Origin of the sequence: Streptomyces wuyuanensis (assembly GCF_900103455.1) — a bacterium.
GTDB classification, from domain to species: domain Bacteria; phylum Actinomycetota; class Actinomycetes; order Streptomycetales; family Streptomycetaceae; genus Streptomyces; species Streptomyces wuyuanensis.
In genome coordinates this window covers 56,445-114,115 of the sequence record NZ_FNHI01000026.1, presented here as the reverse complement: position 1 = coordinate 114,115, position 57,671 = coordinate 56,445, and the positions used below count along the sequence as shown (strand labels likewise).

Genomic DNA, 57,671 nt, shown 5'->3' with positions numbered 1-57,671 from the left:
GCGTCGTCATGCTCACGGGCGACAACAAGGCCACGGCCGAGCGGATCGCCCGTCAGCTGGGCATCGACACGGTCATCGCTGAGGTCCTTCCCGGCGACAAGGCGGCCAAGATCGCCGAACTGCAGCAGGAGGGCCGGAAGGTGGCCATGGTGGGGGACGGTGTCAACGACGCGCCCGCCCTCGCCCAGGCCGACCTAGGCATCGCCATCGGGGCGGGGACGGACGTCGCCATCGAGACGGCCGACGTCGTACTCATGCGCTCCGACCCCCTCGACGTGCCGACCGCCCTCCGCATCGGCCGGGGCACCCTGCGCAAGATGCGGCAGAACCTCGGCTGGGCCATCGGCTACAACGCCATCGCCCTGCCCATCGCCGCCGGAGTCTTCGAGCCCGCGACAGGGCTCGTGCTGCGCCCGGAGATCGCGGCCCTGACCATGTCAGGATCCAGCATCATCGTGGCCGTCAACGCACTCGCCCTCAAACGCCTCCGGCTTCCGCAGGAACCGCACAACCGCACACCAAGTGGGGGCTGACCCGACCACCAACCGGGAAGCGTCCGCGCGCCGCCCCCGGATGGCGTACCACGAAGGGATTGAGCTGATCGTGGCCGGGCAGTGCGCCGCTTCCATGCCCCCGCGTGCATCGACTGTCGGTGAGTGCCCCTGAGCACGGGGCAGCCACCCGTCGTCGTCCGCCGTCTGGCGGGGGCTTGCGCGCTGCTCGCCGACGGCCTCACAGCTCTTGCCCGCGGTGTACTTGCGGAGGCCGAACGGGTTTCCCATCCGACGACATCCACGAAGCGCTCCAGCAGCCCGCGGCCGTTCGTCTTCGCCTCCGGCCAGGTCGCCCCAGGCTGGGCCGGCTGCATCGACGGGGCCGTCGAGTCAGTGGATGCACAGTCCGGCGCTGTGGGGTGCACCGATTCCAGCGATGGCGGTGGCTCCGTGTGGCTCAGGCAGCCGGGGTTGAAGGGTGAAAAGGCGGACAGCATTCCCATCCGGCCGGCGAGTGCGTGGCCGGGCAGCCGCAACAGGGCTCCGGCCTGTCGGCTCCCGCTCAGGCTGTGCTCGAACTGCTGCCGCCGAGCCTTCTGAGCATGGCAGGGAAAGCCACGATGCCCGGCCACACGTCAGCGCTGCCACCTCCTCGGAGTACGGCGAACTCGGTGATTCAGCGGATCTAGATGCCGGCACGCCCGCGACCGCCGCGGGGAAAGCGGGCATGAGCCACCCCCGGTGCGGTCCGACACAGCGTGACGCTCCTGCCTCTCGGGCCGTCGCGCTGCCGTTTCTCCCCTTTTGCCATGCCGCGGCGCCGTCACGTCCGCCGACCCGCCAAGGAGCTATGCCCTTGTCCTCGTCCCAGCTCATCGACAGCCCAGCCCCGACCACAAGTGCTGTCTCCGTGGGCGGGCGCGCGGCACTGCGCAGAGACCGTACACGCCGGAACCGCCGGATGTCCCTGCCCGCCCGCTACCTCGGCTACGTCGGCTACTTCGTCGGAGCCGGCCTGATCAGCGGCGCGGTAGTGCACCACCCGCTCGACCCCGACCGCTACACGCGGATGGCCGGTTACGGTGCCCTGGTAGTTCGTGGCAGCCACCCGTCCTCAATGACTTCGTCCTCACCCGCGAGCGGCCGGGTCTGCCGCGCATGCTGGTGGTTCGTCGCGGCCTCGCTCATGCTGTCGTTCGGCATCGGCATGCTCAGCGGCGGCCTCCAGCACTTCGCAGACTTCCCCGGGCGCGGTGCCGTCCTGGTCCCGCTGGGCCTGACGGTGTCCTTCGTCGCGTACGTCATCAAAGACGCGGACACACCCTGGCAGCGCATCTTCAGCCTGGTCGGGCTGACCGTGCTCATCGCCTCCGTCGTCGCCTTCGTCGGTCTGCGACACATCGCGTCTTCTGTGGGGGAGCTCGGTGAGGGGGCGGCCATAGCCACGGAACTGCCGAGGAACCGGAGCGCAGGCTGGGGCACGGGGAGGAGGTGCCGCGCAGCGCCCGGGGCGCCGGATGTCCCCACCCCCCGTAGGTCCCCGACGGAGGAGGGTGCCGGAGAATCCACCGCCGGGCACGGCGACGGCCATAGCCACTGACAGATCCGAAAGCCGCAGGGGGCCCACTCCCCTGCCGTTCGGACCCAACGACGGGTACGCTCTCACTCCCCGGCAGGACCAGGAATATGAAGAACACACCGAAGCGGCCTCTCGCCGCCACCGTCATCCTCGCACTGGGGCTCGCTGTGACTGCCTGCTCCGGCGACTCCGACAAGACCTCCGCAGCCGGCGCCGCCTCCCCGGAACCCTCCGCTGTGGTGCACGGCCACGTGCATGGGCTCGGCATCAATCCCGCCGACAGCCGGCTCTACGTCGCTTCCCACGAAGGCGTCTACACCCTGGGAGAGGACGGGACAGCCCAGCGGGTCGGCAACAGCAAGGACGACTTCATGGGCTTCACCGTGGTCAAGGCGAACACCTTCCTGGCCAGCGGACACCCCGCCCACGGCACCAGCGGCCACAGCAGCCACGGGCTGATCCAGAGCACCGATTCCGGCAAGACGTGGAAGACCCGCTCCCTCGCCGGCGAAGCCGACTTCCACTCCCTCGACTACGCCCACGGCACCATCTACGGCTACGACAGCACCAACGCACTGCTACGCGTCAGCAAGGACGGAGCCACCTGGGTGGACCGGGCCGGCCTTCAGGCCCTGGACATCGCCGTCAGTCCCGAGGACTCGGACACCGTGCTCGCCACCACCGCCGATGGCGTCGCCAAGAGCACCGACGGCGGACGTACCTTCGCCGCGGGGAAGCGGCCCATGATGGCTTTCCTGTCGTGGGTGACGCCCGAGGCGCTGTACGGGATGGACGACTCGGGCGGGCTCAGCCGCAGCACGGATGGCGGCTCCACATGGAGCAAGGCGGGCTCGGTGCCGGGCGGTCAGGCTCAGGCACTCACCGCGGTCGACGCCCGGCACATCCTGGCCGCCACGCAGACCGGCGTCTACGAGTCACGGGACGGCGGCAAGACCTTCACCAAGCGGTTCGCGGTCGAGGCAGGAGACGGCCACTGATCATCATGCACTGCTGAACGGCACACGGCGTCAAGCGAAGGTCGTGTCCGTGCCGCCCGCCGCCTTCTCGATGGAAGCCGCGACGCAGCAGGCATGAGGGGCGTCATGAACGAAGAGGCCGACGGCCACAGACAGCGCCCGCAATGGCAGCCCGGCTGCTGGCGGTGTGTGCGCTGCTCGCCGGACTGCCGAACGGCCCAAGGCCGGCGACTGGCGGCTCTTCCTGCAGACCGCCGGCACGCTCCACGTCGCAGCCATCACCATGAATGTCGGCTGATCCACGCCGGGGGCAGGATGCATGCGTGCTCCCGTCCTCGACGTGGCCTTTCAAGGACTACGCAAGGCAAGGAGTCGAGCATCGAGCGCGCGGCTCGACGAGCGGGCGCCGCCATGGCGCTCGCTCGTCGGCCATCCGCCCGCTGCTTACGCGGCCTGACGGTCCCGCAGGCTCCGTGCACGCAGACGACGGCGGGCGTGACGGGTCATCCTGCGGGTCTTGAACACCCCTACAGCCCGGCTGCGGTGAGCAAAGGGACCACAGCCGCGGCGCGTTCGCGATCACCTGGATGCGCCTGCCCACCATCTCGCCGCCGGCCATAGCGGTCCGCCCCGCCCCACCTCTCAGGTTCCAGTTTTGCTGGCTAACTGACGGCCTTCTCGACATCTCCGGCAAGTCCACCATGCCCCCTATCGGCGTATGAGATCAGCGGCGGTAAGGAAGCCGCGCAGCGCGTGATGGACGGGCCATCCCGCCGCGATGGCCACTGGCGACCGAGTACACGGACCGCAGACGGCTCGACGGACGGCCTCGGGCATGTTGTTGCTGGTCATCGATGCATCTTCCATGATCGGGAGTTACACCGAACGATTTACAGTCCCGTCGGGTGCGGCCGAGGTCAGCGGTTGCGGTTGCGGCGGTATCCGTACGCGGCGAGCAGCGCTGTTGCGACAACCGAAACGAGACCGCCGATCGTGAGCGTGGACATCGCGGTGTCTCCGCCCCGCTGGGTGGCCGGCTTCCTGCCGAGGGTGATGCGACGGCTGGTCTCTCGTTCGACGAGTCCACTGGCGAGGGTCAGTCGTGCGGTCCACGCACCGTCCGGCAGCCGCCGGTCGAGTGTGGCCTTCGCCAGCGTCGAGTGGCCCGGGCCGATGGTGCCTGCCCTGACGTTGAACGGACCGGCGGACAGCCCGCCCGGTCCGTTCGACAGGGCGAGCTTGCCTGTGAGGTCGAGGGCCCGCCCGCCGGTGTTCTTCACTCGGGCCGTGACCACGGGGACGCCGTCCGCGGTACGGGCGCCGGTCAGGTCGTCGATGCGGAAGTCTGATCGCGGTTCCCCGTCGGGCCCGATGGACACGTAGAGGCGCACTCCGGCGCGGGCCACGTTGCGGACCTGCTTCGAGGGATCGTGCTCGGGACTGATCTCCGCCCAGAGAACACCGTAGTGTTCGCCGCGGGTCGCATCGTCCGCCACGGTGATCTCGGTCCACACCTTCGCGGTCTCGTCGGGCTCGAGGACGAGTTCGCTGTCCTCGATCGTCACCCACCTGGTGAGCTCGTTGCCGGCACGGCCGGGGGCGAAGGCGAAGCCATGTTTGCCCACGGCGGCGGCCGCGGGGTAGAGCTGTACGCGGTGTCGCTTGCCCGAGAGATTGGTCACGGCGATCCGCCTGCGAATCTTCTCGCCCGGTCCGACGTGATCGATGATGTACCGGTGGGCTCGCTCGTCGTCGCGGCGGCTGACGGGCGCGTCGACGAGGCGGATGCCGATGCTCAGGTCGTCGGAGGCTCGCTGCGGCGCCTGCGCGGCTGCGGGCGCGACCGATGCGAATGCGACGAGTAGGGACACCGACAGGAGCATTCTGCCTACGGGGTCACGCCACAGAATGGGTCACCGTACCGTGGTAGAGCCCGCCGACGGCGTCCTGCGGGATGGTGATTTCCAGGGTGGGGTTCCAGCTCGCGCTGTTGTTCCCGCTGCCTGAGGTCTTGGAGAACGCGGTGCGTGGCTGGTTCAGGCTGACCCGGTCGCCACGCGTGGGTTGGCCGGGCACGAAGGTGCCCGTGCCGGTGGTGGCGGTCGCCTGACCGGACCAGTACGTCACCAGGTTCGGCAGGATCACCTCGGTGGCGTCGTCCGTTCCGGTGTCGAACTGCGTCGAGACCACCGACGCCGTCCACGTGGCGCTGGCCGCGGCCCGCTGGTCCAGTACCGTCACGGTGCCCATCTGACCGCTGATCGTCTGCCCCGGGAACGCGGACCCCAGGTTGTCCGAGGCGGGCACCTCGATCGTGAGGTTCGACGTGGACACGGTGAACGTTACGGTCGTGTCTCCCGACGGCTGGGCGGCCGCGGGCAGCGAGGGCACGCTCGCCAAGGCGAGGGCGACACAAGGAATCAAGAGTCTTCTGCGCACAGAGCCACCATAGGTCGGTACGTGGAGAAGAGTCGGTATTTGCCACTGACTATGCCACCGAGTGGGTGATTGTTCCGGTATAGGCGCCGCCCACGGCGGTCGTCGGCACCGCGACGATCAGCGTCGGCCGCCAGGCGGTGGTGTTGTTCCCATTGCCCGAGGTCTTGGAGAACGCCGTCCGCGGGCCGCCGAGACTCTGCGCCTGAGCGCTGGTGGCCTGGCCCGGCACCCGGGTGCCGGAGCCGGCGGTCGTGGTGGCCTGACCCGACCAGTACGAGAACCGGCTCCTGGGGATCTGCCGGGCGGGGCCGCCGCCCGGCGTGGTGAAGTCGGTCGCCGCCACCGTCGCGGTCCAGACCGTGTTCTGGCCGCCACGCTTGTCCGACACCCGGACTTCACCGAGCTGACGGCTGATCGATGAACCGGGGAAGGTCGAGCCGAGATTCACCGCGGCCGGCACGGTGATCGTCAGCAGGTGGGGCTGTCGCGCGATCCGCGTCACGTCCTGGTTCGTCACCGGCGCCGCTGCCCCGGGCAACACCGCCGCCACGACTCCCACAAGGGTCCACAGCATTTGCACGCCGCGACTATAGGGCCAACTGCGGGAGGTTTTGAGCCGCCATCACCCATTCAGGGGGTTTCTGGCCGCCCGTGACCGGTTAGCGTTCCTCGATCGGTTTCGCCCGTCCGCACCCACGCGGTGGATTTCCGTCCAGGAGCCCCCATGCGTAACCCCGCACGCACAGCGGTTTACACCGTCCTCGCCCTGGCCCTGGCGGCATCCGCCAGCCCCGCCCTGTCCGTCTCGGCGCACCCCGACCGCGCGGAACCCACCCGGCTCGCCGCCGCCCACGACCACCTGGATCGGCAGCCCACGCACGTCCGGCTACGCACCCGCAGCTTCGATCCGATCACGCCGGAGGGGGAGCGGAGCCGGCCACGGGGCAACCTGCGGACGAAGAACGGCCGCACGTACCTGGTCCAGTTCACGACCACGCCGCGCGACAGCCATCGCGCCGAACTGGCCTCCCTCGGTGCCCGGATCGGCGCCTACATTCCCGACGCGACGTACGTGGTGCGCATGGACAAGGGGGCCCGAGGGCGGGTCGCCGCGCTGCCGTACGTGCGATGGGTCGGACCGTACGACGCCGGCGACAAACTCGAAGGCGGGGCCCTGCAGCAGAGCACCCGCCGTTATGTCGTCACTCTCGTGGAGCCGGGCGCCGCCGACCAGCGGGCGGTGGCCGAGCGGATCACCGCGATCGGCGGGAGAGTGCACGTCTCATCGGCGAGCCTGCGACTGATCGAGGCAACCCTGAAGCCGGCGCAGGCGCTTGCCGTGGCGCACCTGGACGCGGTGCTCGCGCTCGACGTCTGGACGCAACCCGAAGTCGACATGGACAACGCCCGCGTCGCGGGCGGCGCCAACGCGGTCGAGACGGCGTTCGGATACGTCGGCCAAGGCGTCCGCGGTGAGGTGATGGACACCGGACTGCGCACCACGCACCAGGAGTTCGCGGCATTCCCGCCGATCCTGCATACCGCCAACACCACCAGCACCAGCCACGGCACCTCGACATACGGGCAGGTCTTCGCCTCGGGAGTGAACGCCACCGCCCGCGGCCTGCTCCCGCAGGCACAGCCGATCTTCGCCGCCCACAGCCTGGTGTCCGACCGGTGGGCGCACACCGCGCAACTCGTCGACCCGGCGGGCCCGTACCGGGCGGTGTTCCAGTCCAACAGCTGGGGCAGCGCGCTGACGTTCGGCTACAACGCAACATCGGCGGCGATGGACGACATCGTCTTCGACCACGACATCGTGATCTGCCAGTCCCAGGGCAACACCGGCAACCGCTCCGCCCGGCCACAGGCGTGGGCGAAGAACGTGGTGTCCGTCGGTGGCACCTACCACTACGACACCGTCTCCCGCACCGATGACGCGTGGAACGGCGGTGCGAGCATCGGCCCGGCCGCGGACGGGCGAATCAAGCCCGACCTGTCGAACTACTACGACGCGGTCCACACCACCGCGAGCGGTGGCGACGCCGCCTACACCGGCACGTTCAGCGGCACCAGCGCCTCCACCCCGATCACCTGCGGCTACGCCGGCCTCATCTTCCAGATGTGGGCGGACGGGGTCTTCGACGGCGGCCCCGGTCTGGACCGCGACATCTTCGCGTCCCGGCCCCACGCCGCCACCGCGAAGGCGCTGCTGATCAACTCGGCCGACCAGTACGCCTTCACGGGCGCGTCCCACGACCTGGCCCGCATGAAGCAGGGCTGGGGAACGGCCGGCGTCGGCAACCTGTACCAGCAGGCACAGGACAACGACTGGCGGCTGCCGATCCTGGTCGACGAGACGGACGTGCTCACGGCGGGCCAGACCGCGACGTACACACTGACCACCGACGGCAGCCGGCCGCTGAAGGCGACTATGGTCTACACGGACCCAATGGGCTCGCCGTCGGCGGCCCAGGCGCGTGTCAACGACCTGACCCTGAAGCTCACCGCCCCGGACGGCACCGTGTACTGGGGGAACAACGGACTCGCGGCAGACAACTGGTCATCGCCCGGTGGCTCGGCGAACACGATCGACACCGTCGAGAACGTGTTCGTCCAAACCCCCGCCGCCGGCACCTGGACGATCGAGGTCGTCGCCAGCGAGGTCAATGCTGACGGACACGTCGAGACCCCGGCGGTCGACGCCGACTTCGCACTGGTCACCACCGGAAAGGTCACCGGCCCGTAGTTCCCCCTTCTCGTACGGCCGTCCCTGAGGCACCTGTGTCGGAGCCCTGTTGACGCGGAGATCCGGGATCTGGTGGGCCGCGCTGAAACATCACACCGTCCGGGAAGGCCGATGGTCGGCGAAAGGTGTGTCCAGCCGTACGGACCCGACGCCGCGTCGAAGCGGTGCCGGGCTCGTGGCGGCATGGCGCCACGAGACGTGCGGGCGGTACGGGAGGGCTCAGCCCCTGAAGTCCCGTTCGGCTGTGGGGGAGAGCGCCGGGTGGGTGGTGAAGTGGTGGAGGGCAGCCTCGCTGACGCGGGAGTCGGAGGCGCCGCGTTCGAACCAGGCCCAGTCGCCGTTGGCGTTGCATTCGAGGAACACCGGGGTGCCGTCGGGTGTGATGAGGAAGTCGAAGCCCGAGAAGGCGTAGCCGGTGCGCCGGAGCAGGGTTTCGATGTGCCGTGCGAGGGGTGCGGGTACGTCGGCTGCGGTCACCGACACGGCTTCCGGATCGGCCCACACGTCCCTGGGGTCGTGCTTGCGGATCTCGTAGGCGAAGAGGCGCGCACCCACGTTGAAGACGCGCAGTTCGTGGGAGTGGGGCAGGTAGCGCTGGAAGAGCAGGGGGACCGGTTCCGGAGCGGTGCCGGGAGCGGTTACCCGTCGGGGGAAGACACCGGTCACCCGTGCCGGTTCGGGCTGGACGAAGTGGTCGCCGATCACCTTGGCGATCAGGTCCGTCGGGGGACAGCCCAGCGCGTCCGCGGCTTCCTCCGCGCTGCTGGCGAGGACCGTCGCGGGCACGGGAATGCCGGCCGTGGCGGCCTGGCGCAGTTGGGCGAGACGGCTCGCGCGCCGGGAGACAGGTGGGTTGACGTGCGTGGTGGGCCATTCCCGCACCACCTCCAGCACGGAGGCCCACTGGTCGCGGACGTAGCGGCCGATCAGGGGTGGGCCGTCGGCCACCACGGCGTTGGGGACGAAGTGCCTGATCCACAGGAGGGCCGGCCGGACGAGCAGGCCGTCGATACGCATGGTGCCCGAGTCGGCGTTGAGGACGAGGCGGCGGTCCGCGCAGTCGTCGGCGTCGAGCCGGTACAACGGGAAGCCCTGAAGGCCGAGTTCGAGGGAGAGTCGGTCGACTTCAGCGTCGTGGGCCGAGGTGAGGACGACGAGGGCCGGCTCGGGAACATGGGCCGGCAAGGTCCGCAGCCGTGCGCGGAAACGACGTTGGTAGTCGACGCTGGACTGCCGGAACGTGTCCTCGAAGCGCTTGCCCTGGAGGAGGAAGGGAGCGGCGGGGGTGCCTGTGTTCCGGGCCGTGGGCATCGATGGCTCTCCGTGGTGCGGCGGGGCGGCGGACGGATGGTGGTGGTGAGCCCGCCGTGGCGGGCTGCGCGGTGACGCAGCCCGCCACGCACGGTCCGGCCGTCGGCCGGACGTACCGGTCCTCGATCAGGCCCGGCGTGGGTCCGTGTTTACTCGGACTCGCTCTTGTTCAGGCGCGTGCGCGACGCCTCGTACTGGCGCATGAAGTCCTCGAACTCCTTCTGCATGGTGTTCACTCCCTTCGGTGTGCGTCGGTATGGTGGTCCGGCCCGCGGGCGGGTTGATCCGCCGACGGGCAGGTCTATGGCGGCGAATCAGGGCCTCGGATCCTGCTTGAGCCGCTCCTTGAGCCGCTCCGCCGCTTCGACGTTCTCCGCGATCAGGCAGTAGGGGACGACGCCGGGGTTGTCTCGCCAGGAGTTCAGCAGTACGACTCCGGTGCGCGTGGCGGGGTCGTACGCGATGCCCTCGCTCTCCAGGTGTCGCAGGGCCTCGGCGAACGAGGGCACGTGCCAGGAGACGTACTCGGCGAGCAAGCGGTCGCGGGCGTAGTCCGCTCCGGCCAGACGCTTGCCGAGATGGTAGACATGGGTCGAGCCGGTCACCAGGCCGTTGTACTCGGTGAAGAAAACCTCAGGGGTGCCAGCGCCTTCGACGATGATGGCGTCGGCGCTCAGGACGCCTCGGTAGCCCATCGCCCGGAGGACCTCGCACAGCTTGCGCCCGCCCACCATCAGGGCCCGTTCCTGTTCGGCCGTCAGGTCCGGGGCGGGAAGGTAGGAATGGTCGGCGACCGGTTCGGCCACCATCTCGCCCTGGCCGCCGAGCTCGATCTCCTCGTCGCCGACCCAGAACTCGGCGAAGACGCCCCGGCTGCCCGGGTGGTATTCCTCGACGATGACCCGGTGACGACGGCCCTCGGTGAGCCAGTCCCAGCGCTCGTTGAGGTAGACGCGGACCGCGTCATGGGCGTCGCCGAGGAGGACCGTGCGGCCCGCGCCGTTGACCCGCAGGTCCTTGGTGAGGGTCAGGACCTCGTTGCCGTTGCCCGCCGCCAGGAACTCCTTCTTCAGGATCACCGGCCGGTTGTCCGCGAGGAGCCGTGTGATCAGGCGGTACGCGCCCTCGGGGTTGGCGCAGACGCCGCCGTCGGGCAGCGGCAGGCCGCTGCCGGCGGCGAGCGAGCGGAAGACGGCCTTGCTGTCGGCGATCAGGGCGCCACCCTGGTCGAGGAAGCCGTGGCCGGGTACCGCGGACTCCGCTCCCAGGGACCTGGCGAGTTCGACCACCGCCTCGTTGGGACAGAGCGCGAAGACCTCGTCCACGGGCCGCCCGGCCAGGGCCTGTCGCGTCAGGTGGGTCAGTTCGGGGTCGAGCAGCCACTGCCCGGGCCGGTTGCCGGCGGCGGGGATGACAACAGTGAGGCTCGCGCGATCTGTGCTGGTCAGCTCGGTGACGTAGGAGAGAAACGACTCGTCCGGGGCCTCGGGGAGCACCAGGACGTCACCGTCGCGGACGAACCAGAGCAGGCGCTGGGCCCACCAGCCCATGGCGGCCTTGCCCCACGTTCCCACCAGGTCGTTACTCGGTCGGTTGCCGATCAGGAGCCGGGGCATGTCTGTTGTCCACCTCGTCGTCCGTGTGAGGGAAGGGGGGAGGGCCTAGCGGAGCCCGGCGGGGCGTGTGCGAACGTACATGTGCACACGGATGACGGCTCCGGTGTGGTGAGGCGCCCCGTCGTGGCCGGCGGCCATGACGGGGCGGCACGCACCGGGCGGGAACGGGCTCGCGGCGCCGGGGTGAAGGGCTTCCGGTGTGGGTGTGTGCCTGCTGCCGGGGGGTGGGGATGGTCGGGTCTGGTCGGTAACTCCGGGGCAAATCAGCGCCTTCGGTTCCCGTGGGAACGGCGCCGGTGTCGTCCTGCGGGTCGGGGCCTCGCCGGATTCGATGAAAGCACGCCGGGCGGAACCACAGCCACGCTTGTGGTCCACGTCACATCCATCTCGATGGCGACTGCACGGATTCAGACACATCCTGCGCGCGCTGTGTTGCCCGAGCGAAGCCTTCCGGCGTATGCGCGCACGGCGTTCGCCCGCCATTTGTGATCAGGCATATTCCTGCGACACACCGGCATCGCGACCCGCTCGCGCCGCACTGCGGACCCCCGCGCGGGACAAGACCGAAAAGCGGTCACCACGGCGAAAGCCCCTTGCCCTTGATCGCACAGGCGCTGAGGCTGGGAAACGCGACGGCCCGTCCGGGTCCGATCGGGGCCGAGTGGAGCGTTGGCATACCCCTGGTGATCGATGGAGCGCGACGATGATGCTGAACAGCTTCGACGAATGGTCCACCCTGAAGGAGGCGGTCGTCGGATCGGCGGCCAACTACGCCTCGCACGAACGCGAGTTGTCCTTCGATCTCTTCTTCCACGACAACATCGCCGGCGACAACGCGAGCCGGTCCGAGTGGTACTACCCCCGGCTCGCAGTGGGCGGCGGACCGGCCGACGGAGGGGAGCGGCGTGGCCGGGTGCCCATCAAGCAGCGGTACGTGGACGAGCTCGTCGAGGATCTCGAAGGCATCGTCGCGGCGCTGACCGAGCTATCGGTCACGGTGCACCGGCCGATGGACCTCGACGCCGGCACCAGCGAGGTGCGCACCCCCGCCTGGTCCGCCTCCGTGGTCCCCCCGTTGAACATCCGCGACAACACGCTGATCCTGGGCGACGAGATCATCGAGACCCCACCCATGATTCGCTCCCGCTACTTCGAGACGCAGCTCTTGACGCGGGTCTTCCAGCGGTACTTCGAAAGGGGCGCCCGCTGGACCGTGATGCCCCGCCCCCTGATGACCGACGCGTCCTTCGACCTCACCTATGCCCGCGAGAGCACGGTCGGCGGCCCCACCGAACCCATCGGGACACCGGTCCCGTCCCCCTACGACGTGGGCATCGAGATGATGTTCGACGGGGCTCAGGTGCTGCGGCTCGGCCGTGACCTGGTGGTCAACATCTCCACCGCCCACCACGCCCTGGCCTGCGACTGGCTGGAGCGACACCTGGGGGACCGGTTCCGCGTCCACCGGGTGCACCGACTCAGCGACAGCCACATCGACAGCATGGTCCTGGCACTGCGACCGGGCACGCTGCTGGTGCGCTCGGAGGCCGTCGCCGGCAAGCTGCCGGAAGTGCTGCGCAGCTGGGACCGGATCGTCGCACCCACCCCCGAGAGCAACAACTTCCCTCACTACGAGGACGAGGACCTGGTCCTGACCAGCCCGTTCATCGACCTCAACGTGCTGTCCGTCAGCCCCGACACCGTCCTGGTCAACGAAGCCTGCCCGGAGCTGATGCGGACCCTGGAGAAGCACGCGTTCACGGTCGTCCCGGTGCGGCACCGGCACCGGCGGCTGTTCGGAGGAGGCTTCCACTGCTTCACCCTCGACACCGTGCGCGAGGGCGGCCCGGAGGACTACCTCGCATGACCCCGCCCAGCGTCGGGTCCCGGCTCGTCGGGATCGGCACCGCCGTCCCCGACACCACCTACACCCAGCGCGAACTGCTCGGCCTGCTGGCCGTCACCGATTCCCGCATCCGCTCGGTCTTCCTGAACAGCGCCATCGAGCAGCGCGGTCTGACGCTGCCCGAACCCGCCGCCGACGGCTTCCCGATCGTGGAGTCCCAGGGCCAACTGCTGCGCAAACACACCGAAAAGGGCCTGGAGCTGGGCCGCGGGGCCATCGAGGGCTGCTTGAAGGACGCAGGCGCCCAGCTGTCCGACGTCCGCTACCTGTGCTGCGTCACGTCCACGGGCTTCCTCACACCCGGTTTCTCGGCCCTGCTCATCAAGTCCCTCGGCATCGACGTGACCTGCTCGCGGCTCGATGTCGTCGGCATGGGCTGCAACGCCGGCCTCAACGCGCTGAACGCGGTCGACGGCTGGGCCCGGGCCCACCCCGGTGAACTGGCCCTGCTGGTATGCGTGGAGGTGTGTTCGGCGGCGTACGTCTTCGACGGCACCATGCGCACCTCGGTCGTGAACAGCCTGTTCGGCGACGGGGCCGCTGCCGTGGCCGTCACCACGGCCGGCGTGGGCGAAGGGGTCCCGTGCGCCCCGACCCTGCTCCGCTTCTCCAGCCGCATCATCCCCGAGGCGTCCGAAGCGATGCGCTACGACTGGGACGACCGGCAGGGCAAGTTCAGCTTCTGGCTGGACCCGCAGATCCCCTATGTCGTCGGCGCGCACGCGGCGGGCGCCCTGGAACGGCTGCTGCACGGCACCGGTCTGCTCCCCTCGGACATCGCCCACTGGATCGTGCACTCCGGGGGCAAAAAGGTGGTGGACTCCGTCCGGGTCAACCTCGGCCTGACCCGGCACGACGTACGGCACACCACGGGCGTGCTGCGCGATCACGGCAACCTGTCGAGCGGCTCCTTCCTCTTCTCCTACCAACGGCTCGCGGCCGAAGGCAGAGTCCGGCGGGGGGACGTGGGGGTCCTGATGACGATGGGCCCGGGCTCAACGATCGAAATGGCGTTGACGCGGTGGTGAACCCCGCCGCAGGTCGACTTGGTGTGACGACGAAGGGAACTGTGGTGCGGACCCACGACGAGCCGTCGACGCCTGCGGAAGGCGGGCCGGCGGAGCACGGCACACCGACGAACGGATCGAGGACGGCGCCGTCCGGCGCGCCGGACGGGCTGGGCATCACGCTCAGCCTCGACGCCGGCCGGCCGCTGCCCGAGCTGACCGCCGCCGTCACCGGAGCCTGCGACCGGGCCGAGGAGCAGGCGGATCGTACGGTGGTGATCGTACGGCTGCCGGACGTGCCGGCCGCGGCCCGGTCCTGGCCGGGGGGGCCGGAACCCGTGGACATCCAACAGATCAACCGCTGGGAACGGGCCGTACGCAGGATGGAGCGCCTGCCCGCGCTGAGCATCGCGGTCGCCATCGGCGCCTGCGGCGGTCCCGCCCTCGACCTGCTGCTGGTCACCGACTACCGCATCGGCGCCCCTGACTTCAGGCTGCTCGTCCCCGTGAACGACGGACACTTCTGGCCGGGTATGGCCGTCCACCGGCTCTCCCAGCAACTCGGGGCGGCCCGCGCCCGGCAGATCGTGCTGTGGGGCGACGACATCGACGCGTCCCGTGCCCACGAACTGGGCCTGATCGACCGGATCGAGACCGAAACCGACGACGCCGTGCACACGGCGTCCGTCCTGATGGGCCGGATCTCCGACCGAGAGCTCGCCATCCGGCGGCAGCTGCTGCTGGAGGCGCAGACCCTGGAGTACGACGACGCGGTCGGCGCCCACCTGGCCGCCTGCGACCGGGAACTACGCCGACTGACCGCACCAGGAGCCGGCCGGGAAGCAGGGGGGACCAGGTGAGCGAGCAGACGAGGGACCGGGCCGGAACCCCGGACGGCCGCACGAAGGACCCGGGCGGCCCGGCCCCGCTGCCCGACGCCCCCGCCCCGCTGCCCGACGCCCCCGCCCCCGTCGGAGACCTGGCCGCCGACACCGAAACCCTCGCCCGCCACACCGCCGAAGGCGAACGGCTCCTCGCACTCCTGCCTCCCCGCCCCGAGCGCACCGACTTCGAGTCCCGCCGCGCGACCGCACTTCATGACGCCTGCCGGGCGGCCCGGCAAGCCTTCCTCGCCCTGCACGCCGACGCGGTCTACGACGCCCTCACCGCCGGCCGCACCCTGCGGCCCCGCTTGGACGAACTGGCCGCGGCGGCCTCCCTGCGCTTTCCCGGACTGGTACCGGACGCGGCCCAACTCGCCGAGGAACGCGACCGCGTCCAGGCCCACAAGGAAGGCCGCGACATCGACCAGGGCCTCTTCTTCGGGGCCCTGCTGCGCTCCCCGGTCGCCGGCACCCACCTCATCGAGACCATGCTGCTCCCCGCCCCCGGCTCGGCCGCGCACCTGACGGAGTTCCGCCGCTCGGACCGGCTGGAACTGCCGTCGGTGCTCGTGGAGCGCCGGGGCGAGGCGGCCCACGTCACCTTCCGCAACGCCCACTGTCTCAACGCCGAGGACAACCGGCTCATCACCGATCTGGAGACTGCGGTCGACGTGGTCCTCCTCGACGACCGGGTACGCGTCGGGGTCCTGCGCGGTGGTCCGGTGACGCATGCCCGGCATGCCGGGAAGCGGGTCTTCAGCGCCGGGATCAACCTCAAGGAACTCCGTTCGGGCGCGATCTCCTTCGTCGGCTTCCTCCTCGGCCGGGAGCTCGGCTACATCAACAAGATGAACCGCGGCCTGCTCCGCGAGAACAGCCCCTTCGGTGCCGTCTCCAAGCCCTGGGTGGGGGTCGTCGACGCGTTCGCCATCGGCGGCGGGATGCAACTGCTCCTCGTCCTCGACCGTGTCATCGCCGAGGAGGGCGCCTTCCTCAGCCTGCCCGCCGCGGACGAGGGCATCGTCCCCGGCCTCGGCAACCTGCGGCTCACCCGGCACACCGGAGCCCGGACGGCTCGGCAGATCATCCTCTCGGGCCGCCGCATCCACACCGCCGACCCCGCGGCGGACCTGCTGATCGACGAGGTCGTGCCGGCCGCCGCACTCGACGAGGCCGCGGAGCAGGCCGTACGTGACCTGGCCGGCCCGGCCGTGGCCGCCAACCGGGCCATGCTGACCCTCGCCGAGGAGCCCCTGGACCTCCTGCGCGCCTACCTGGCGGAGTTCGCCGTCGTCCAGGCCCACCGCATCCACAGCCCCGACGTGCTGGCCAAGGCCGAGCGCCACTGGGCCCGCTCACGGGCCGGCACCGAGGCAGCCACCACCGGACGGGCCGCCACATGACCGCCCTCGCCCACGAAGCCCTGCACGCCTCGCTACAGGACCCGGTGCTGGAGTCCATCGGCTTCCTCAACGAGATCATGAGCCGCCACCGGGACGCCATCTCCTTCGCTCCGGGCGCCCCCCACCCCGACCCCTACACGGAACTGGACCCCGGCCGCTACCTGGACCGCTTCGTCGCGCACGCGGCGGCCGAAGCGGGCTGCACCCCCGCACAGGCGGCCCGGCTGCTCTACGAGTACGGGCCGGCCCGGGGCCTCGTCAACGGCATCGTGGCCGGGGCACTGCGCCGCGACCAGGGCATCGACGCGGACCCGGACAGCCTGGTGATCACCGTCGGTGCCCAGGAGGCGATGCTCCTGACACTGCGGGCCCTCACCGCTTCCCCGGACGACCTACTGGCCGTCGCAGACCCCTGCTTCGTGGGTATCACCAGCGCCGCCAGCCTGCTCGGCACCGAAGTCGTGCCCGTTCCCGAGGACGCTGACGGCCTCGACCTCGACGCGCTGGCCGAGGCGTGCCGAGCGACCCGCGAGGCCGGACGTCACATCCGCGCCTGCTACGTCGCCCCCGACTACGCCAACCCCAGCGGCTCCCGAATGGAGCCCGAACGCCGTCTGTGCCTGCTGGAGCTGGCCGAGGAGGAGGACTTCCTGATCCTGGAGGACAACGCGTACGGGTTCACGGCCGCCCCCGGCTCCGAACTCCCCGCCCTCAAGGCCTTGGACGCCACCGGACGAGTGATCCACATCGGCACCTTCGCCAAGGTGTGCTTCCCCGGAGCCCGCGTCGGCTACGTCATCGCCGACCAGACCGTCGTCACCGCCGCGGGCCCGGTTCCCCTCGCATCCGAACTGGCGCGGCTGAAGACCGCCGTCACGGTCAACACCTCCCCGGTGTGCCAGGCGCTGATCGCCGGCATGCTGCTGGAGCACGGCGGCTCGCTCGCGGAACTCGGCCGGACCCGGTCCGCGCTGTACCGGCGCAACCTCGCCCACCTGCTCCGGGCCCTGGAGCGCGAGCGCGCAGACGGGCTGCCGGACGGGATCGAGTGGAACCGCCCCGTCGGAGGCTTCTTCGTCCGGATGCGACTGCCGGTCCGCGTGGACGCGGCGCTGCTGGAGGTCTCGGCGGCCGAGTACGGGGTGCTGTGGACGCCGATGGCCCCCTTCCACCCGGGCGGCGGGGGCACCCACAGCCTGCGCTTGTCGTGCAGCTACCTGGACCCCGAGCGGATCGACCAAGGGGTGCGGCGGCTCGGCGCCTTCCTGCGGGCGCATCCCGGACCGGGGGCGGCCGGTCCGTCCGCGGAAGGAATCCTGCGGTGAGCGGCGAGAGCGTACACGCGTCCCGCGACATACCGGGAACCTGCGACAGCCCCGTCCCCGCCCTCCCCTCCTCCCACGGGGACGTCCCGGCCCATCCGACCGACCGTGACCGCCGCTGCCCCTTCGACCCGCCGCCCGAACTGACGGCCTTGCGCGAGAAGACACCGCTCAGCCGCCTGCGCTACCCCGACGGGCACATCGGCTGGCTGGTCACGGGCCACGAGCCGGCCCGCAAAGTCCTCGCGGACCCCCGGTTCAGCGCACGCTCGGAGCTGAAACGGGTGCCGGTGCTCCGGCCGGGTACGGACCCCTTCTACGGCAGTCCCGCCCTGCCGGGCTGGCTGGTCGACATGGACGCACCCGACCACACCCGGCTGCGGCGGCGTCTGATGAGCTGGTTCACCGCCCGCCGGACGCGCGCGCTGACACCCCGCATCGGCCGGATCGTCGACGACCGGCTGGACGAGATGGCGGCCCTCGGCGGGCAGGCCGACCTGGTCGAGCATTTCGCGCTGCCCGTTCCCTCGCTGGTGATCTGCGAACTCCTGGGCGTTCCCTACACCGAACGCGCCGACTTCCAACGCAACAGCGCCACCCTGTTCAAACTCGACGTCACCGCGGAACAGGCAGCCACGGCGATGGCCGAGCTGAACGCCTTTCTCACCGAATTGGCCCTGCACCGCGGCCGAAGCCCCGGTGACGACCTGCTGAGCGCGCTGGCCGCTGACGGCGAACTGTCGACGGCGGAGATCGCCGGGGCGGGAGCCCTGCTGCTGTCGGCGGGGCACGAGACGACGGCCGGTTCCCTGGGACTCGGTACGTTCGCGCTGATGTCCCATCCCGACCAGCTCGCCCGCCTGACGGCCGCCCCGTCTCTCGCCGCGAACGCGGTGGAGGAGCTGCTCCGGTACCTGACCATCTTTCACTTCGGGCTCCCGCGCACTCCTCTGGAAGACCTCACGCTCCTCGGTCACACCCTGCGCGCGGGGGAGTCCGTCACCGTTTCGCTGTCCGCCGCGAACCGCGATCCCGCCCACTTCGAGGACCCCGACCGGCTCGACATCACCCGCTCCGCGGCCGGCCACCTGGCCTTCGGCCACGGAGCGCACCAGTGCATCGGCCAGCACCTGGCCCGGACCGAGATGCGGATCGCCTTCCCGGCCCTTTTCGCCCGCTTCCCCGGGCTGAAGCTTGCTGTGCCGTCGTCGGAGGTGCCGCTCGGTGAGGACATGGGCTTCTACGGAGTGCACGCCCTGCCGGTTCGCTGGTGAGCGGCGCCGGTCGACGACCGGCGCCGCTCATCCCACCAGCGGTCATCCGTGCCAGGACTTCCACAGCTCGGCGTACGTGCCGCCCCGCTCCACCAGGTCGTCGTGCGTCCCGCTCTGGACGATCAGGCCGTCCTCCATCACCACGACCCGGTCGGCGTCGTGAGCGGTGTGCAGCCGGTGCGCGATCGAGATGACGGTCCCGTTCAGCAGCCCGGTCAGGGAACGTTCCAACGTGCGGGCGGTATGCGGGTCGAGCAGGGCGGTCGCCTCGTCGAACACCACTACGGGCGGGTCGCGCAGCACCAGCCGCGCCAGCGCCAGCTGCTGGGCCCGGGCAGGGCTCAGTTCGGCCGCGCCGGAACCGACCTCGTGGTCCAGGCCCAGCGCGGAAACCCACTCCCAGGCATCGACGGCCCGCAGGGCCCGCTCCAGGTCAGAGGCACTCGCGTCGGGCCGGGCGATGAGCAGGTTGTCGGCCAGGCTGCCCCGGAAGACGTGGTACTCCTGGGTGACCAGGATGACATCACGGCGCAGCTCCGACGCCGACAGCTCCGTCAGGGGCACCCCGCCCAGGGTGATAGTGCCCCGGCCTGGGTCATCGATCCCGGCGATGAGCCGGCCCAAGGTGGATTTGCCGGCCCCGGAGGGGCCCACTACCGCCAGCCGCTCACCGGGGGGCACGTGCAGATCGATGCCGCGCAGGTTGTCCTTGCCGTCCCGGTAGGAGAAGTGCACCCCCCGCAGCTCGACGCCCTCCTCCGGGGCCGTCCCGGTCGCCGAAGCCGGTCCGGCACCGGGGGATGCCGGACCGGCGGCGTTCCGAACCCCGAGGACCCGGGCCAGGGAGGCGCCGCCGACCTGGAGTTCGTCCATCCAGAAGAGCAGGGTGTCCACGGGCCCGATCACCATCTGGACGTACAGGGTGGCGGCGGTGACGGCGGCCAGGCCGACCATCCCCTCGATGTACATCAGCCCGCCGATGACCAGAGTGGCGGCCACCGGCAGGATGTACCCGGTGTCGGCTATCGGCAGGTAGATGCTGCGCAGGTTCAGGGTGTGGCGCTCGGCCGCGTAGGACGCCGCGATGTCCGTGTCCGTACGCTGCTGCCGGCGCCGCTGGAGCCGGAGCGCTTCCACCGTACGGGCGCCCGCCACGGTCTCGGAGAGGTGGTCGTTGATCTGCGCGTACGAGGCGTTCGCGTGCAGGTAGCCGGCCCGGGCGCGGCGCAGGTACCAGCGGGTCGACAGCCACAGCACCGGTACGGCGACCAGGCAGGGCAGGACCAGGAGCGGATCGGTCAGGCAGACGGCCCCGATGGTCAGGACGACGGTGGTACCCGCCACCAGGGTGTCGGGGACGGCCCGCTGCACGGTGAAGGCCAGTACGTCGACGTCCCGGGTGGTCCGCGTGACCAGCTCCCCGGTCCCGGCCCGCTCCACCGTGTGGGTCGGCAGGGCGAGCACACGCCGGACGAACTCCTCACGCAGGTCCGCGAGTACGGTCTCGCCGAGCCGCAGGGAGGCGCTCCGGGCGAAGCGAGTCAGGACAGCCTGGAGGATCACCGCGGCGCAGATTGCGAAGGCGACCGGGGTGACGGCGACCGCGCCGTGCGCCGCGTTCTCGACGATCCGACCGAGCAGTTGGGGAGTGACGAGCGCGGCGACGCAGGCAAGGGCGTGCAGCAGCAGTGAGAGGGAGAGCGGCCCCCGGTGGTCGAGCATCGTGCGCCGGGCGTAGGAGCGCACCTCCCGCTGGGAGGCGACCGGCAGCCCGTCGGCGGGCGGGGCGGCGGCGGTCATGCCGTGACCTCCCGGGAGACGACGGTTCGGTAGTCGGCGTACGTGAGCAGGTTCCGGTGGTCGCCCTGGGCCACGGCCTTGCCCTCCTGGACGAACACGACGTGATCGCAGTGGGCGAGGAGGATGGGACTGGTGGTGAACACGACGGTGGTCCGGCCCGTCCGGTACGGCCCGAGACGCCGGGCCACCCGTTCCTCGGTGGGGGCGTCGAGGGCGTTCGTCGGATCGATGAGGACGAGGACCTCCGCGTCGGCCAGCAGGGCGCGGGCCAGGCGCAGCCGCTGCTGCTGGCCGCCGGAGAACTCCCGTCCCCCGCTGATCTCCTGCGCCGTCCCGTCGGGCAGAGCCTCGGTGATGTCACGAGCGGAGGCCGCCTCCAGGGCCCGCAGCACGGCGGCCGGGTCGGGTGCGGCGCCGTCCGCCGCGCGACCGGGATCGAGCTGGTCGGCGAGCCGCCCCGAGAACAGGGCGGCGCCGTTGTCGGCGACCAGGACGCGCCGGCGGACGTCATCGGTGCGGTAGGCGGACAGTGGTGTCTCGCCGTGCAGGGCCGCCGGGTCGGCGTATCGGCCGAGGCGGTCCGCGAGCGTCCGTGCGTCCCCGTCGGCGTCGCAGACCACCGCGAGCAACTGCCCTGGCGGCACGGTGAGCCCGGAGTCCGGGTCGTGCAGCCGGAGCGCTTCCTCGTCCGGCAGCGGCCGGGTACCCGACAGCAGCTCCGTCCTCAGACCGAGGAAGTCCAGGATCCGGCGGGCCGCCACCGAGGCCCGGGTCAGCTGGTCGAGCATCGTCGTGATCTGTCCGAGCTGCTGGGTGAGGAAGACGGCGTATCCGTAGAAGGCGACGAGCAGGCCCGGTTCGAGTCGTCCGGTGCTCACCTGGTGGGCGCCCAGCCAGACGATGGCGACCAGTAGCGTTCCCGGCAGCAGGACACGGAGGAAGGCCATGTTGGCCACAGCCCCGGCCACCCGTACGCCCTCGGCCCGGACGGCCTGGGAGTCGTCACGGTAACGACGTCCGTAGACCTCCTCACCGCCGATGCCCCGCAGCACGCGCAGCCCGTCGATGATGTCGACCGACAGGTCGGTGAGCGCGCCCTGCCGTTGGCGCAGTTGTTCCTGGCGGCCGTGCAGGAGCCGTAGCAGCCGGGTCACGGAGAGCGCGATCAGCGGTACGCCGACGAGCACCATCACGCCCAACTGCCACGACGTGACCAGCATGAACACGGACGCGAAGAGGATGGAGGCAACCGCCCCGCTGCCCCGCGCCGTGCCCTCCACGGCGGTGCCGAGATGGCCGACGTCCATGGCGCTGACACTGACCACCGAGCCGGTGGAGGCGTGTCGGGGCAGCTCCGCACCGAGCTCGGTGGCCTGCCTGACGACCAGTTGCGTGGCACGGTAGGCGGCCCCGAACCGGTTCGTGGTCGACGCCCGGTCGCGCAGCATGCCGACGAGGGCCTGGAAGACGCCGAGCACCAGCACCACCGCGCCCCACACCAGCAGGGCGTCGCGGTCACGGGGGAGCAGCCCCCGGTCGATGCCGAGGCCGACGGCCACCGGGACCAGCGCCTGCGCCAAGGTGCACAGCACGCCGAACACCGTGGCGAGGACCAGGCTGCCGCGGTGGCGGGTCGCGAGCCAGACCAGGAAGCGGACGGGCGAGGTGGTGACGGGAACGCCCGGGTCGGGGGCGGGGAAGAGGCCTGGCCCGGCGAGGCTGCCCCTCATGGTTTCGTTCCGATGCTCAGACCGTGCTCGTAGGGGTAGCCGGTGAGGGTCCGCACACCGGTGAAGCCGGCCCGGCGTATCCAATCCTCGTAGTCGCGGGCGGGGTAGGCCATGCCCTTCCCGCTGGCGAGCACGTTCAGGTAGAGGGAGAGCCGGGCCGAGTACCAGCCCCGGGTTTCGTCGTCGGAGACGTTGTAGCCGTAGATGAACACCCGTCCGCCGGAGGGGAGAACGGCGTGCGCCTTCGCCAGCAGCTCTGTGATCTGTTCACCGGAGAAGATTTCAAGGACATGGCTGAAGAGCACCGCGTCCGCGCCGACGGGGAAGGGGTCGGTGAACAGGTCCCCGGTGTGGAGCCGGATGCGCCCGTCCGGCTCCCCGGCGGGGGTGCGGGAGGCGGCCAGCTCCGACACCGACGGTATGTCGAAGACGGTCGAGTGCAGTTGTGGGTGACGGGTGATCAGCCGCTCACTGGTGGTGCCGTCGCCGCCGCCCACGTCGAGCAGGTGCCGCACGGTCGCGAACTCCTCGCACTCCACCAGCGCGTCGAGGCTCTTGAGCGTGAAGGCGCTCATGCTGCGGTGGAAGACCGTCTCCAGCTCCGGGTTGTGCGACAGCCTCCGGTAGAGCGTGGGCTCGTCGCCGGGGTGGGCGGCCAGCGCGGTGTTGGTACCGGCGGCGAGCGCCTCGCTCATCCGCGAGAAGGCCGGGTAGTAGATCTCCTTCCAGCCGGTGAGGATGTGGCGCCAACTGTCGGGACCGTCGGGGGCCAGGAGCTCCTCGGCCGCCGGGGCGTCGTGGTACGTGCCGTCTGCACGTCGCTCGATGAGCCCGGTGGTGCACACGGCGTGCAACAGGACTCGCAACGAGTGGGCGGGGACGCCGGTGAACTCGTTCAGCTCGTCGAAGGAGGCACCGGGATGTTTGGCGAGGAACCCGAAGAGGTCCCATTCCAGCGCCGTGACCACGGCGTTGAAGAGGGCCGGGGCGTTCACCAGGAAGTGGAAGCGCTCGGCAACGGAGTCAGGGGCGGGCTGTTCGATTCGGACGGGCTGGCCGGAGTCGGCAGACGTGTTCACTTCCGTACCTCTCGTCAACAGATCGCCGCGGGCCGGACACCGGCCCCGCGGCGGTTGCAAGATCACGATCGCTCGACCGCATGCTCACACGTCACCTAAGTGCCTGCAAGGACGATCCTCGCGATCCAGCCAGCCTCCGTCCCGCACGCCCGTCCCGCTGTTGGGACGACAGGGGGGTGCCCAATGGCCGGCGATCTGATGATCAAGGAGATGTGTCTGATGGCGGAGACCGCCGTGGAGAACCAGTCGGCTGAGCAGGTGGTTCAGGTACCGTCGAGTGCGGTGTCGGACGAACAGCTCGTCGCGATGCTCGTGGACCGGGCCCAAACGAGGGCCTGCAACTGACGGGCGAGGGCGGGCTGTTCCGCCATCGGCGTCTGCGTGCGAGATCTGGCGGCCGAGCTTCTCGTCACTCTCGCGGATGGTGCCGCCGGTCGGGGAAGTCACCTTTTCGGCCTGTCCGCGGCGTCGTGGTAATGGCCTCGCTGGCGACAGCGGTCGTCGTGGGCGGACCGGACGTGTCGTTGGACCATAGTGGTGCGGGTGCGCAAGCGAGTCCCAGTCGTCGGCCGCTGCAAGGCCGTCGCCGGTGCGGTTGTTGCCGGGCCGACCGGGGTGGCCCGGTCCGCGCGGCCGCACCCTCACCTCGTGGCCGCGCCGCAGTCGAAGGTCCTGATCGCGGACCGGACGGAGGACTCGAAGAACGCGTCCAGCGACGGAGTGCCAGGATGGCGTTGACGCGTCTCCGTGTACTGCAGTCCCGGTTCCAGTGCCAGGTAGGCAGCGCCCTGGGCGCAGGGCAACATGATCCTTTGAGGCTCGACGACATCGGCTTCCTTGCCTCCGGGCCCCGTCCCCTCGTGCGTTCCCGGATCCTTCTCGACGGCGGCCAGGAGTAGTGGGTCCCGGGCGAGCATGTACGTCATGAAGCCATTCGCACTGGCGAGGCGATTCGAGTCACTACCCAGGAACACCGTGCAGGACCACAGGTCAGCAGGCGCCACCTGACCTGCTTCGAGGACCTCGCTGTCCGCCGGCACCTGGCCGTGGACGGAGAAACCGTCAAGGCCGCACAGCCGACCCTCGGAAGCCGGACGGGCCGCTTGCGAGCGGGGCGGCCGGGGGGTTCTGGGCTCCTTGGGGAGGGTGCCGCATGCTCTTTCCGCCGCGATGGCGCCTGCGGCATCGGTAAGCAGGGCGCCAAACGCCGTGGTGTCGGACACCGGTTCACTGGAGTGGGCTTCGACGATCACTGGCTGGTCCGTCCAGCACTTCTCGGGCAGCAGGACCCAGCCGTCGTGCTCATAGACGCCGCCGGTCACCGGTCCGGTGAAGAACGAAGCCCGCGCAGGGTCCGGCCACCTGCCGTCCAGGACGGGGAAGTCACCGCGCTCCTCAGCGACCCGGACGGACAAGGTGCCCTTCCCGCCACCGACGACGACTGACGACTTCTCGACCTCGCACTCCGTGTCCGGAAGGTCGTCGGCGACGCCATCGCCTTCGGCGCTGACCCGCCCTGAGCCGGGCAGGACCGCGTCCGCGTTCGCCGCAGAGACCAGCCCTCCGCAGAGTCGGTCGGCCGTCAGCACATTCGTATTGCGGTAAGCATGCAGCAGCCCCGCAACCAGGAGCACCAGGACCGCCACCACGGCCCGTACCTTCCACGACGAGCGTGCTGTGCCCACTTGCCCACTTCCTTGTTCGCAGGGCCGAATACGCTTCCTCACGGCCGGTGATGTACTTTGCTTCGCCTCGCCCTTGTGGCGTTCTCGACGACGTCGCTCACGTCCTCCCGGTCGACGATCACGGCGCGCGTCGGCACACCGGAGGCCCATCACCGCCGCAACAGTGGCCGCCTCCACCATCGCGAGCTGCTCCAGCGTGAGGCCCTCCAGCCACAACGTCTCGATCTCGCAGCCCCGAGCGGCGGGACGCCTACTGGTCGAACGCGTCGATATGTCTTCTTCGAGGAACGAGGGCCCGACAGCCGACTGTCGGACCCTCAAACGGTAACCGTTGCCAACCAGCGGGGCGGGCTCAGCAGGCCGTGCCTACGGCTCGATCTCCCGGTAGGCGCTGAGGGCACTGCGTTCGACCTTGGCGAGCAGCCCCTGCCGGGTCTGCTCGTCCATTTTCCGCTGCTGCGCCCAAAGGCGGGTCATCTCGATGCCCTGAGCACGCAGGCTCTCGTAGCGTTCCTCCTCCGCGGTGCTCCGAAGGCCCTGAAGCCATGCCGAAGCAAGGCCGCCCGTCGCTGAGGCCCGGTCGTCCGCGAGCGCGTCGAGGACTGCCGCACGCCATGCCCGTGCCTGGCTCGTGTCCAGGCCTCGGGTGACGGAGTCCGCGATACCGTCGAGGGTGCCGAGTGCGCGCGCACTCTCGGTGGGCGGCACGCTGAGGCCGAAGCCTTCGGCGTCGGCGGGGACGGCGGCGAGGCGCTGCCCTGTAATCCGGGTCTCCGTGAGCCGCAGCAGAGCGTAGGAGTGGGGGTCCTGCGCGATCGCATGCAGGACGTCCCTGAGGGTGTCGGTGAGGACCGTCAGATGGTAGCTGCCGTCTTCGGCTTTCCAGGGTGGTGTCGTGGGGGCGGCCTTGGTCACGAAGTCCTGGATGTTGATACCGCCGAGCATCGCGTGCAGATCCTGGGGGTAGTCGGCCAGGGCTGTGGCGAGGGGGCGGCGCAGTGCCGGATCGAGGGTGAGTTCGCCGGGGCCTTGGGATCCGAGGGCCGTCAGGACGTCCTTGAGCGCCTTCGCCTGAGCGAGGCTGTGCCGCCCCTGGGGGTCCCCGGCGGATGCCTTCACGATGGCTTTGCCGAGGGCCTGGCAGCTCATTCCTGGACGGACGTCTCGCCCGACCGAGCTTTGCACTCGGTCGTTCTCGGGCAGGCCGTTGCACGCAGGCGTCGTGTCCCGGCCGAGCAGCAACCATGCTCCGATCCCGCCCAGCAACGCCAGGCATACTCCGAGAACGATCACGGCCGTGGCCTTTCTCCGGCGTGGGGGCGTCTTGTTGGGCATGGGCTTGTTCCCTCCTGGCGTGCCAGTGTCAGTTGGTGGTGTCGGTCAGGTACTTCTGAGTGATGTTGGCCCCTCGGTCGTGGCCGTGGAGGATCTCGCTCTTGAGCCCGGCCCTGGCGTCCGCGTCGATGTCCCGCCGGTCGTCGGCCCATGAGTCGACCATGAGGTTCATCTGGTTGGTGGCGTTCAGGTAGTGGTCGGCGATGCCTGCGTTGGCCGTGGTGTCGGCTTCGGCCTTCAGGTTGTTGCCCATGAACCACGCCCACGTGTCGACGCCGCGTTGAATCGAGTCGCCGAAGGCGATGGATACGCCGCCGGCTGTGGTGAAGTACAGAGGGGTCACGGCGCCGCCGATGACGTGGTAGGCCATCTTCGACTTCCAGTCCGCCGCACTGTAGGCGGTCATGCGCTCGTCGTTGATCACGTCTTCCCTAATGGCGCTGTACGCCCCCAGAGCTGCGCCGGCGTTGCTGAGAGGGTTGCTCTGGGCGAAGCCGGTGGCGTCCTGCGGGATCTTCTCCATTTCCAGACTGATGAAGCGGGACTCCGCCTTGTGCAGCGTCGCGTAGGCTTCTGGATCGTCGGAGAGGCCCCGCATGAACTGCGCCAGATCCTTCTGGGTCACCGCCATGTGGACCTTGTCTCCGTCGCGGAAGTAGCCGTCGTCCGTGGTGGAGTTGACGTACTGGCTGCTTCCCATCCCACCCAGGATCTGGTGCGTGTCCTCCGTGTACGAGGCGGGGGCGCGGGAGAGGGGTTCGCGCATGTTTTCAGGCACGCTCTGATCGGGGCCGAGCCCGCTGACGACGCCGTGCATGATGCGGGCTTGCCCCTCAGTGTGGGGCGTTACGGGCCACGGGTCCTGCCCAGGGCGCAGCGGGGGATGCCCCGTTGCCGCGGCCTCGAGCGCGGCTCCCAGCCCCGTGCGGGCATCGCTGTCCGCGGTGTCGCCGCCGGTGCGTTCGATGTTGCCCGTCCACTGGGTCGTGTCGACGGTGTCCCAGTCGCGTTCCTTGAGCAGGTACTCCAGCCGATCGTTCTTGCCGCCGGCGCCCGGGTCAAGATACGCCGTGGTGCCGTCCGGGTCGCGGCTCATGAGGTTCAGGGCGCCGTCGACAGGGTCGTTGGCGAACCATCCTTCCTTCTTTCCGTCGAACTTGCCGTGCAGGTCCCAGATGTCCGGGTCCTTCTTCTCGGCCGCGATCATGTCGTCCGTGATGTCGGCCATGAACTGCGGCGAGTAGCCGCTGCCCTGCTGCATGAGTGTGACCAGGCTCTGGTAGCCACGGGCTTCCTGCCCATGGCCAGTACCGACGGCTATCTTGTCGCCGACGACGTCCAAGTCGAACTTCTCGACCCCCGCCTTCTTCAGGCCCTCGCGCCATTCGGTGTAGAACTTGCCGTCGTCCTGTTTCAGCCAGTTGTCGAAGGCCTTCTGGTAACCGGCTGTTCCGTACTTGAGCGTCTTGCCTTCGGAGTCCTTGAACGCAGGCGGACGTGTGGCCCCCGCCAGGGTGTCGGCGAGTCCGCTCGTGATGCTGCGGAACAGCTTCTGCTGGTCGCCGTTGCCCGAGTGAGCCTTGTCGTTGAGATTGTTCCCGAGCTGGATGGTGCCGGAAGGGCCCAGCCCGTTGAGGAACGTCTGACTGAACGCCTTGTTGTCGGAGTTGTCCCGGAACGATCGCTGGAGCTCGGCCAAGTCCGCGGCGGATACCTTCTCGCCGCTGTTGATCCGGGTGGCGATGTCCTTCGCGTGCGCCGCCTCGTACTCCTCGACGTCGCTCTTCGCGCCCGAGTTGAAGCCGTTGAACGTGCCGTCCAGCGAGTTGCTGTCCACGACGACCGCTGCCAGGGCGATCCGGACTCCGTCGTCGGCGTCGGCGACCGCCTTGACCGCCGCTGCGATGGCCTGGTTCCACTCGCCGGCCGCCGTGCGGGCCGACTCCTGGTAACTGCGGTCGTGGACATAGGCAGTGCGCTCGCCGTCACTGAGCCGTGAGGTGTCGAACGAGACATAGCCCTGTTCGGAGACTTTCGTCCCGGCCTTGACCGCGTCATCACGGACACTCTTCAGCTTGCTCCGCAGGTCGACGAACTGGGTGTGCGCGTCGCGCAGCAACGCGGCAACGGCCTTCGCTTCCTTCTGCTCGGCCTTGTACTCGTTGAGCGTCACGCCGAACCGGCTGTTCGCGGCGTCCGCGCTCAGGCCCTGCCAGGTCTGCCCCAAAGAGATTCCGTGGACGTCCCGTTCGTATTGCGTCTCGAGCTTTTTGAACTCGCCCGCCATGTCGTCCCACTTGGTGGCGGCAGCGGTGAGCTTGGACAGATCGGTGGTCATGACTTCGTGGTACGTCGGCGCGTTTCCCCCTGGAGCCGGTGCGCGGGCAGTCGGATCTGGTCGAGCTCAGAGCTTGTCGAGCGACGAAGACTGACGAGTCTGAACAGCGATGCCGACGTCGGTGCCCCGGAGTAGGACAGAGGTGTTGCGCAGCGCGCTCTTCTCCGAGCCCAGTCTGCCCATCAGCGCCTTGACCTGCTTCTCCCACGCCTCGTGGGCTCTCTTCAGCGCCGGAGAGGTGTCCCAGCCGTGCCCGTCCTTGCCGCTGAACTCCCTGACCGCGGCGCCCGTGCTCTCCTCGGCCGTGTCACCGGCCTTCTTCGTGTCGGGCTCGAGGTGCTTCTCGATGGCGTTGGCCGCTGCCTTCTTCTGCGCGGGCGTCGACGCCAGGTCGGGGCACCGCCGCCTCCAGTTGCCGGGGCCAGCTGATTCAGCCGCATCTGTGCGCTCGAGTCGGCCTTGATCCTGTCCCATTCGCCCCAGGTCATGCTCTCCGCCCCCGTGAAGCTGTCTGCTCTGGCCAATGATCACTGTAGCCATTCGGGCAAACCATCTGTCATTCAGGCTGCTGGGTCGGTCCCGCAACGGACGATGTCTCGCACAAACCCTGACCTGGGCAGCAGTTGTCGCGGCACGGCACATCCACAGGAGTCCGAACCTTGAGACGGGTCCGGAGGCAGTTACGGTGGCAGCTGAGGGTCCCGGGGCCGGCCATGGGGGACGCACGGGCGGGTCGCTGAAGGCGGTCACGGAACCGGATATTTCCTTCGGGCGGCGGTGTGTTCGCGGTGCCGCGGACGCACAGTGGCAGTCAATCCCCAAGTTCCTGGCCACGAGAGACCTCTGGCCGCGAGAATCACGTCATGACCAACGGCGACGCGGACCGCGTATTCATCCGGAGCAAATGGGGCACGAACCGCTACGTCTAGTACTCCAGCCGTAGATCGTGATCTCGAGGGTGAGGGGCGCCGAGGAGACAGGTGGCCAGCGTCGATCGTCTGGACGAGATCGACGACGCCATCGGGGGCGTTCGTTCCGTCTCGGCCTACGCGAGTCCGCCGAGACGGAGGGCGTCCCTTATCTCGCTGAGCTTCGCGGTCGTCGCCGGGGCCCACTCCTTCTCCTGTTCACCGAGTCGGAGGGCATCCTCGATCTCGCTGAGCTTCGCTGAGGACAGAGCGCCCGCCCGCTCGATCAGGTCGTCTCGGGACACGGTGGTCAGCCACGTGCAAGGGGTAAAGCCTGGACGCGGGAACGCGAACCGCAGCACGCCTTCAAAGGGCAGTCCTTCCATGGCGCCTACTACCACTTCGACGCCCAGACCGCTGATGTCGACGCCCGCCGGAGCGACGACCTGCATCACCCGGATCCCGGACGCGTCGTCTCCCGACAGCAGTACGACCAGCCGCCGCTCGTCGAACTCGACCCACCAGACTTCGCCACGTTGCACATGTACTCCTGACACGGGACGGCAGGCGGACGCTGCGCGACCCTGACGCGCTGTGGAGACGGTGCGGCCACCGTTGATCATCGGTGTGTGAAGACTGAAGATCATGCGGTGGCCGCAGGTCACAGCGTAGACCCTGCCCGTTTACAGTAGGCGTTCGAGGGCCTGATGAGCCGGATAGGGGGCGGTTTGCGCGGGTCGAACCCAGGCGTCGAGCGAGGCAGCTGGTGCTCGGGCTGCTGTCGGACCTGCCGCGCAAGAACTGCTGGACCATCGCCGAGTGGGCGGGGAGGCCACCCCGGACGGCATGCAGCACCTGCTGGGGCGGGCCAAGTGGGAAGCCGACCAGGTACGCGACGACCTGCGCGAGTACGTGGTGGAGCACCTGCACGACGACCAGGCGGTGCTGGTGGTCGACGAGACCGGGGACGTGAAGAAGGGCACCGGCACGGCCGGCGTCCAGCGCCAGTACACCGGTACCGCGGGCAGGATCGAGAACGCCCAGGTCGCCGTCTACCTGGTCTACGCCGGCCGGCGCGGGCACGCGGCAGTGGACCGGGAACTGTACGTCCCGCGCTCCTGGACCTCCGACCCCGACCGCTGCCGCGCCGCCGGGCTCGGCGGGGAGACTCCCTTCGCCACCAAACCGGAGCTGGCCGCCCGCATGGTCGCCCGGTTCCTGGACGCCGGCCATCAGGCCGCATGGGTCGCGGGCGACGAGGTCTACGGCGGCAACCCCAAGCTGCGAGACGCGCTGGAGAAACGCGGCGCCGGCTACATCCTCGCGGTGGCCTGCTCGCACGAAGTCGCCACCGGTGTGGGGAAGTTCCGTGCGGACACGCTGGCCAAGAAAGTGCCCAAACGGGCCTGGCAGAAGATCTTCGCCGGGGCCGGAGCCAAGGGCCACCGCTTCTACGACTGGGCCGTCATCGACCTCGCCGACCCAAGGCCCGGCAGTCGCCAACTGCTGATCCGCCGCAACCGCAGCACCGGCGAACTCGCCTACTACCGCTGCTACTCGCCCACACCGGTGCCGCTGACCACGCTGGTGCGAGTCGCCGGATCAAGATGGCGAGTAGAGGAGTTCTTCCAATCCGGAAAGGGCCTGGCCGCCCTGGACGAGCATCAGGTCCGCCGCTACGCGTCCTGGTCCCGCTGGGTCACCCTGGCCATGCTCGTGCATGCCTTCCTCGCCGTCGTCCGAGCAGACGAGCACGCCCGCCGCCCTGCACGAGACGCCCTCATACCGCTCACCTGCAACGAGATCCAACGCCTCTTCATCGCCCTGGTCATCCAACCCGTCCACGACGTTGCCCACCGGCTGGGCTGGTCCGCCTGGCGACGCCGCCACCAAGCCCGATCCCAGGCCAGCCACTACCAGCGACAAGCCGCCCAGGCATGAAGGTCACGATCTACGGCTGGAGTACTAGAATCCGCACAGTCCCGTCGGCTCCGCCCGCATTGTCGGCTCCGTGTTGTTCGTCGTCGTGGGCATGTACCTGCTCCTCCATCCCGGCCCTCTCAGCAGCATCGACGACTGGGACGGGAGTGAACTGCGGCCGGCCGTGACCGCAGCGACGGCCGAGTGGTCGCGCGAGGCGGAGTTCGGTCCGGGGACCATCACCTTCGAGGACATCCTGCAGGCCGCCATCGCGAGACACGGCGACAGTCCTCAGGCAGCGCTGACCGGCTCGCTCGCATCTGATCCGTCGGAGTCCGCCCTGGTCGACGGCGGCACGGAGCAGGCGACTACACCGTCACCGCCGACGGCACGGACACCCCTTTCTGCCTCTACGTCTACGCCGAGAAGCGCAAGATGGACATGGGCTACGACTCGGTCAGCATCTACGTCGACGACGGCGCATGCGCTGCCTCCTGATACGCGTTCGTCCCCTTTGATGTGCTCGGTGACAACCTGGCATGCTTTGTCCCACGCAGGCGGCTCCTCGACCCCCGGCCCTCGTGGTCCACTCGCGCGGGCGGAAGCCGTTGCGGTGGTCGACGCGCTCTTCGCTGACCGGCCCCGTACTCGGCGCTGCAGAGTCACCGAGTGGCCGCCGATACACCACTCCAGCGGACGTGACCGAGGGGGCTTTACCAGCCGTTTCACAGAGAGGCAGGGAGAGGGACAGGGCTGTCGGCGGAGGTGAGGCGAGCGAGAGCCCGCAGTGGCGAATGGCGGAGATCGAGCGGTTCTGGGGAGCGAGCGTGGTTCGTATGGTTCCGAACTGCCGTGTGTGGACAGCGGCTTCCGTGCCTGGATCACCACCTCTCTTCGGGACTCTTCGTCCCGGTCAACAGCGCCGTCGTCGAAGGCTCCCCGGGATTCCCGATGTCACTGCCGCCAACCTCGCCGCAGACCAATTGCGAGGGGTGAAGAGAGTGCTGCCGCTACGTATCCGGAGCTGGGCGGGTTCGGAGCGGTGACCGAATGCTGCTCTATGTGGCGGTGTGGCCGAATGTGAAGCCACTGTGTTGTCGGGGAGTTGGCACCGGGCCATGATCTGTTCTCGCACAACCTCACCATTCATGTCATGCGGGAGTCGAGATGTGATGAACCAACCCCTCCACAGGATGGAGTGGACAGCCTGCGCGCTGGCTTCCGATGCCTGTGTCCCCCCAGGGGCCGCTGGGCACGGGGCCGGTCCCTGAACCCTTGCACACCTTCGCGCAGAGGAAGGCAAGGACGGTCCTCAGGCTGGGGGCCCCAACGCAGTTTCCTCCGCGCTACGGACACCGTGCACGCGCATGTTCACCCCGGTCGGGTGCGCCTGACGGCGTCAGCCTCATGGGCTCCGCCTCGCGCGCCGGGGTCCGCTACTGCAGCCCGGGCCACGGTCCGGGACGTGTCGCGCATCGGGGCCCAAGGCAGTAGCCGGGCCGGCGGCCCTGCCTGATCGGGCCGGCTGGACCGGGCCCTGATCGTGGTGGCCGCCGGTCGGCTGAGACGACGTGTTCATCTGTCCGGCGACTCATCACCACCGTCTCGCGCACCCTCTACGTCTCCTTCGCCGGTGCCTTACCGCTTCCGGTTCAGCGACGCAGCGGTGCGCTGCCGGGCCCCACACTGCGTTGTCCCTCTCGCACGCCATCGCTTCATGACGTATCACTGCAAAGGAGTTCGTGACCTTTCATGCACACACGCTCGAGATTTCTCGCCTTCACCACTGTGGGCGTAGTGATGTGCACCGCTGGTTTCATACCGTCGGTCAGCCAAGCCGCTCACAGGGTCGAGGGGGAGGAGAGGGAGTCCTTTGCCAAAGAGCACGGCCTGACGGCAGATGATGTCAGGCACATCAACGCACTGAACGAGAAGGCTCTGAGCCTGGGTCTGCCCGGCAAGCCCTCAGGGGCGTCACTACCGAGTGCCATCGAATCCCTCGGGGCCTCCGCGGCGGCAAGCGGCAGGGTGACGCCTCCCGCCGAGCCGCTTGACAGCATGCCTGACGCGTACCGGACGTACGGGGGCAGGGCGACTACGGGCGTCAGCAACTACATACGCAAGTGGCAGCAGGTCTACAGCCACCGCGATGGCCAGGCTCGGCAGATGACCGAAGAGCAGCGAGAACAGCTGTCCTACGGTTGCGTGGGCGTCACCTGGGTCAACTCAGGCCCCTACCCGACGAACAAACTGGCGTTCGCCTCCTTCGATGAGAACAAATACAAGAACGCTCTGGAGCACACCACTCCCCGGCCAGGCGAGACGCGGGCCGAGCTTGAAGGGCGCATCGCCAAGGAGAGCTTCGACGAGGGAAAGGGATTCAAGCGGGCTCGTGATGTGGCATCCATCATGAACAAGGCCCTGGAGAACGCACACGACGAGGGGACCTATCTCAATAATCTCAAGGTGGAACTCACAAGGAGCAACGACGCTCTGCGCAACGAAGACGCCCGCTCGAACTTCTACTCGGCTCTAAGGAATACCCCTTCCTTCAAGAACAAGGATGGGGGCAACCACGACCCGTCCAGGATGAAGGCGGTCATCTACTCCAAGCACTTCTGGAGCGGACAGGACCCGCGGAGCTCCTCCAGCAAGAGGAAGTACGGCGACCCGGAGGCTTTCCGCCCCAACCAGAGCACAGGACTGGTCGACATGTCGAAGGACAGGAACACCTCGCGCAGCCCCGGCAACCCCGGCGAAAGCTATGTCAATTTCGACTATGGATGGTTCGGTGACCAAAAGGAAGCAGATCACAACGAGACTGTGTGGACCCACGCCAACCACTATCACTCGCCCGACGGTGGCATGGGCCCGATGAAGGTCTACGAGAGCAAGTTCCGTAACTGGTCCGCCGGATACGCGGATTTCGACCGCGGGACCTATATGATTACGTTCATACCCAAAAGTTGGAACACGGCCCCCGCCAAGGTGACGCAAGGCTGGCCGTAACGCCTGACCCTCACAGAAACACGGCCCTGGCGCAGTGGCCCTCACGTTGCCCCTGCCTCATGCGACGAACTCCAGGGGTCGTTGCAGTACAAGTCTCGATCCTTCGTGATCGGTCGTCAGCTTCGGCTGGCGGCCGATGTGCGCTTTTCGCAGGTGTGCCAGATCTGGTTCTGGCGCGGTGTCGTGCAGCGGCAGGTTGCGCAGTCCGGTGGCCCGCGCGGCGTGGATGCGTCCTCGGCAGGGGCGCGCAGGCGATGGCGTAGTTCCAGCTCGACGATCGGGGTGGTCGGCGGTATTGGTGGCGAATGCCGAGCCGTAGCTCGTCGGTGTCGGCGAGGCGCAACTGGGCGCCGGGATAGGGGGCGTTTCTTCAGGGGTGCCAAGGACACCGCGAACTGGCTGCCGCCGGCGGAGTTGCCGCACACTGCATGCCGCAGACTGGACGGTCACGAAGCTCCGCTGGAGGCTGACCGCCGACAAGGCCGAGGTGGCGGCCCTGACCGGTGTCGCCCGCCCACTGCCCTGGCACGACCGTGAGCTACAAGCCTGTCGGATGGACGTCAGGCGTCCCGAGGGGCTGGTATGCCGGTGCCGGGCGTGCGGATGCTCAGCCGGCATGCGTCAAGTTGAAGGCATCGAGGCCCTGTGTGGCCTCTCGATCTGATCGGACAGAGCGGAGGGGCTGAAGGCGGATGCCGAACGCCGGCACGGCGGGGTTCCAGCTCCTGCGTCTCGACGGTTTCTCCGACGTTGCCGGCGAACTGTTCAGGGGGGCGATGCCAACCGTGCTGTCGTGCGTGTTCGCGGCCGGCACGGCCTCGGCGATGACGAGGCCGAGCACCTGGACGGCCAGGCCCCGCTTGCGGCCCGGCACCCGTTTCGCCCCGTCCCGGCCGGTCGGGGAGGCGGGGACCCCGGCGGCCACGTGGGCGCTGCTTCGTCCAGGATGAGGGTGGTGATGGCGTTCACGGTGCCCGGGGTGTTCACGGCGTTCGAGGGCACGGTCGCGAGTGGGCTTGGGGTCCATCACACCCGCCATTCCCGCGGAGGCGCAACGGTGCTGATTCATCGGAAAGAGTGATGTTCCGGCATCCGGTTTAAGTATGGTCGCCCCGCTCGATATCAGTCGAGTGAGCCTGCGCGACGGCCGTGGCACTGGGGGTGGGGACGGGATGCGGCAGCTTCCCTTCACGCAGGGCGAACTGACACTCATGCACGAAGCGGGCCGGGAACGCTCCTGGCGTCGGGGTGAGGCATTGCTGACCGAGGGGTCGAGCCCGGACGACGTCATCCTGATCGGCGCCGGGCTGGTAAAGGTGGTGCGGCAGTCGCCGAACGGCTACACCAGCGTGCTGGCTGTCCGGGGGCCCGGTGAGCTGCTCGGCGAGCTGTCCTGTCTCGACGGCAGGCCGCGGTCGGCGAGCGCCGTCGCCATGCAGCCGGTGACCGGGGTGTCCGTGCTCGCCGGCCGGTTCCTGCGGCTGCTGGAGGAGCACGGCGGACTGGCGCTCGCGGTCCTGCGGACCGTGGCCGGGCGGTTGCGCGACGCCGACCGGAGGCGGGCCGACCAGGGAGCCTACGCTGCCGGCGTCCGGGTGGCGCGGGTGCTGGTGGAACTCGCCGTGTCCCACGGGGTCCCCGTGCCTGATCCGGCTGGCGCGCTCGCCGTCGCCGTCACCCAGAAGGATCTTGCCGGGGCAGCCGGCACCTCGCGCGAGTCCGTGGTCCGCATCCTGCGGGACCTGCACGACGAGGGCCTGGTCACCACTGTCCGCGGCCGGCTGCTCGTGACCGATCCCGATGGGCTGGCGCGATGGGGTTCCGACTGACACAGGTCCGGTGACACCCCGGAGTTGCGTCATATGACGCTGCGGACGGCACCGGGCACTCGATATCCAGATCACATCAACGGCGGGCGGCGGGGCCGGGAGGGGCGTGTGTCACGTGCACCGTCACCGCCCCACGGGCGCCGGGTACCGGGAGAAGAGGCTGACGGCACGTGGCAGTTAAACCGCAATACTTCAACATTCTGGTCGTCGACATAGAGAAGTTCGGCGCTCGGCCCAACCCCGTCCAGTCCTTCCTGCGCGACAGCCTGTACGGACTGATGGAGCGGGTGCTGGACGAGGCGGGGATCGACCGCCTCGGAGCCTCGCGGCCGTTCGACCGCGGGGACGGGATGTTCCTCCTGCTGCCGGGGTCGGTGGCCAAGACCGACCTGGTCGGTCCCTTCGTCGCGCGGCTGCGAATCGGTCTGCGGGCCCACGCCCAGACCAGCAACGCCACGGCAGCGCTCCGGCTGCGGGTGGTGCTGCATTCCGGGGAAGTCGGCTGGGACGGCCGGGGCTGGGTCGGCGAGGACCTCAACACGGCCTGCCGCATGGTGGACCACCAGCCGCTGCGGGACGCGCTGTCCGCCGCCGAGGACGCCCACCTGGTGCTGGGGATCTCCGACGCCTGGCATCGCGCCGTCCTGCGGCACGACTACCCGGAGTTGGACACGGACTCCTTCCGGCCGGTCCGGTTCGACACCAAGGAGATCCACGACGAGACGGTCTGGGTCCGGGTGCCCGGATACGCCGTCCCGCCCGGACTCGACGGCGCCCCGCCCGCGGCGGGCCCCCCTCTCATCGCTGTGGGCCGTGCCGAGGAGACCGCCCGTCCCGCCCCGCAGCACTCCTCGTCCACCCCGGCGGCGTGCACGACGCCGGACCGCACCGTTAGGAGCACAAATATGACCGCGGAACGATCCGACGACTACGAGCGCCCCATCGTCTACCAGAGCGGTGGTGTCGCCCAGCAGTACGTCGGCACGAACGACGGTGTCGTCACCCAGAGTGTGAACGGCGGGGACGGCCCGGCCGCCGACCCTGAACTACTCGCGCACGTCAGCGCGCTGCGCCGGGCGCTGCGGGAGGCGCACGAGCGGCACGAGGTCGACGGGGAAACCTTCGAGGGCGCCTCGCACGCGCTCGACGAGGCCACCCGGGAGGCCGCCTCGGGCCCGTCAGGGCGGAACCGCTTCGTGCTCGCCCTGCGCAGTTTCCGGGGCCTGGTGGAGCCGGTGGCCGCTCTCGCGGCGGCCGCGGCCGCCGTCATCACGGCGGTGAAGGGGGCGTGACAATGAACGGCACACCGCACCGACAGGGCTTCTCCCCCTGGCCGGAGGACGGCCCCGTGCACCAGTCGGCGGCGCCAGGCGCGTCCGTGGGCGGACAGCAGGCAGTCGGCGTCAACCACGGCACGGTCACCCAGTACGTTGTCCACCCCGACGCCACTCCTCAGGAACGGTTCGGCAAGGGGCGGCTGCTGCTCGACGCGGGTCTGCGGGCCCGCGCGGAGGAACTCATCGGTGAGGCGGTGGCCCAGCGGCTGAGCGGCACCGAGGTGCTCTATCGCTGGGCGCTGGCCATCGTCAGCCGCCGGGCAGTGGAGGACCTCACCACCGACGACATGGAGAAGCTTCATACCCTGGAGCACCTGCTGGGCGAGCGCCCGGCGGACTCGTACGGGCGGGCCGCACGCGTCGTCCTGCTGCTGCTGAACGAGGCCTTCGGCCAGGCGCCGGCCGATGTCGGCCCGGACGAGCTGGCCGCCCGCAGAGGCGACGCCGCCGCCACCGCGATCGACTCGCTCCCGAAGGCCAGGCGGGTCGAGGTCCTCGACCACCTGCGGCACTTCCTCTCCGAGATCGTGCGCGAGCGGTTGGACGCGGCGGAGGCCGACGACATCCGCGCCCACCGGACGGACACGCGGCGGGCGGAGCGGGTACCGCTGTTCTTCGAGCCCGACCCGCTGCCGCCGCTGCAGGTGCCGGCCGTCGTCATACCGGTCACGTTCCGGTTCAAGGCCATGCTGGGATTCGGCGTCCTGCTGGTGCTGTCGGGCCTCGTCACCGGCGCCCCGACGATGTTCCGCGACTCGGCGGGCTCCGCGCTGGCGGCTCTGCTGCTGCTCGTGGGCGGCGGGGCCGCCGCGACGTGGTTCGGCGTCGACCGGTCGTGGCGGCGCGGCCGGGCCCGGCAGGAGGACGTCTGGCGAGCGAACGGCGGCCCGGCCACCCGCCGGTACGGGCAGGCCTATCCGGGGTCGGGTCCCGGCGGCCCCTCCCCGGCGCAGCTCGCGTTCGCCGGGACCGTCGACCGGATCATCGACGGCCACTTCGCCCGGCAGGTCCGCTCCGGCGAGGACTTCGACGCCTGGTGGGCGGTCACCGCGGTCCCGAGGGCCGACCTGCTGGAGGAACTGAGCGACATGTACGGGCCGGGCAACGACCCGTACGGACTGGATTGGCTGATCCGCAAGCACGCGCAGGACACCGCCGGACGATGGAGGGCCGGGCTGCTCACCGGCGGCCGCTGGCGGCGCGACGTCCCCCTCGTCGTGCACGCCGGGTACTTCGGAGGGCTGCTGGCCCTGGCCGGAGGCGTTCTGACGGGCGGTTCGGCCGCCGCCGATCCCGTTGCGTTCCTGCAGGCCCTCGCGGTGTGGGCGCTGGGCGGTTACCTGGGTGCCAAGGGCGCCGCCGCGTTCCGCGGCGAACAGTTGCGCCGCGCCGTGGACCGTGAGGAGTTCCGGACACGCTGGGAGGGCGAGCAGCAAACGTTCGTCGAGTGGCGCGCGTTCCTGGACGCCCACCAGCCGCACGACTGGGAGATGGGGCGCTGGCTCAACTACGACATGCGTCACCTGCGCCGTGAGGCACTGCACCACTACGAATTGCGGCCGCACCAGATCGTCTACGACTTCTTCGTCCTGGAGGCGGGTGAGGGTGCCCGGCGGGCCAAGGTGAGCAACGGCCCGGTGCGGTACTCGGTCTACCGGATCCGGCTCTACGTGATGACCGAGCGCGGTATCCGGCTCGCCACCTGGACCGTGGACTTCGCCGAGGGGACGCACCACGGCCGCTCGGACACCTCCCAGCGCTACGAGTCGATCTCGTCGGTCAAGGTGGACCGGAAGAGCGTGCAGCTGACCGATCGCCGGTCGGGCTCCCGGCAGGCCGTCACCGTTCTGCCGGACGGGTCGATCCGTGGCAACGCGGAGTCCGGTGAGCTGACGCTGAGCGAGGAGCTGGTCATCGAGCGGGACAGCAGCCACGAGACGCGGTTGCGGGTGGAGAACTTCACCACGACCGAGCAGTCCTCCGCCGAGGACCTGTCGCACCTGCTGAGCCTGTCCCAGGAGGCGTCGGGGATCTCGACCGCCAGCCGCATCCTGGTCGCGGTGGCCGCAGAGGGGAGGGAGTGGTTCGACGAGCAGCGCAGGCGCAACAGCCGGCGCTTCGCGGAGACCAAGGAACGGTCCGCGAGCGCGGCCCGGGTACAGCGCCTGAGTACTCCCATGAGCGGGCCCGCGACCGGAGCGCAGGCCTTGGAGGGCCGCGATCCGGCCGCCGACGCCTGACCGGCGGACCCGGCCGGCGGCGCGAGGGGAGTGCCGGCCCGGGCCCCGGCCGGCGCCGCTGGCCGACAGCTTGTGCCCGGCCGCCGACAGTTCGGCGGCCTTGGCCCGCTCGCGCTGAACCGGCGAGGGCGGTTTCGGATCTATGCACGCGACCGCCTGGCTGCCAGCCTGGCTCGGCCTCGCGGACACCGACGTCCGTCCACGGAGGATCACGGCCAGGACCGGCATGAGTCCACCCGTGGACGGGTCTGTCCGCAAGCCCCCGCAGCACCGCCCGGGAGTGTCCAGCAGCCGCCTTCCGGACGCGGTAGCGCGACGGCGAGACGGGCTGGTGCCCGCGCGGCCCTGGGCCGCCCACTCCGAGAGCACCGGATTACGGCTCCCCATCGTTTGTCGAGAGCATCGATGAACGATGGGTAGTTGTTTGAAGGGGGAGTCGTGGGTATGGGGTCATGGCAGGGCGGTCGCGACGGGCGTGTATTGGAACTCGCTCTCGGGGCGGCGTTGGCCCTGGTGGGGTCTTCGAGGTCCTACTGCCACTCCTGGGAGTGACCGGGCCCATCGATCCCATGACCGTGCGTCAGGTCGAGGTCGCGGGCAGCCTGCTGTTGATCCTGATCCTCGGACTGCTGCTCCGCAGGGCGCGTACGCTGCGGGAGTGGGCGACGTGTTCGTCCCCGCGAACGCCAGGCGGATGCACACCGTCGCGGCGGCGATCGTCGCCATGAGCGTGCTCGGCCCCTTGGCCGACGCGGTCACCACCAGCCTCCTGATCGGCGATGCGGTCGTCGACTCCGTGGTCCCCCTTACCTACACCCTCTCGGCCGAACCCATCCTGCTGGGTCTGCTCGTCGCGGCGCTGGTCGAGGTGTTCCGTTTCGGGGCGTGAGGCTCCGTGAGGACACGGAGGGGCTCGTCCGATGCCACTCGAGGAAGACCACCGCATCAAGGTCCAGCTGGACCGGCTGTTCGCGGAACGCGGTATGACCCGGCCGAACTGGCGGTGCGGGTCGGTATCACGGTGGTCAACCTCTCCGTTCTGAAGAACGGCCGTGCCAAGGCGAACCGCTTCTCCACTCTCGGCGCGATCTGCCGGGAGCTGGGATGCCGGCCCGGCGACCTGTTGAGGTACGACGATCCCTGAGGGTCACCGCGGACTCCCAGGGCCCCGCGCAGGGGAGGAGGGCGAGTGCGATCCGCCGGCTCACCTCGCATTCCCGGTCGAGGCTGCGCGGCGGCGACTGGGGGAGAGACCGCCCTCGGCCGTGTCCATGGCGGGGCACGTCGCGGTGGGGGGCGCTCCGGGTAGGGGTTCGAGGTGTGCGGTTCGGGCGAGGATATAGGCGAGTTGCGCTCTGCTTCGGCTGCCCACCTCTTCCGCTGTCTTCTTGATGTACGTGGCTACGGTGCGTGGGCTCATCCCGAGTCTGGCGGAAATCGCCGCGTCAGTATGGCCGTCAACCATCAGGCGCAGCACGGTGATCCGCTTCTCGTCGGTCAGCGGTGCGGGCCTGGCGTACGGGGCGAAGTCGACCGGATCCGCTGAGTCCCATGCGTGGTCGAAGACGCCGGCGAGGAATCCGGTGATCCCCGGATGCTCGATGAGCAGGGCGTGATCTGTCCGCTCGTCGCGCTGGTCAGCGATCAAGGCCACAGTGCGGTCGTAAATGGTCATTCGGTCGAACAGGGCCTCCGTTGTGCGGAACCGGCCGCCCGCAGTATGCACCTCCCGCATGTAGTCGAGCATGTGGGTGTGCGTGCGCACCGTGTGCTGGTAGATGGTGCGGTGCCGCACCCCGCGCGTGACGATTGCGAGCAACTGTCCGAGCGTTTCCTCAAAGGTGTGAGGCGGTCGAGGTCCGCCGGGCTGGACTGCCTGCACTTCACCACGGCAGGTGACGTCAAGCCTGCGCAGGGTGTCACGGATCACCTCGCTGCCGCGCAGCAGACGCACGGAGGTGTTGTTCCTGCTCTGTTGCTGGTACACGGCCGCTGTCGTGGACAGCGCCTCGCGTACGGCTACGAGTTGCTCCCGGCCTCGCAGGAGTGATTGCTCGATGGGGCGGGAGAGTCTGCCCGCGGCGACGTCCGGAGGAACGGCTACGAATGTGTCCGAGTCGTCGGTGCTGGTGCGGAGCAGACCCAACGCTGTCATGCAGTCGGGTACGGGCCCCGGGACCGTTCCGTGCTGGATTGCCAACCTGTACACCGCGAGGCCTTGTTGACACGGCTCCGCGGGGTTCCTGTGTAGATCTTTGCCAGTCTTCGTGCACATATGCCCCCCTGCTGGTTCCTGCACTGCGTGTTCATGCAGCCCTCCTGCGCTGCTGCGGCAGTCAATTCGGTGGCAGCCTTCTGGGAGTCACCGACGGCCCTTCAACCCTGTAGTCACGCAGGGTGTTGAGGGATGTTCTGGTGCGTTCAAGCAGTCACCGCAACGCCTGATGGAGGAAACACAATTGAGCTCACGAACGAAGCGTCGCAACGGTGCAAGAGTCATGCTGGTGACCGCCGCGGCCCTGGTAATGACGAGCGCGCTGGCCACGGCTCCGGCACAGGCCGGCACGGTTTGCAACAGCGGAAGGCTGTGTCTCATCCGCCCCGGTGGCGAGACCGTCAACGTGGTTGCCGACAGCGTTCCGGGCTGCAGTACCGACGGGGGGCGCGTCTTCTGGGGATACGAGAAGCTGCGGAACCGGTCGAACCGTGCGTTCACGGTGTACCACGCGGGCGCGGAGCTGAGTCGACTCGACCCCGGGGAGACCATTTCCTACAACACGGAAGCCGTCTACACGATGTGCAGGTGGGGGTTCTGACCGCAGAGCGGTGAGCCCGCGCAGGCATCTGCCCGTGGTGCTGCCGCTGCCCCTTGCGGACAGCGGCAGCACCACGAACGGACCTGCCCGCATCGGACCTGCAGCAGCCGGCCAGGCGTGGGAGGCCCACTCGAATCGCCCCCGAAGCACATGCCTATCGTGCTACCTCACGACTCGGGAGCACTGCCACCACCTCGACCTCTACCTGGGCTCCGGGCAGGAACAACTTGGAGACTTCGACGGTCGTGCTGGTCGGCGGGGTTCCGGTGAGGAACTCGCGGCGTACGGCGCCATACTCGTGAAGCCTGCTGATGTCTGTGAGGTACGTACGGATGTTGATGATGTCGGCGAGCGTCGCACCCTGCGCCTTCAGGAGGGTGTCGATCGTCTCGAAGACGCCGCGGCTCTGCTCCGCGAGCGTCGCGCCCTCGGCGACCTGGCCGGAGAGCTGCAACAGAGCCCCGAAGCCGGGGAGTTCAACCCGAGCGACCTGTGAATAGAGAGGGCTGAGAGGCTGTGGGGCATCGGCGGGGTTCTCGATGGTGATCTGCATGTCGGTGCTCCTGGTTGCTGGCATGGGCCGCGTATCTGGCCGGTCAGGGCCCGCGATGTCGTCGCGGGCGATCTTCAGGTTGGCTCTCACCACCCAACACCGTTTCCGTCGCGGAGAGGTGGCGACTGCGAAGGTGAGGGTGACGTCATCGGTGCCGAGTCCCGCTTCCGAGTGCACATCCTTGGCGAACGGCCCGTGGGACAGCGCCACCGGCAGGGTTCTCCCCACCGCCCTCAGGGCCGGGACAGCATCGTGACGTCGGGGTCACGGATCGCATCCGCGGGGGGTGCGGCGAGCGCTGCGCCGCTCCGGTGAGCGGCTCGATCGTGGCTTGCGTACGGTTCTTGACTGCGTGAACCCGGTGCGTCGTGGGGTATCCAGGTGGCCGAGGCCGGGAAGTCGATCTTTTCCATGCCTCTCGACGCTAGGGTTCGCCAGGGAATGCGACAAGCGAATGTCTAGCATGGGTAGCATGCACAACTCGCATACCTGGTCTTCACCTTGGCTCCTTCGGCCCCGGGACACGCGGGCTGAGCTTTCGCTCGGCCGGACGGCAGCCAGGCGGATGTTCCCGAGCGGAGCCATGGTTTCGCGGCGGCCTTCCTTATCGGTGCACCTCGGGTGGCCGCTTCGGTCCGCTGGTGCGGTGAATAATGGGTGACGTTTCCACGGGCTCCCTGGCTGCCTTCCTGGAAGTGGCCCGGCTTGGATCGTTCACCTCGGCGGCCCAGACCCTTGGTTACACCCAGTCCGCCATCTCGCGGCAGATCTCCGCCCTGGAAGGCGCCATGGGTGGGGGGCCGCTGTTCGACCGTCTTCCCCGTGGGGTGCGGCTCACCGAGGCGGGACGGGCGCTGATGCCGTATGCCGAGGCCGCGGTTGAGCGGGTTGACGCGGCCAGGCACGAGTTGAACGCGCTTCGGGAGCTGACGGGCGGACGCTTGCGGGTGGGTGCCTTCCCCACGGCCGGTGCAGAGCTGCTGCCGTGTGCCGTCACGTTGTTCCGGTCGCGGTATCCGGAGGTGAAACTGCGAACGGAAGAGAACCTCACCCGCGTACAGTTGGCCCGGCTCGATACCGATGAGCTGGACCTGGCCGTCGTGTCGGACACCGCGGGCGATCCCCTGGACTCGTACGAACTGCACCATCTTGTCGATGAGTCGATGTATGTCGCTCTCCCCGATGAGCATCCACTCGCCCGGCGGCGGCAGGTGAGGCTTGTCGAGCTTGCCGATGACGACTGGATCTCCGGCAGCCCACAGCCCGAGCGCAGTCTGCTGCACGCGGCGATCGGGGAGACGTTCCGGCCCAGGGTGGTGCACGTTGTGGCGGAATGGATCGCCAAGCAGGGATATGTCGCGGCGGGGCTGGGGGTCGCCCTGATCCCCGCGCTTGCAGCGGATTGCGTGCGTCCTGATGTCCGCCTGGTTGCGGTCCACGAAGACGACGTTCCGGCACGTGCGGTGTACGCCGCCACGCCACAGGGGCGTTCGCCGTCACCCGCGGTCGAAGCCTTTCTTGGGACACTGCGGGCCGCCATCGACGGCATGGCGGCCCAGTCCCGCCTCTCCGGAAAGTCGGCCAAGTGAAGTTGATCCCGGGAGGGGACACCGGGTTTCATGCGACGAGTGACAGCGTACGTGAGGTGATCAGTTGCTGTTCAAACTCGACCGGTGTGCGGTGGCCGAGTGCGGAATGGCGGCGGCGCCGGTTGTAGTACGCCGGCCAGCGGAACGGCTCCAGCCGGGTGTGTGCGTTCGAGGTCCAGCGCCTTCCGTTGAGCAACTGACGCTTGCGGCCCTGGAAGAACGATTCGGCGAGGGCGCTGTCGTAGCTCACCTCGATCTTCGGCGCCACCACCCGGGGCGGCACCATGAAGGCCGACTATCAATGCTTCAACTGCGACACCCATCGCCGACTCAGCCACGTATGGACTCCGAAGACCGCCAGCTATGACACCAGCGGACGCACCGTCGCCACCTCGACGGCGCAGCCCCCTACTGGACCAGCTGCACCGACACAACCGCCGGCCATCCTGCGCCGGGCTGCGGCCTATCTGTCGCAGGCGCAGTGATCTTGTTGTGGCGCCGACCGGTTGTTGGCCATCTCGATCGATAGGTGGCCATCGCCCCGTTTCGGCTGCCCAAGAAGGGCTCAAGTGTGTGTCGGAGACTCATCCGCTCGTCTCGGTTCGGTGACCCTCGTCACATCCGACTCCTGTCAGCAAACGGCGCGCCGTCTCGTTCAAGGGGCACACGAACGAGACAGGAGCAACGCCATGAAGCACCGCATCGTCGTCCTCGGCGCCGGGTACGCCGGGGCCTTCGCCGCCGGAAACCTGGCCCGCCGCCTCTCGCCCGCCGACATCGAGATCACCGTCGTCAATGCCGTGCCCGACTTCGTCGAGCGGATGCGGCTCCACCAACTTGCGATCGGCCAGGACCTGGCGGTCCGCAAGCTCGCGGATGTCTTCGCGGGCACCGGGGTTCGGCTGCGCCTGGCGCGCGTCACCGGCGTCGACCCCGGGCGCAGGACCGTCGCTGTGACCGGCGAGGACGGCGACGGCGAGCTCGCGTACGACACGCTCCTCTACGCGCTCGGCAGCTCCGTCGCGCACCATGGCGTCCCCGGCGTGGCCGAGTACGCCTTCGATGTGACCGGTCGGTCCTCGGCCCTGCGACTGCGCGAGCGCCTGGCCGGCCTGGGCGACGGCGGCACCGTGCTGGTCGTCGGTGAAGGGCTGACCGGCATCGAGACCGCCACAGAGTTCGCCGAGGCGCGGTCCGACCTCTCGGTCGCACTCGTCGCCCGTGGCGAGCTGGGCACATGGCTCTCCTCGAAGGCCCGCCGCCACCTGCGCCAGGCCTTCGACCGGCTCGGCATCACCGTCCACGAGCACACCGCAATCGAAGCCGTCGAGCCCACACGGGCGATCGCCGCCGACGGTACGTCCTTCCCGGCCGACGTGACCGTGTGGTCGGCCGGCTTCGCCGTGCACCCCATAGCGGCCGCCAGCGGCCTGAAGGTCGCCGAGACCGGCCAGATCGTCGTCGACCGCACGATGCGCTCGGTCTCGCACCCGGACGTCTACGCCGCCGGTGACTGCGCCTATGCGATCGGCGATAACGGCCGACCACTGCCGATGTCCTGTGGCACGGCCGGCTACACCAACATGCAGGCGACCGCCGCGATCATCGCGCGCCTCACGGGCAGCGAGGTCCCCACCACCGGGCTGAAGTACTACGGCAACCACATCAGCCTGGGGAAGCGGGATGCGATCTTCCAGATGGTGGACGGGGACGCCCGGTCGAAGTCCTGGTACCTGGGCGGCCGGACCGTCGCGCGGCTCAAGGCGGGCGTGCTCAAAGGAGCAGGGTGGAGCATCTCCCACCCGACCTTCGGCCTGCCGAAGCGCAGGCGCCGCCTGGCCACCGTGCCTGACAGGTCCGGTGTGAAGGTCGCCGCCTAGGCTGTTCCGCATGGACAGCGCAGCCCTCGATCGGTTCGAGGCCAGCCGAGGCCGGCTGGCCTCGCTCGCGTACCGTCTGCTCGGCTCGGCAGCCGACGCCGAGGACGCCGTGCAGGACACGTTCCTGCGCTGGCAGGCCGCGCACCGCGACCGGGTCGAGGTGCCGGAGGCGTGGCTGACCAGGGTCGTCACCAATCTCTGCCTCGACCGGCTTCGCTCGGCGCAGGCGCGCCACGAGCGTACGGCCGGTGTCTGGCTGCCCGAGCCGCTCCTCGAGGGCGACCCGATGCTCGGCCCGGCCGACACCTTCGAGCAGCGCGAATCGGTGTCCTTGGCCGTACTGACCCTGATGGAGCGCCTCTCGCCGGTCGAGCGGGCCGCTTACGTCCTGCGTGAGGCCTTCTCGTACCCCCACGCCGAGATCGCCGTGATCCTCGACATCACCGAGTCCGCGAGCCAGCAGCATGTCCACCGTGCCCGGCGTCGGGTCACCGCCGAGCGCCGCGGCGGCGGCGAAGTGGATCCCGCGTCCGCGCGCCGGGTCGTCGAGGAGTTCCTTGCCGCCGCCACGTCGGGGCGCACCGAACGGCTGGTGGCGCTGCTCACCGACGACGTGACGGCGGTCTCGGACGGCGCCGGACTCGCCAGGCGGCTGCTGCTGTACAAGACGCGCGAGCGCGTCGCCTCCTACGTGCGGGCCGGCTTCAAGCCCACGCCGGCGAAACGGCGGCTGGCCGGCGGCTCGCCCGCGCTCCATATCGCGCTGGTCAACGGCTCCCCGGCCGTCCTCGCCGTGGTCGACGACCGAGTCGTGGGCGCCGTGGCGTTCGAAGTCAGCCGCGGCAAGGTCGCGTCCCTGCGCGGTATCGCCGCAGCGGACCGGCTCGCGCGCCTCAACGCGGCCTGGCGGCAGCACGAACCAGAAGCGCCGGTCATCACAGCATGGTGACCAGAGCCACCGGAATCCAGTGACTTGAGCCGGAGCGAGGACGGTACCCCCTTCGGCCCCCGCGCTGCACAGCAGCACGGGCGAAGCACGTCCGTCTCCCGACTTGGTGCGCGGTTGCCCAGGGGGTGCAGCAGTTCCAGGGTGAGGGACACGGCGAGGCGGTGCTCGGCGCCCGGGTGTCCCCGGAGTGTTTCGGCACGGGCGATCCGTGCAGCACGGTTCTTGCGGTGGGTATGCAGGAGTTCGGCTGTTCGTGGAGCGTTGCCGCCTTCGTCGGGGGAGACGCGCAGGGTGGTGCGGAGGGTCGCTTCCGCCGGGGCGCCGCCGCACCGGGGCCCCAGGGCGGAGATGATGAACTCTCGCTGCCCGGCGGCTCCTTGCCGGCAACCCGGCCGGAGAACAGCTCACCGCCTATCCTCCAGGCAGGCGTCGAATGCGCCTTTCGCCCTGTGCGCTGGTCAACTCCCTCCTGCCGCAACGTAGGTGACAGGCAATCGAGGACGACACGACGACGAGGCCGTCGCCCTTGCCGGCCAGGACGAGCACGCATGGAAGGCCGCGCCGCGCCCGAGCGCGTGACCGGCTGCACCACCGTGACCGACTGCCCGCGATCTTCAACTCCGCGCTCCGCGGCTGGTCAGGAACGAGTGCCCTCATGAACCTCAATGAAGGGCTTCTCCCACTAGATACGTGACTATCAGTTCCGTTATTGTCCCCGTCATGCCGGAGCGGCTCTGAACTCTGAACGGCCGCGCCGCGGAACTGACTTGCCACGCTGCGATCCCCCCACTCCGAGGGAGCCGCCATGCCCATGCTCGACCGCCAGGACAATGTCTTCGTCCTCAATCTCGGAGACGGCGAGAACTGTCTCCACCCCGACTGGATCGCTTCTGCCAACGCCGCGGCGGACGAGGTGGAGAATCCCGACGCACCGCATGCCCTGGTGACCGCCGCCACGGAGTTGACCGTGCGGCCTGGCACCTAGACGGGCTTGTGGCCGCGGGCTGCGAGGAGGGCCAAGAGCACCGCGGAGGCGGTGGTGAAGATGTCGACGGCCCAACGGACAGCATCGGCCAGGTTCAGGATCTCGCCGCGCGCGGTCAGGATCTCTGACTCTTCGATGTGGATCTCACTGGACCACGCGTTCGCGCCGGTTTCGTCGACCACCGCACCGCCCGCTGGTGCCTCTTTCCCCCGCATCGCCACCGGCCCATACCCGGCCCCTCGCTCATTCATCCTCCCCTCCTCGTTCCGAGCAACTTGCCGTCGGCTCGCGGAACACCCCGCCCTCAGCTGCGTCACCAGCGACTTCAGCACACCTCTCAGTCAGCAGTCAGGGAGACCCGAAGAGCCGGGCGGCCACTCCTGCCGAGTCACAGAGGACAAGCCGCCATCAGCCATGCCCGACTTTTCTGGGCCGCCCACCAACATACGGAGACCGCCATGACCCACCCGCACGTCCCCCGTCTTCGTCATCGCCCGCGGCCTCACCGCCCGGGTGTGTCCTTCGCCCTGGTCAACGGATCGGCCTTCGCCGTGCACGTGCTGCTCGCCTGCTCCGCAGCCGAGTTGATGGCCACCCGCGTCTGGGGAGAGACCAGCATCGGCGTCCTGGCCCTGCTCTTCCAGGGCTCCCTCCTGGTGTGGACGGCGACGCGGTACGACCGCCGCGCGGACGGACACCCGACTTCCCAGGGTGAAGGGCAGGAGAGCAGATGAGTCCGCGGATCCTGCTCGCCGCGCCCGGCGCCCTGGACAGCGACACGCAGGCCTTCGTCCTGGTGGGCTTTCTGACGCTCATCGTCCCCATCCTGTTCATCTGCGTCCTCAGCGGCCCCGAGAGGGACCGGATCAACGACTTCTACACAGCGGGCCGCGGGCTGAAGCCCCTGCGCGGGGCCCTCGTCCTGTCCGGCGTCTACCTGCCCGCGGCCGCGGTGCTCGGCACCACGGGAAGTGTCGCGGTCTTCGGCTACGACGGGCTGTTCATCGCCCTGTGCACCGTGCTGTCACTCGGCGTGCTCCTCCTGCTGGCGCGCCCGCTGCGCGAGCGCGGCGGCTACACGCTGGGCGACACGTTCGCCCTGCGGGCTCCGGGGCCCGGGGCGAGGATCGCGACCGCCGTCGTGACCTTGAGCGTGTGCGTTCCCGTTCTGGTCGTGCAGCTCTCCGGCGCGGGCGCGACCACCACGGCGCTGCTGGGAATGACCGGGCCTGGCGCCGAGAAGACAGCCATCGTCATGATCGGCGCACTGGTCGTCTGCGCCACGGTGTTCGGCGGCATGCGCGGCACGATCGTCATTCAGGTGATCAAGACTGTGGTGCTGCTCGGCTCGGCCCTGACGGTGGCGGCGGTGCTGCTCCATCGTTTTCACTGGAGCGCCGATTCCTTGATCGACGCCGCCAGAGAGGGCAGTGGCCGTCCCGCCGGCTATATGCGTCCCGGCCTCCGGTACGCCGCGAGCAACGACCCCGAAGGCACGCTCGACTTCATCGGCCTGATGATCACCGTCGTGCTGGGAGTGTCGTGCCTGCCCCATGTCGCCATGCAGCTCAGCACCGCTCCCGACGGGGCCACCGCGCGCCGTACGGTGCGCCACAGCATCGGCATCGTCGGCACGTTCTGCCTCACTACGGCTCTGATGGGCCTCGCGGGCGCCGCGTTGATCGGCGCGCCGGCGATCGTCGCCGCGGACCCCGGCGGCAACAGCACCCTGCTGCTGCTCACCGGTGAACTGGCGGGCGGCTCGTCGCCCCGGACGAACGGGGCGCTTCTCGTCGTCCTGGTTTCCTGCGCCGTGTTCCTCACCACGCTGGCCGCCGTGGCGAGCATCACCCTGGCGGCCGCGGGGGCGATCGCCCACGACCTGTACACGAAGGCGCTGCGCCGTGGGTGCACGACCGAGGGCCGCGAGGTGGCCGCCGCCCGCCTGGCGTCCACCGGGGTCGGAATCCTGAGCATCGTGCTGGCAGTCTGGGTGCAGGGATGGAACGTCCTGTTCCTGACGACGATGTCCTTGGCGGTGGCGGCCTCCTGCCTGCTTCCGGCGCTGGTGTACTCCCTCTTCTGGAGCGGTTACACCCGAGCCGGGCTGCTCTGCACTCTGTACGGGGGCCTGTTCTGCACCGTCGGACTGCAGATCTCCAGTCCCGTCTTCTCCGGCACCCCCTTGGCGCTCTTCCCGGAGCGGCACATCGACTGGTTCCCGCTGGAGACGGTGGTCCTCGTGTCGATTCCCGCCGGCTTCCTGTTCGGCTGGCTGGGCAGCGGTGCCGGAAGGCGAGGAAGGAAGGGAGGGCAAGGACGTCCGGGACAGCCGAGTGGTCGACGGGAGCCTCAGACCACCGAGGCCGACTGGGCCACGTGACCTCGTGGCGGCCGGAGCCCGCGATCCGGCGGTGTGCCCCCCGGACCCGTATCCCGAGGCCCTGCGCCACGCCTGCGCCTACCGGTCCGAGGACGGCACGAGATCACCGGCTCCACGGCGCACGCCGGCCACCGGGGCCCGCCGACGGACCTGCAGCGACCGGCACCGGGCCGTACGGGCCGGAGAGTCCGGTCGGCGTGACGACACGGGGTCGCTGCGCCGGCCCGGGCCGTCCTCCCGGCGCGCTCCGCTCACTCGCCTGCGTCGAGGGCGTCGGCGAGGTGCGGGTCGATGTGTCTGAGCGCCGCCACGGCGAACTGGGTCGTGAACTCGGCGGCCGATGCCGGATTCAGCGAGTCCGAGACGAGCGTGTACCTCGCACCCTCGACGACCAAGCCGACGACGAAGGAGGCGCAGAGCTCGGCACTCGTCCCCCAGGTGCCACGGCCGTGGCGCTTGGTGAAGTACCGGATCCGGCGCGTGATCTCCCGGGAGGCGGCCGACATCAGCCGTTGCCTGGCCTCGGCCGCCGACCCCGTCGCGTGCGCGCCGAAGAGCAGCCGGAATCTCGCCGGATGAACGTCCGCGTAATCGAAGAACGAGGCCACGCCGGCGCGCACCTGCTGTTCGAGCGGGAGATCGGCCGCGGCCGCGTAGGCCTCGAAGAGCGCACTCGCCAGGGTGTCGGCTGCGAGGTCGGCGCATCTGCCGAACAGGTCCTCCTTGCTGCCGAAGTGTGCGTACAGCGTGGGTTTGGTGGATCTCGCACGTACGGCAACGACGTCCATCGTCGCCGCGTGGAATCCGGCCTCGCTGAAGACCGCGGCGGCCGCGTCCAGCATCTCGTCGTCGGTCGGGCGGGCCGCAGGGGGGCGGCGACGGCCCGTTGGACGCCGTGGCGCGGAGCCGGCCTCGGGCGGGTGGTCAGCCATGACCACCACTTTACTTCCGGGTAAACCGAGATTACGGTTTACTCCGTAGTAAATGCGGATGTGAACGACTCCCTGACTGGAGAAACCGGCCAGGGCCTTGTGGAGGCTTTCATGCACCACACTCACCTCATACGGCCCGCCGCGACCGCCGCAACGCGCCCCGTCCCCGCCGCGTCCATGGGATTCGCCCCCGACCGGGAGCTGACCGTCGCCGGCCCCTGGCGGCTCCCACGGACCCCCGACGCCTGTGGCCAGGCCCGGAGTGCGGTGTGCGGCGTCCTGGCCGACTGGGGCCTGGACCACCTTGCGGACACGGCCGAACTCCTGGTCAGCGAACTGGTCGGCAATGCGCTGCTGCACGCGTACGGTTCCGTCTCCCTCACCGTGGTACGCCGTGAGGTCATTTGTTGCCAGGTCCGCGACGGCAGCCGGAAACTGCCGCAGCTCCGTCCGGCGCAGACCACCGACGAATTCGGCCGCGGCCTGCGTTTGGTTGACCTGATGGCGAGCAAATGGGGAGCCGCCCCCACACCCTGGGGCAAGGAAGTCTGGTTCGAACTTCCGGAAGCGCCGGATCCCCTCGGTGGAGGGTGGGACTGAGCGAGGCGCCCGCGCCTGAGGTGGTGTACGGGTTCGACCTGATCCGGGGTTTGCTCCGGCGTCGGGGTGAGCCCCGCACAGACGAACGGCCACGGGCTGATCTTTCAGGACGACCAGGTGGGGGCTCGGTGCACCGTTGATGCGGGGCCGATGAACGGAGGCCCGGCCCTGGGCCCGGACTGACGGACGTGATCGACAGGTGGGTCTCCCATGTCCGGGAGCCCTGCGTGATCGCGGGCTGTCACGGCGCCGGCAAGGTGGGCAGCAGTGGCATCGCGCGCACCCCCGGTCCGACGTGGTCGGGCGAGATCGTAGGCTCTTGGCATGGCGGGTACACAGTCGCGCGGGGCGGAGCGGGGGCCGGGACGGCCGCGGGAGGAGCGGGTCACCGGGGCGGTCCTGAACGCGGTCGTCGACCTGGTCACCGAACAGGGTATCGGGGCCGTCACGATGGATGCCGTCGCCGCACGCGCCGGCGTGAGCAAACCCGCCATCTACCGGCGATGGCCCACCAAGCAGGACCTGATCATCGCCGCTGCCGAGACCCGAATCGGCGTCCTGTCGGTACCTGATCTGGGCGACTTCCGTGCGGAACTCCGTTTGATACTCACCACTCGTCTGGAGGCGTACCGCCTGCCGGGATCGGACCGGCTGATCGCGGGCCTGATCGGCGCGGCGGCCGAGACGGGCGCGGTGCGGGGCCAGTACGTGGAGTACACCGAGCGGATCACGAGCGAGACCAGGCGCATCCTGGAGCGCGGGATCGCGCGTGGTGAGGTGCGGCCCGACACCGATGTCCGGGCCGCGGCGACCCTGGTGGCCGCACCGCTGCTCTTCCGGCTGATCGTCGAGCAGGAGCTGCCCGACGCGGCGCTGGTGGACACGCTGGTGGACCTCGTCAGCCGCGCGGTCCGCTCGGCCGCCTGAGCGGTCTCCCGCCCCGGATCGCCGGCTCCAATTTCGATGCCTGCGGACCCTTGTCTCCGCGCACCCCAATAACGATACTTCCAGTAACGATTTCCCCCCCGTTACGGAGGACTCATGGACAACGTCGTGACCGCCCCCGCCCCCACGCTCGACAAGCCCCTGATGCACTACGGGAAGCGCACGCTCGAGCGCATCGCGCCCGGCATGCCCCAGCCCGACTACCGGCTCCTGGACGTCTGCCCGCTCACCCCGCACATCGGCGCCGAGATCGAGGGCGTCGACCTCTCGCTCCCGATCGGCGAGGACCTCGCGGAGGAGATCAGGCAGGCCCTGCTGGAGTGGAAGGTGCTGTTCTTCCGCGATCAGCACGCCTTCGACCCGCAGTCCCAGCTCGCTTTCGCCGGCCTCTGGGGCGAGCCGGAGCCCAACCCCTTCTTCCCCAAGGGCGACACCGTCGGCGTCTCCCGTCTGGCCAAGGACGCGATGGCCATCGGCACCGAGAACATCTGGCACAGCGACCACTCGTTCATGGCCGCGCCGGCACTCGGCTCCGTCCTGCGTGCCGTCGAGGTCCCGTCCGCGGGCGGCGACACCATGTGGGCGGACATGTCGGCCGCTTACGACAACCTCTCCGAGGCCATGAAGGCCCGGATCGAGGGCCTCACCGCAGTGCACGACTGGGTGCCGAGCTGGGGCTGCCTCATGACCGAGAGCCAGATCGCCGCGCACCGCGAGAACCTGCCGGCCGTCGAGCACCCAGTGGTCGTCCGCCACCCGCGCACAGGCCGCAAGCTCCTCTACGTCAACGAGCCCTTCACCACGCGGATCGTCGGACTGTCGGACCCCGAGAGCCGCGAACTGCTCGAGGAACTCGTCCTCCAGGCCCGGATCCCCGAGTACCAGGTGCGCTTCCGCTGGCAGCCGGGCTCCGTCGCGATCTGGGACAACATCGCCACCCAGCACTACGCAATCAGCGACTACTTCCCGCAGCGCCGTGTCATGGAGCGCATCGCAATCGCCGGCGTCCCGCTGTCCTGAGCAGGCAGGCACCGGCCCTCCCCTCCCCATCCAGCCTCCGCGGAGCCCTTGTGACCGACACCGAAGTCGCACCCGCTGTGCCCGTCGGCATCCCGAAGCCGACGAACGGATCGAGACGCCGAGCGTGGATCGTCACCGCGCTGCTCGTCGTCTTCATGATGATCAATTTCGCCGACAAGTCCGTGCTCGGTCTGGCCGCAGACCAGATCCGCGAGGACCTCGGCCTGTCCGCAGCGGCGTTCGGACTCGCCAACAGCGCCTTCTTCCTGCTGTTCTCGGTCTGCGGCGCCGCGGTGGGGCTGCTCGCCGACCGCATACGGCCCAAGTGGCTGCTGCTGGCGATGGCCGTTCTGTGGTCCGTCTCCCAGGCTCCGCTGGCCGTGGGCGGAGGGTTCGCGGTGCTCATCGCCTCGCGTGTCCTCCTCGGCGCCGCCGAGGGGCCCGCCTTCCCCGTCGCCCAGCAGGCCACCCTGTCCTGGTTCCCCAATCACCGACGGAACCTGCCCGGGGCGCTGATCGTGCTGGGGGTCACCCTGGGAGTCCTGGTCGCCGCTCCCGTACTGACGTGGGTGATCCACCACCACGGCTGGCGCTCGGCCGTCGCCGTGGTGGCGCTCGCCGGTGTGGTGTGGGCTCTGCTGTGGATCCCCTTCGGCGGAGAGGGACCGTACGCAGCCGCGTCGGACAAGGGCTCCCCGGCCTCGGCCGGCCCCGGCGACGGGACGGGGACGGGTGAGGGGGCGGGGGCCGGAACCGGGACGGGCCCGGCCCGGCACAGGACGCCGTACCGCCGGATCCTCGCCACCCGTACCTGGATCGGTGCAACGACCGCCTACTTCGGTACCTACTGGGTCATCGCCTTCGCCCTGGTCTGGCTCCCTTCCTACCTCCACGACGGGCTGGGCTACTCCTCGGCCGCGTCCACCCGGTTGCTGATGCTGTTCTGGGGTCTGAGCGGCGTCGTCGTGCTCGGACAGGCGGGGCTGACCGGATGGCTGCTGCGCCGCGGGATCGCGAGCCGGTGGGCCCGTGGCAGGGTCGGCGGAATCCTTCTGCTCATCGGCGCCGCAGCATGCCTGGCCCTGCCGTCGGCCCCGGCCGGTGCCGCGTCCGTCGTGCTTCTGGTCGCCGGATTCGGGCTCGCCGGAGCGATGGGCAGCGTCGCCGCCACCACTGTCGCAGAGCTGGTCCCGGCCGATCGCCGGGGCGGCGCCCTGGGCATCATGAACGCCGTGGTGACCATCGCCGGTCTGATCGCCCCGACACTGATCGGGCGCCTCGTGGACACCCATGGAGCGGGAGGTTACCCGTACGCGGTCCTCATCACCGGTGGCGTGCTGCTGCTGAGCGGAACCGCCGCCGTCACGCTGATCGACCCGGACCGCGACGCGCGCCTGCTGTCCGCGTGACGACGCACCCTCGTCCGGTCATCCGTGCGCCCGGGGCCGGTCGCCCGCACATCGCCGGGAAGCAGCCCCAACCGCCCGGCTCCCGACCTTCCACAGGGAATGACATGAACACCAGCACCCTCGACACCTCCTTCCTCGACCGCACCGTGACCGACGTACGCGGCAGCGCCGAGTCCTGGTCCGCCACCCCGCTCACCGAACGCATCGCCCTCCTGGAGCGCCTGCTGCCGCGCGTGGTCTCCCGTGCCCCCGAGCTGGCCGCGGCCGGTGCCCGCGCGAAGGGGTACGCCCCCGATTCCCCGTGGGCCGCCGAGGACTGGATCGGCGGGCCGTGGGCCCTGGCGCAGAACGCCGCGGCGTATCTGCACGTGCTGCGGCGGATCGCCGCGGGCAAGGATCCCGTCGGCGCCGAGGCCGTCCACGAGGAGGACGGCCGCACGCGGGTCGACGTCTTCCCCGCCACCGGCTGGGACACCCTCCTGTTCAACGGCTTCACGGCCCAGGTGTGGATGCGCCCCGGCACCACCGCCGAGCAGGCACGGAGACGTGCGGCGGGCGAGTACCGGAACAGGCCCGGCCGCCCGGCCGTGGCTCTGGTGCTCGGGGCCGGCAACGTCGCCGCCATCACCGCGCTGGACATCCTGCACAAGCTCTACGCCGAGGGCCAGGTCGTCATCGCCAAGATGAACCCGGTCAACGACTATCTACGTCCCCACTTCGAGTACGTCTTCGCCGAGTTCGCCGAACGCGGCTGGGTGCGTTTCGTCGACGGCGGTGCGGCCGAAGGCGGCTACCTCGCCGCCCACGGGGACGTGGACGCCGTTCACGTCACCGGCAGCGACCGCACCCACGACGCCATCGTCTGGGGCACCGACGAGGAAGCCGAGCAGCGCCGCCGTGACGACCGGCCGCTGCTGGACAAGCCCTTCACCAGTGAACTGGGCGGTGTCAGCCCCTGCATCGTGGTGCCGGGGCCCTGGAGCGACGCCGACTTCCGCTTCCAGGCCGAACACATCGTCACCAGCAAAATGAACAACTCCGGGCACAACTGCATCGCCAGCCAGATTCTGGTTCTGCCGCGCGACTGGGACGGCACCGAGCGGCTCCTGGCAGAGATCCGGCGGCTGCTGCGCGAACTGCCTCCGCGCACCGACTACTACCCGGGCGCCGGCGGGCGCCTCGCCTCCGTCCTCGCCGCCCACCCGCAGGCGGAGACTCACGGCGACGGCTGCCGGCTGCTCGTCCCCGACATCACCGACCACGACGACATCCTCATCACCGAGGAGGTCTTCGGCAGCGCGCTGGGCGTCGTACGCCTGCCCGGACAGGCTCCGGCCGCATTCCTGCGCGACGCCGTCGACTTCGCCAACGACACTCTCCCGGGCACGCTCGGCGCCACTCTGATCGTCCACCCGAGGACCGAGAAAGCCCACCGGGAG

The 57,671-nt window shown here is 69.5% G+C and carries 45 protein-coding genes and 6 pseudogenes (2 of these 51 cut by a window edge); 30 read left to right on the top strand and 21 right to left on the bottom strand.

What is annotated here, in order from left to right:
• The 3 genes from BLT82_RS30715 to BLT82_RS30705 all read left to right on the top strand — a co-directional run.
• On the top strand, positions 1-533 hold the 3' end of the coding sequence (locus BLT82_RS30715; RefSeq protein WP_093660745.1) for a heavy metal translocating P-type ATPase. Its footprint begins 1,927 nt before the window's first position; the window shows 533 of its 2,460 coding nt (coding positions 1,928-2,460); its start codon lies beyond the left edge, outside the window; its stop codon occupies positions 531-533.
• A gap of 922 nt (positions 534-1,455) precedes the next feature.
• On the top strand, positions 1,456-2,094 hold the full coding sequence (locus BLT82_RS30710; RefSeq protein WP_093660743.1) for a hypothetical protein: 639 nt from the start codon (positions 1,456-1,458) through the stop codon (positions 2,092-2,094).
• An 86-nt stretch (positions 2,095-2,180) separates the two neighbouring features.
• Positions 2,181-3,071, top strand: coding sequence for a F510_1955 family glycosylhydrolase (locus BLT82_RS30705; protein WP_093660741.1), 891 nt, complete (start codon positions 2,181-2,183; stop codon positions 3,069-3,071).
• 896 nt (positions 3,072-3,967) lie between these two features.
• Here the strand turns inward: BLT82_RS30705 and BLT82_RS30700 are convergent.
• The 3 genes from BLT82_RS30700 to BLT82_RS30690 are packed head-to-tail and all read right to left on the bottom strand — an operon-like array spanning position 3,968 to position 6,069.
• Positions 3,968-4,921 (bottom strand): COG1361 family protein, encoded by a 954-nt coding sequence (locus tag BLT82_RS30700; protein ID WP_143041569.1) that lies wholly within the window; start codon positions 4,919-4,921, stop codon positions 3,968-3,970.
• Positions 4,922-4,946: 25 nt separating this feature from the next.
• Positions 4,947-5,489 carry a hypothetical protein gene (locus BLT82_RS30695; protein WP_093660737.1) on the bottom strand — a complete coding sequence of 181 codons (543 nt, stop codon included), beginning with the start codon at positions 5,487-5,489 and terminating at the stop codon, positions 4,947-4,949.
• A gap of 49 nt (positions 5,490-5,538) precedes the next feature.
• Positions 5,539-6,069 carry a hypothetical protein gene (locus BLT82_RS30690; RefSeq protein ID WP_143041568.1) on the bottom strand — a complete coding sequence of 177 codons (531 nt, stop codon included), beginning with the start codon at positions 6,067-6,069 and terminating at the stop codon, positions 5,539-5,541.
• A 144-nt stretch (positions 6,070-6,213) separates the two neighbouring features.
• Here BLT82_RS30690 and BLT82_RS30685 point away from each other — a divergent pair, with 144 nt between their 5' ends.
• Positions 6,214-8,238 (top strand): S8 family serine peptidase, encoded by a 2,025-nt coding sequence (locus BLT82_RS30685; RefSeq protein ID WP_093660732.1) that lies wholly within the window; start codon positions 6,214-6,216, stop codon positions 8,236-8,238.
• A gap of 219 nt (positions 8,239-8,457) precedes the next feature.
• Here BLT82_RS30685 and BLT82_RS30680 read toward each other — a convergent pair whose 3' ends face one another.
• Positions 8,458-9,549: an MvdC/MvdD family ATP grasp protein gene (locus BLT82_RS30680; protein WP_093660730.1), complete on the bottom strand. Its 1,092-nt coding sequence runs from the start codon at positions 9,547-9,549 to the stop codon at positions 8,458-8,460.
• A gap of 314 nt (positions 9,550-9,863) precedes the next feature.
• A complete protein-coding gene (locus tag BLT82_RS30675; RefSeq protein WP_093660728.1) occupies positions 9,864-11,165 on the bottom strand; it encodes a preATP grasp domain-containing protein in 1,302 nt (433 codons plus the stop codon).
• A 703-nt stretch (positions 11,166-11,868) separates the two neighbouring features.
• Between BLT82_RS30675 and BLT82_RS30670 the strand changes: the two genes are divergently transcribed.
• From BLT82_RS30670 to BLT82_RS30645, 6 genes are all read left to right on the top strand, one after another.
• A complete protein-coding gene (locus BLT82_RS30670; protein ID WP_093660726.1) occupies positions 11,869-13,032 on the top strand; it encodes a glycine amidinotransferase in 1,164 nt (387 codons plus the stop codon).
• Positions 13,029-14,099: a 3,5-dihydroxyphenylacetyl-CoA synthase DpgA gene (dpgA, locus tag BLT82_RS30665; protein ID WP_093660724.1), complete on the top strand. Its 1,071-nt coding sequence runs from the start codon at positions 13,029-13,031 to the stop codon at positions 14,097-14,099. The genes BLT82_RS30670 and dpgA overlap by 4 nt, the downstream gene beginning before the upstream one ends.
• A gap of 23 nt (positions 14,100-14,122) precedes the next feature.
• Positions 14,123-14,938: an enoyl-CoA-hydratase DpgB gene (gene dpgB / locus BLT82_RS30660; RefSeq protein WP_244529773.1), complete on the top strand. Its 816-nt coding sequence runs from the start codon at positions 14,123-14,125 to the stop codon at positions 14,936-14,938.
• Positions 14,939-15,027: 89 nt separating this feature from the next.
• The gene (gene dpgC, locus BLT82_RS30655) at positions 15,028-16,365 is read left to right on the top strand and encodes a (3,5-dihydroxyphenyl)acetyl-CoA 1,2-dioxygenase DpgC (RefSeq protein ID WP_404205577.1); all 1,338 of its coding nucleotides are present in this window, start codon (positions 15,028-15,030) and stop codon (positions 16,363-16,365) included.
• Positions 16,362-17,690, top strand: a complete 1,329-nt coding sequence (locus BLT82_RS30650; protein WP_093660722.1) for an aminotransferase-like domain-containing protein — start codon at positions 16,362-16,364, stop codon at positions 17,688-17,690. Before dpgC ends, BLT82_RS30650 begins: the two co-directional genes overlap by 4 nt.
• A 140-nt stretch (positions 17,691-17,830) precedes the next feature.
• Positions 17,831-18,961, top strand: a complete 1,131-nt coding sequence (locus BLT82_RS30645) for a cytochrome P450 (protein WP_244529780.1) — start codon at positions 17,831-17,833, stop codon at positions 18,959-18,961.
• A gap of 42 nt (positions 18,962-19,003) precedes the next feature.
• Here BLT82_RS30645 and BLT82_RS30640 read toward each other — a convergent pair whose 3' ends face one another.
• From BLT82_RS30640 to BLT82_RS30630, 3 genes are read right to left on the bottom strand one after another with little or no spacing between them, the layout of a single operon-like run.
• Positions 19,004-20,761, bottom strand: coding sequence for an ABC transporter ATP-binding protein (locus BLT82_RS30640; protein WP_093660720.1), 1,758 nt, complete (start codon positions 20,759-20,761; stop codon positions 19,004-19,006).
• Complete coding sequence (locus tag BLT82_RS30635) at positions 20,758-22,491, bottom strand: ABC transporter transmembrane domain-containing protein (protein WP_093660718.1); 1,734 nt, start codon at positions 22,489-22,491, stop codon at positions 20,758-20,760. The genes BLT82_RS30640 and BLT82_RS30635 overlap by 4 nt, the downstream gene beginning before the upstream one ends.
• Positions 22,488-23,570, bottom strand: coding sequence for a methyltransferase (locus BLT82_RS30630; RefSeq protein ID WP_093660716.1), 1,083 nt, complete (start codon positions 23,568-23,570; stop codon positions 22,488-22,490). The genes BLT82_RS30635 and BLT82_RS30630 overlap by 4 nt, the downstream gene beginning before the upstream one ends.
• Before the next feature lie 183 nt (positions 23,571-23,753).
• Between BLT82_RS30630 and BLT82_RS37360 the strand changes: the two genes are divergently transcribed.
• Positions 23,754-23,915, top strand: a complete 162-nt coding sequence (locus tag BLT82_RS37360) for a hypothetical protein (RefSeq protein WP_167746135.1) — start codon at positions 23,754-23,756, stop codon at positions 23,913-23,915.
• Between the two features lie 296 nt (positions 23,916-24,211).
• Here BLT82_RS37360 and BLT82_RS30625 read toward each other — a convergent pair whose 3' ends face one another.
• From BLT82_RS30625 to BLT82_RS30605, 5 genes are all read right to left on the bottom strand, one after another.
• Positions 24,212-25,255: a hypothetical protein gene (locus BLT82_RS30625; RefSeq protein WP_244529770.1), complete on the bottom strand. Its 1,044-nt coding sequence runs from the start codon at positions 25,253-25,255 to the stop codon at positions 24,212-24,214.
• Positions 25,256-25,621: 366 nt separating this feature from the next.
• Positions 25,622-26,404 (bottom strand): hypothetical protein, encoded by a 783-nt coding sequence (locus BLT82_RS30620; protein ID WP_093660714.1) that lies wholly within the window; start codon positions 26,402-26,404, stop codon positions 25,622-25,624.
• Between the two features lie 214 nt (positions 26,405-26,618).
• Positions 26,619-28,928, bottom strand: a complete 2,310-nt coding sequence (locus BLT82_RS30615) for a hypothetical protein (protein WP_093660712.1) — start codon at positions 28,926-28,928, stop codon at positions 26,619-26,621.
• 66 nt (positions 28,929-28,994) lie between these two features.
• Positions 28,995-29,402, bottom strand: a complete 408-nt coding sequence (locus BLT82_RS30610) for a hypothetical protein (RefSeq protein WP_342029430.1) — start codon at positions 29,400-29,402, stop codon at positions 28,995-28,997.
• A 571-nt stretch (positions 29,403-29,973) separates the two neighbouring features.
• Entirely contained in the window at positions 29,974-30,378 is a 405-nt protein-coding gene (locus BLT82_RS30605) for a type II toxin-antitoxin system PemK/MazF family toxin (protein WP_093660710.1), read from the bottom strand.
• 165 nt (positions 30,379-30,543) lie between these two features.
• On the opposite strand from BLT82_RS30605, the pseudogene BLT82_RS30600 reads away from it, so the two are divergent.
• Positions 30,544-31,777: pseudogene (locus BLT82_RS30600) on the top strand (IS701 family transposase).
• A gap of 1,731 nt (positions 31,778-33,508) precedes the next feature.
• Complete coding sequence (locus BLT82_RS30590; RefSeq protein ID WP_093660704.1) at positions 33,509-34,765, top strand: protein-glutamine gamma-glutamyltransferase; 1,257 nt, start codon at positions 33,509-33,511, stop codon at positions 34,763-34,765.
• A 158-nt stretch (positions 34,766-34,923) separates the two neighbouring features.
• Here BLT82_RS30590 and BLT82_RS36595 read toward each other — a convergent pair.
• Positions 34,924-35,135: pseudogene (locus BLT82_RS36595) on the bottom strand (IS1380 family transposase); the annotation flags it as partial.
• 237 nt (positions 35,136-35,372) lie between these two features.
• Positions 35,373-35,690, bottom strand: a complete 318-nt coding sequence (locus BLT82_RS38305) for a hypothetical protein (RefSeq protein ID WP_244529768.1) — start codon at positions 35,688-35,690, stop codon at positions 35,373-35,375.
• Positions 35,691-35,937: 247 nt separating this feature from the next.
• On the opposite strand from BLT82_RS38305, the gene BLT82_RS30580 reads away from it, so the two are divergent.
• The 5 genes and pseudogenes from BLT82_RS30580 (at position 35,938) to BLT82_RS30560 (ending at position 41,315) form a co-directional block, all read left to right on the top strand.
• Complete coding sequence (locus BLT82_RS30580; RefSeq protein WP_244529767.1) at positions 35,938-36,594, top strand: Crp/Fnr family transcriptional regulator; 657 nt, start codon at positions 35,938-35,940, stop codon at positions 36,592-36,594.
• A 170-nt stretch (positions 36,595-36,764) separates the two neighbouring features.
• Complete coding sequence (locus tag BLT82_RS30575) at positions 36,765-37,886, top strand: hypothetical protein (protein ID WP_093660702.1); 1,122 nt, start codon at positions 36,765-36,767, stop codon at positions 37,884-37,886.
• A 2-nt stretch (positions 37,887-37,888) separates the two neighbouring features.
• Positions 37,889-40,171: a hypothetical protein gene (locus tag BLT82_RS30570; RefSeq protein ID WP_093660700.1), complete on the top strand. Its 2,283-nt coding sequence runs from the start codon at positions 37,889-37,891 to the stop codon at positions 40,169-40,171.
• A gap of 658 nt (positions 40,172-40,829) precedes the next feature.
• The gene (locus BLT82_RS30565) at positions 40,830-41,060 is read left to right on the top strand and encodes a hypothetical protein (RefSeq protein WP_143041567.1); all 231 of its coding nucleotides are present in this window, start codon (positions 40,830-40,832) and stop codon (positions 41,058-41,060) included.
• 31 nt (positions 41,061-41,091) lie between these two features.
• Positions 41,092-41,315: pseudogene (locus BLT82_RS30560) on the top strand (helix-turn-helix domain-containing protein).
• A gap of 60 nt (positions 41,316-41,375) precedes the next feature.
• Here the strand turns inward: BLT82_RS30560 and BLT82_RS30555 are convergent.
• Complete coding sequence (locus BLT82_RS30555; protein WP_167746134.1) at positions 41,376-42,158, bottom strand: helix-turn-helix transcriptional regulator; 783 nt, start codon at positions 42,156-42,158, stop codon at positions 41,376-41,378.
• Positions 42,159-42,669: 511 nt separating this feature from the next.
• Between BLT82_RS30555 and BLT82_RS30550 the strand changes: the two genes are divergently transcribed.
• Positions 42,670-42,987, top strand: a complete 318-nt coding sequence (locus BLT82_RS30550) for a hypothetical protein (RefSeq protein WP_093660694.1) — start codon at positions 42,670-42,672, stop codon at positions 42,985-42,987.
• A 154-nt stretch (positions 42,988-43,141) separates the two neighbouring features.
• Here the strand turns inward: BLT82_RS30550 and BLT82_RS30545 are convergent, their stop codons facing one another.
• A complete protein-coding gene (locus BLT82_RS30545) occupies positions 43,142-43,540 on the bottom strand; it encodes a RidA family protein (protein ID WP_093660692.1) in 399 nt (132 codons plus the stop codon).
• A gap of 653 nt (positions 43,541-44,193) precedes the next feature.
• Here BLT82_RS30545 and BLT82_RS30540 point away from each other — a divergent pair.
• The gene (locus tag BLT82_RS30540; protein WP_093660690.1) at positions 44,194-45,129 is read left to right on the top strand and encodes a LysR family transcriptional regulator; all 936 of its coding nucleotides are present in this window, start codon (positions 44,194-44,196) and stop codon (positions 45,127-45,129) included.
• Positions 45,130-45,157: 28 nt separating this feature from the next.
• Here the strand turns inward: BLT82_RS30540 and BLT82_RS30535 are convergent.
• Positions 45,158-45,388 (bottom strand): annotated as a pseudogene (locus tag BLT82_RS30535) (integrase core domain-containing protein); the annotation flags it as partial.
• Positions 45,389-45,818: 430 nt separating this feature from the next.
• On the opposite strand from BLT82_RS30535, the gene BLT82_RS30530 reads away from it, so the two are divergent.
• Together BLT82_RS30530 and BLT82_RS30525 are read left to right on the top strand one after the other, a co-directional pair.
• A complete protein-coding gene (locus tag BLT82_RS30530; protein ID WP_093660686.1) occupies positions 45,819-47,009 on the top strand; it encodes an NAD(P)/FAD-dependent oxidoreductase in 1,191 nt (396 codons plus the stop codon).
• A 10-nt stretch (positions 47,010-47,019) separates the two neighbouring features.
• Positions 47,020-47,958, top strand: coding sequence for a sigma-70 family RNA polymerase sigma factor (locus BLT82_RS30525; protein WP_093660684.1), 939 nt, complete (start codon positions 47,020-47,022; stop codon positions 47,956-47,958).
• Between the two features lie 143 nt (positions 47,959-48,101).
• Here BLT82_RS30525 and BLT82_RS38890 read toward each other — a convergent pair.
• Positions 48,102-48,248, bottom strand: a pseudogene (locus BLT82_RS38890) (hypothetical protein); the annotation flags it as partial.
• A gap of 515 nt (positions 48,249-48,763) precedes the next feature.
• On the opposite strand from BLT82_RS38890, the pseudogene BLT82_RS30520 reads away from it, so the two are divergent.
• Positions 48,764-48,916 (top strand): annotated as a pseudogene (locus tag BLT82_RS30520) (enoyl-CoA hydratase/isomerase family protein); the annotation flags it as partial.
• A 23-nt stretch (positions 48,917-48,939) separates the two neighbouring features.
• Here BLT82_RS30520 and BLT82_RS30515 read toward each other — a convergent pair.
• Positions 48,940-49,194, bottom strand: a complete 255-nt coding sequence (locus BLT82_RS30515) for a hypothetical protein (protein WP_143041566.1) — start codon at positions 49,192-49,194, stop codon at positions 48,940-48,942.
• Positions 49,195-49,458: 264 nt separating this feature from the next.
• On the opposite strand from BLT82_RS30515, the gene BLT82_RS30510 reads away from it, so the two are divergent.
• Both BLT82_RS30510 and BLT82_RS30505 read left to right on the top strand, forming a co-directional pair.
• Positions 49,459-49,677: a hypothetical protein gene (locus BLT82_RS30510; protein ID WP_244529766.1), complete on the top strand. Its 219-nt coding sequence runs from the start codon at positions 49,459-49,461 to the stop codon at positions 49,675-49,677.
• Positions 49,674-51,326 carry a sodium/solute symporter gene (locus BLT82_RS30505; protein WP_093660678.1) on the top strand — a complete coding sequence of 551 codons (1,653 nt, stop codon included), beginning with the start codon at positions 49,674-49,676 and terminating at the stop codon, positions 51,324-51,326. The genes BLT82_RS30510 and BLT82_RS30505 overlap by 4 nt, the downstream gene beginning before the upstream one ends.
• 251 nt (positions 51,327-51,577) lie before the next feature.
• Here the strand turns inward: BLT82_RS30505 and BLT82_RS30500 are convergent, their stop codons facing one another.
• On the bottom strand, positions 51,578-52,258 hold the full coding sequence (locus BLT82_RS30500) for a TetR/AcrR family transcriptional regulator (RefSeq protein WP_143041565.1): 681 nt from the start codon (positions 52,256-52,258) through the stop codon (positions 51,578-51,580).
• Positions 52,259-52,369: 111 nt separating this feature from the next.
• Here BLT82_RS30500 and BLT82_RS30495 point away from each other — a divergent pair, with 111 nt between their 5' ends.
• From BLT82_RS30495 to BLT82_RS30475, 5 genes are all read left to right on the top strand, one after another.
• On the top strand, positions 52,370-52,858 hold the full coding sequence (locus tag BLT82_RS30495; protein ID WP_093660674.1) for an ATP-binding protein: 489 nt from the start codon (positions 52,370-52,372) through the stop codon (positions 52,856-52,858).
• Between the two features lie 324 nt (positions 52,859-53,182).
• The gene (locus BLT82_RS30490) at positions 53,183-53,785 is read left to right on the top strand and encodes a TetR/AcrR family transcriptional regulator (RefSeq protein WP_093660672.1); all 603 of its coding nucleotides are present in this window, start codon (positions 53,183-53,185) and stop codon (positions 53,783-53,785) included.
• A 114-nt stretch (positions 53,786-53,899) separates the two neighbouring features.
• Positions 53,900-54,823 carry a TauD/TfdA dioxygenase family protein gene (locus BLT82_RS30485; protein WP_093660670.1) on the top strand — a complete coding sequence of 308 codons (924 nt, stop codon included), beginning with the start codon at positions 53,900-53,902 and terminating at the stop codon, positions 54,821-54,823.
• A gap of 50 nt (positions 54,824-54,873) precedes the next feature.
• On the top strand, positions 54,874-56,232 hold the full coding sequence (locus tag BLT82_RS30480; protein WP_208868091.1) for an MFS transporter: 1,359 nt from the start codon (positions 54,874-54,876) through the stop codon (positions 56,230-56,232).
• Between the two features lie 104 nt (positions 56,233-56,336).
• On the top strand, positions 56,337-57,671 hold the 5' portion of the coding sequence (locus BLT82_RS30475) for an aldehyde dehydrogenase family protein (RefSeq protein ID WP_093660668.1). Its footprint extends 372 nt past the window's final position; the window shows 1,335 of its 1,707 coding nt (coding positions 1-1,335); its start codon is at positions 56,337-56,339; the stop codon falls past the right edge of the window.

Excerpts from the sequence above, each read along its gene's own strand:
- BLT82_RS30670 (WP_093660726.1), top strand. The coding sequence starts at position 11,869 with ATGATGCTGAACAGCTTCGACGAATGGTCCACCCTGAAGGAGGCGGTC.
- BLT82_RS30550 (WP_093660694.1), top strand. The coding sequence starts at position 42,670 with ATGCTGGTGACCGCCGCGGCCCTGGTAATGACGAGCGCGCTGGCCACG.
- BLT82_RS30525 (WP_093660684.1), top strand. The coding sequence starts at position 47,020 with ATGGACAGCGCAGCCCTCGATCGGTTCGAGGCCAGCCGAGGCCGGCTG.
- dpgA (WP_093660724.1), top strand. The coding sequence starts at position 13,029 with ATGACCCCGCCCAGCGTCGGGTCCCGGCTCGTCGGGATCGGCACCGCC.
- BLT82_RS30590 (WP_093660704.1), top strand. The coding sequence starts at position 33,509 with ATGCACACACGCTCGAGATTTCTCGCCTTCACCACTGTGGGCGTAGTG.
- BLT82_RS30610 (WP_342029430.1), bottom strand. The coding sequence starts at position 29,402 with ATGGGACAGGATCAAGGCCGACTCGAGCGCACAGATGCGGCTGAATCA.
- BLT82_RS30705 (WP_093660741.1), top strand. The coding sequence starts at position 2,181 with ATGAAGAACACACCGAAGCGGCCTCTCGCCGCCACCGTCATCCTCGCA.
- BLT82_RS30530 (WP_093660686.1), top strand. The coding sequence starts at position 45,819 with ATGAAGCACCGCATCGTCGTCCTCGGCGCCGGGTACGCCGGGGCCTTC.
- BLT82_RS30545 (WP_093660692.1), bottom strand. The coding sequence starts at position 43,540 with ATGCAGATCACCATCGAGAACCCCGCCGATGCCCCACAGCCTCTCAGC.
- BLT82_RS30635 (WP_093660718.1), bottom strand. The coding sequence starts at position 22,491 with ATGAGGGGCAGCCTCGCCGGGCCAGGCCTCTTCCCCGCCCCCGACCCG.
- BLT82_RS30515 (WP_143041566.1), bottom strand. The coding sequence starts at position 49,194 with ATGAATGAGCGAGGGGCCGGGTATGGGCCGGTGGCGATGCGGGGGAAA.
- BLT82_RS30495 (WP_093660674.1), top strand. The coding sequence starts at position 52,370 with ATGCACCACACTCACCTCATACGGCCCGCCGCGACCGCCGCAACGCGC.
- BLT82_RS30500 (WP_143041565.1), bottom strand. The coding sequence starts at position 52,258 with ATGGCTGACCACCCGCCCGAGGCCGGCTCCGCGCCACGGCGTCCAACG.
- BLT82_RS30685 (WP_093660732.1), top strand. The coding sequence starts at position 6,214 with ATGCGTAACCCCGCACGCACAGCGGTTTACACCGTCCTCGCCCTGGCC.
- BLT82_RS30675 (WP_093660728.1), bottom strand. The coding sequence starts at position 11,165 with ATGCCCCGGCTCCTGATCGGCAACCGACCGAGTAACGACCTGGTGGGA.
- BLT82_RS30570 (WP_093660700.1), top strand. The coding sequence starts at position 37,889 with ATGAACGGCACACCGCACCGACAGGGCTTCTCCCCCTGGCCGGAGGAC.
- BLT82_RS30505 (WP_093660678.1), top strand. The coding sequence starts at position 49,674 with ATGAGTCCGCGGATCCTGCTCGCCGCGCCCGGCGCCCTGGACAGCGAC.
- BLT82_RS30485 (WP_093660670.1), top strand. The coding sequence starts at position 53,900 with ATGGACAACGTCGTGACCGCCCCCGCCCCCACGCTCGACAAGCCCCTG.
- BLT82_RS30490 (WP_093660672.1), top strand. The coding sequence starts at position 53,183 with ATGGCGGGTACACAGTCGCGCGGGGCGGAGCGGGGGCCGGGACGGCCG.
- BLT82_RS30640 (WP_093660720.1), bottom strand. The coding sequence starts at position 20,761 with ATGACCGCCGCCGCCCCGCCCGCCGACGGGCTGCCGGTCGCCTCCCAG.
- BLT82_RS30580 (WP_244529767.1), top strand. The coding sequence starts at position 35,938 with ATGCGGCAGCTTCCCTTCACGCAGGGCGAACTGACACTCATGCACGAA.
- BLT82_RS30680 (WP_093660730.1), bottom strand. The coding sequence starts at position 9,549 with ATGCCCACGGCCCGGAACACAGGCACCCCCGCCGCTCCCTTCCTCCTC.
- BLT82_RS30615 (WP_093660712.1), bottom strand. The coding sequence starts at position 28,928 with ATGACCACCGATCTGTCCAAGCTCACCGCTGCCGCCACCAAGTGGGAC.
- BLT82_RS30650 (WP_093660722.1), top strand. The coding sequence starts at position 16,362 with ATGACCGCCCTCGCCCACGAAGCCCTGCACGCCTCGCTACAGGACCCG.
- BLT82_RS37360 (WP_167746135.1), top strand. The coding sequence starts at position 23,754 with ATGGCCGGCGATCTGATGATCAAGGAGATGTGTCTGATGGCGGAGACC.
- BLT82_RS30710 (WP_093660743.1), top strand. The coding sequence starts at position 1,456 with ATGTCCCTGCCCGCCCGCTACCTCGGCTACGTCGGCTACTTCGTCGGA.
- BLT82_RS30620 (WP_093660714.1), bottom strand. The coding sequence starts at position 26,404 with ATGAGCTGCCAGGCCCTCGGCAAAGCCATCGTGAAGGCATCCGCCGGG.
- BLT82_RS30540 (WP_093660690.1), top strand. The coding sequence starts at position 44,194 with ATGGGTGACGTTTCCACGGGCTCCCTGGCTGCCTTCCTGGAAGTGGCC.